Raw genomic sequence first — 54926 nt, forward strand, 5'->3', positions numbered from 1 at the left:
CCGAATATTCCTGAGTCCCAATACGGCCTGCATAAGGCAGATGCCTGGGATCAGTTTTATCTGGCTTCGCCAGCGGATTGCCGCCGCTGGCAGCTGGCAGCTCTACGCCAGCTCACTAGCCCGGAAATAACCCGAGCAGCAAGGGCAACTTCGACGACCTAGATCGGGACCTCCAGGCTCATGCAGAGATTGGGCTGCTCGACACACTGCTCAATCAGGTCGGCCAACTGCAGAGCCCGGGAAGCCTGCAAGCCATCCACCGCCGGGGTCTCAACACCCCGCACGCACTGGAGGAAATGCTCTAGTTCGGCGTATAGGGGCTCAATGGAGGTGGTACTGACCTCTTCAATTACTCCATCGGATCTGTAAACCAGCTCGCCGTGATCTGCGCTCACCGACTCGTGAGCGCGGCGATGAATGTGCAAGGTGCGATTGAGAAAATCTGTCTCTACCAAGCTGCCGCGGCAGTGGGCACTAAGGCTGCGAATCTTGCGATGGGCCATCTTGCTGGCCGTCAGACTGGCCACCACACCATTAGCAAAGGCCAGGGTGGCGTTGACGTAGTCGATTGGCCCTTCAGCACTGCGACCACCGGCCGCCGCCAGGCGAATCACCGGCGCCCCAGCCAGCTCCAGCACAAGGTCAATGTCGTGAATCATCAGGTCGAGCACCACCGACACGTCATTGGCGCGGTCTGGGTTGGGACTGTGACGGCGCGCTTCAAGCACTACCACCTCCTCATTAGCCACAACCTTGACCAATTCCCGGAAGGCGGGATTGAAGCGCTCGATATGGCCCACCTGCAGCAGACGACCAGCCTGCTCAGCCGCATGGATCAACTCAACCGCCTCCTCCTGACTGGCCGCGATCGGCTTCTCGATCAGCACGTGCACCCCGGCCTTCAGGCAGGCCAAACCGACGCGGTGGTGAAGCAGGGTGGGCACGGCGATACAAACAGCGTCCACCTCGGGCAACATTTCCTCGTAGGAGGGGAACCAGCTGCAACCGAACTGCTCGGTAGCTAGCTGTCCGCGGCTCCCATCTGGATCAGCCACCCCCACCAGTTCGGCTTCTTTGATCAGGCTCAGCACCCGGGCGTGGTGCCAACCCATGTTGCCGATGCCGATGACACCCACGCGCACAGGGTTCAAGGCAGGGGCTCTCAACTAACTGCATTATCGGGGGTACGGGGGCCCAGAGCGGTGATCAGCCGCCCTCGGGGCGCTCCGGTTCGACGACTGGACGCTCGATCTGTACTCGCTCAATGCGCGGGCCATCCATGGCCAGCACCCGAAATTGGTGGCCCTTCCAGCGCAAACCTTCGCCTGCCGAGGGAATGTGCTGCAAGCGCTCGAGCAGGAAGCCAGCAAGCGTGTGATGACCTTCCGCCTCAGGCAACTGCAGCGCCAGCTGCCTGTTGAGTTCGAAGATTTCCAGGTCCCCTGCCACCGACCAGCAGCCTTCGCCGAGTTTCTGCAGATCCTGGGCCGCCTCTAGGGAATCTTCTTCCTCTCCGACAATCTCGCTGGTGAGGTCGGCCACCGTGACCAGCCCCTCCGTACCTCCATGCTCATCAACCACCACCAGCAGGGGCTGACCACTGCGAATCAGGGGCAGGAGCTCCGCCAGGGAAGTGCTCTCCTGCACCAGCGCCACGGGGGTGATGTAGGGAGCGAGGGGAGTGTCGGCACTGAGCATGCCCCTGGCAATGGGATCAGCAAGACGCCGCAGGTCAAGCACGCCACGCACGTCGTCGAGGGAGCTGCCGATTACCGGGAAGCGGGCGTGGGCGGTGTCATGGACCTCGCGCATCAGCTCGGCAAAACTCACATCCAGGGGCAGGGTGACCATGCCGGATCGGGGCACCATCACCTCCCGCACCAGGGTGTCCCTCAGCGAAAAGACTCCCTCCAAAATGTTGCGTTCGTCGGGCATCAGACCGGTGACGTTGCCGGTTTCGATCAAAGTTTCAAGCTCGCCAGCCGACAGGGCAGGCACCAGCTCATCCCAGTTACGGGGTAAGCCCAACAGGTGCAGCAGCACACCGCTGCAACGCTCAATCAGGGAAAGCAAGGGGGCCAGATTGCGACTCACCGCAGCCAGCAACGGCGCCAGTCGCAGAGCCGAGCTTTCGGGACGATGCAACACCCAGGCCTTGGGTAGTAAGCCGCCCAGCACGGTGGCAAGCAACACGAGTACAAGAAATAAACCGGCATCAAGCCAAACCTGGGGAATGGCTCCAGCAAAGTTTTTGGCGGCCATAGCCATGCCGAGCTGTTCAGCCAAGCCGCGACCGGCCCAGCCCAATGCCACCAAAGCGAGCGCCGTACCCAGCTGGGTAGCCACCAGCACTCGCCGGAGCCGATGCTGCAGCTTGGCAACGGCTTGGGCACCGGGCTCACCCGCCTCCTGCAGTTGCTGCACCCGGCTAGGCCGCAGGCGAATCAGGGCGAATTCCCCAGCGGCAAAAAAAGCCAGCAGAGCTAGCAAAATGGCCAGCGCCAGGACTTGAATCACAGGAAGCTCCGCCAGGAGACCCATCAGAAATCTGACGATAGGGGTTGCTGGGCAATCAGACCGCAGGGGTTGATTGAACCAAGGTGAAATGGGGGTCCCGAGGATCGAACTCGGCTAAGGCGAATTATGAGTTCGCTGCATTCACCAGATTGCTAGACCCCCTCGCCAGCAGTGCTACCAGAGGCCGCGCACCGGAGCGCTGTAGCTGGCACCGCCATCCTGCCAGCCTGGGCCATCAGGCTGGGAGCCAGAGGATCCCAGGCTGCCGGAATAGCCGTTTGACACATCCCCCGTACGCCAGGGCATGGGATCACTCTGCTGCTGAAGTAACACTTGATAAGTATTTTCCACTGCCGTGCCATCCCAGATGATCGTTTGATCCGGGAAGCCGAAGCCCATCACCCTGGTGCCATCATCACCACCCATGGCGATGCCAAATAGATCGGTGATTTGATTGGTGAGGCTCACGCCGCGAGCAAAGGGCGCCGTGTAGCTGAAAAAGCGTTGCTCCATCAGCTGGGGCGTGGTCTGAACGACGCCACAGCGGGTAACTTCAACGGGTCTGGCAGCTCCCCCATTGAGTGCCTGCCCACTGCTGTTTGGGGCCTCCAAGGTCGTGGTGCAAACCACTGGGCCCGCCGCTGCAGGGGTCGAGGCCAAGACTCCTACCAAAGACCCTGCGCCTACGGCCAAACCCAAAGTGGACCTTAAGTTGGTGCCGTAAGCCATTGATCCCGTCAGCCCAGGGCTGATCCTGTCGTGATGGTCGCAAACTAATCAACCAATCGCGAATGCACCAGATCTTGTCGACCGTTTCCCTGGCTGCCCCGTCATTCACTGCCAGCCCCGCAGAGATGCGCCTGGCCCTGCTTCCCCTGCTCGCCTCCCAGGCCTACCGCCACGGCAACTTCACCTTGGCCTCCGGGCGCAGCAGCCATCACTACGTCAATTGCAAGCCAGTCAGCCTCAGTGGTACCGGCTTGGCCCTGCTCGGCGCCCTAATGCTCGAGCAGGTGGAAGCGGAAGCGCGGGCGGTGGCCGGCCTCACCCTGGGGGCAGATCCCCTGGTGAGCGCAGTGGCAATGATGGCTGCCTTGGTGGGCCGGGAGCTCAATGCTCTGATCGTGCGCAAAGAGGCCAAGGGCCACGGCACCGGTGCCTGGCTGGAGGGGCCGCTGCCTGAACCGGGAAGCACCATCACCGTGCTTGAAGACGTAGTCACCACCGGCGGATCTTCCCTAAAGGCCGTGCAGCAGCTGCGTGAGGCTGGCTACACAGTGAACCGGGTAGTGACAATCGTGGATCGCCAGGAGGGGGGCGTCGAGGCGATGACGGCTGCCGGGCTCGAGCTGCGCAGCCTGTTTCTGCTGGACGAGGTGGCTGCCACCGCCGCGGACCTGGCCAACTCATGAGCTCCGATCCCTGGGGCTGGCAGCCCAGCGGCCCGTCTCGAACCGAACAAGCGGGCTACCTGATCCGCCTGGATGGCCCAGATTCGGGCAGATTTCTACACGGCCAAACCAGCTCGGCAATCGAAGGCCAGCAGCCCGGCAGCTGGATACCCAGCTGTTGCACCACCGCCACCGGTCGTCTGCGAGCCCTCGCTGAGGTGTTGGTGGATAGGGATGGGGCCTGGCTGCTGCTGCGCGGCGCTGATGGCACCGCCCTTTGGCAGGCCCTTGAGCGGGTGCTGTTCCCCGCCGATCGAGTGCAACTGGGTCCGGTAACTCCGGTGCGTTTAATCACGCCGCTTGGGGATGGCTGCGACACCCTGCCCCAGGTTGCTAATGGGAGCTGGATTTCTCTAGAAGATGGCCACGGTTGGTTGCTGGGCCGCCAGTTGGTCCTGCTGACAACCGCCGAGCTGCCCGCCTGGCTAGCCGATCGAGCGCCCCTGCCGGCCAGGGAACAGCAGCGTTGGCGCATCCAGCAGGGGGTGCCGGCGGCCCCAGGTGAGATCAACGACGACACCAACCCCTTCGAAGTAGGGCTCGCCGATCGGGTGAGCCTCAGCAAGGGCTGCTACGTGGGCCAGGAAACCCTGGCCAAACTCGCCACCTACGACGGCGTTAAACAACAGCTGCGGCGCTGGTTCTGGCGCGGAACCCAGGGCCCTGGAGAGCCAGGCACAGTCTTATTCGGTGCCAAGAAGGGCGACGAGATCAGCAGCCCCCGGGCGGGTCTGATCACCTCCAGCCTGGCCCTGGAAGATGGCCTCTGGATTGGCCTAGCCCTGGTGCGCCGCCAGTCGCTTCAACAAACCTGCCTGCGCGCCGGCCCCGATCCCGATGGCGCGCTGCTGGAGCTATCTCGCCCGCCAGCCATCGTTGATCCACCGGTCGGTGCCGGCCGTAAATCCTGAATCTTCAGTCCTGAATCTGAAGTCCTGAAGCGTTAGGGCTGAGCCAGCAGCCAGCGCACCACTGCCCAGGTGGCAAGACTGTCATCGCGGTTGTAGAGAAATATCCGCTGCAACTGATAGCGACTGGCCTGGCCCCGGCTACCGCCTTGGCGGTGCCATTGACGCCACTGGCGCCACCAAAGCAGGCAGCGGGCCCCATCTACCCCTTTCTGGCTCCAGGCAAAGCCCAACCAGCCGGCCACCGTCTTGAGCCCGTAGCTGCTCACCGGCAAGCGCCAGTGGCGCCGCAGCCGGGCGTGCACATCCAGCATCCTGCCCCGCAACCGGGCCACCTCAGCCTCACTGGCCCCCTGGCGCTGGGCCAGGCGCACCAGGCCAATCACCTCGGTTTCGCCGTAATGCAACACCGGCCAATCGGGATAGCGAGCAAGCAAACGCTGCAATCGCTGCCAGAGGCGCTGCTCACCATGCTCCTGCAAGGCCAGCAGGGGCTGGTAGCGGGCGGACTGCTCTAGCCAGCCCCCCGCCCCGTCGCTCTCCAGCACCACAAAACCGTGCAGGAAATCATCGCGGGCATCGGGATCGGATTCGATGTCGTAGAGCAGCACACCAGGTACTGCTGCCAACTCGGGCAAGACCGGCCCACGGCCAAGGCGCTGCGGCAGGCCAGAGGCCTGCACCCGGGCCTGGGCCACCAACTCAGCGGCAATCTCGCGGTGCTGCTCTCCGTAGACGGCCAGGGCCTCGGCTAACAGCTCTGGATCGCGGGCAGCCAGATCCGGCAGGCTGGTGACCCCCTGCTCCAGCAACATCTCGCGGCGCTTACCGCCGATGCCACTCACCTCGCTGAGATGCCCCATGGCGGCGGCCTCCGAATCACAGACGCCTCGCCAGCTGCACAGGGTGCACTTTTTGCGATCGCTCACCAAGGGCGGTGGCGTGGACTGGGCAAGATCAGCGGCGAGGCGCTGCAGGCTCTCATCGAGCTGGTGCTGCAGGCCGCTAGCCAATGCCAGGCGCTCCCGCTGCAGGAACCTGCCTTCACCGGCCACCACCAGACCATGGGGCACTGCTGCCTGCTGGTGCTCCGCCAACAGGCGCCCCCAAAGCGCCAGCACCACCCGAGCTTCGCGGGTTAGCCGTCGCCCCTGGCGAGCTAATACCGGCCGGTATACGTAGGCGCCCCAACGGCTTTGGCCAGCGATTCGCTCCAGCAGGGAGGGATGGGATTCCAATCGCACTCCCTGGGGACCAGCCCCCCGCAGCCGCAAGCCCACCACCCCGGCCGCCCCTGCGGCGCAGGCCGCCTCGCCGTGGCCCGGCCGCTGGGGCAGCAGGGTCTGAAAGCTGCGCAGCTGGTCGCTCAAGGCCAGGGCCCGGTGGGCATTCCACTGCCGCTCGCTGGCAACCCCAAAGCGATCCAGCCAGGCGCGGCGCCTGCATCGCAGCCAACTGCGCAGCAAGCGATCAGTGAGAGCCGGCTCGGGCCCTGAACATTCAATTTGGGACCGGGAAGTCAATGCTGGCATCCACAGACCCCGACGCTAGGGCTGGAGCGCCGCCGGCACCGCAGAATTACCCCAGCTCGGCATGCCCACCCCCCATGGCCTCAGCCCCCCTGCACCTGGAGGCCAGCCCGATCGCCTTCGGCACCGATGGCTGGCGCGGCATCCTCGGCGTGGACATCACCCTGGATCGACTGCTGCCGGTAGCTGCCGCTGCAGCCAGGGAGCTGGCCCACTCCGCCCCCGAAGGCCTGAAAAGCCGCGAGGTGGTGATCGGCTACGACCGCCGTTTTCTGGCGCCCGAACTAGCTGAGGCGATCTGCAGCGCCGTTAGAGGTTGCGGCCTGGAGCCCCTGCTTTCGGACACAGCCACTCCCACGCCTGCCAGCAGCTGGGCCGTGGTGCAGCGCCAGGCCCTGGGCGCCCTGGTGATCACCGCCAGCCACAACCCGCCGGAGTGGCTCGGCTTAAAAATCAAGGGACCGTTCGGCGGCTCGGTGGAAGGCGACTTCACCCGCCGAGTTGAAACCCGCCTGGAAGCCGGTGGCATCACCGTGCCGATCCCGGGCGACCCCCAACGCTTCGATGCCCTGGGCACCTACGTGGCGGGCCTGCAGACCAAGGTGAACACTGCGGCCCTGGCGGCAGGCCTAGAGCGCCTGGGGCTCACGGTGATTGTCGATCCAATGCACGGCTCAGCAGCCGGTGTGCTGCCGGCCCTGCTGGGCAATGGGGCCAGATCCAGTGGCGTCATCCGCGAAATTCGGGCAAACCGGGACCCCCTATTTGGCGGCAACCCTCCCGAGCCGCTGGCCCCTTACCTGCAGGAATTGATCACGGCCGTAACCGCCAGCACCGCAGCTGGCCGGCCCGCCATGGGGATCGTGTTTGACGGCGACGGCGACCGCATCGCCGCCGTGGATGAGCGCGGCCGCTTCTGCAGCACCCAGCTGCTCATGCCCCTATTCATCGACCACCTGGCCCGGGCCCGCCAGCTGCCGGGCTGCGTAATCAAAACCGTAAGCGGCTCCGACCTGATGCAACTTGTGGCAGAAGGCCTGGAGCGCCAGGTACTGGAAAAGCCCGTGGGCTTCAAATACATCGCTGCAGAGATGCTGAGCGGCGAGGTGCTGGTGGGCGGCGAAGAATCGGGCGGCGTGGGCTTCGGCATGCATCTGCCAGAACGGGATGCGCCCTTTGCAGCCCTGCTGCTGATTGAAGCGCTGGTGGAGGGAGGCCTGCCCCTTGGGGAGCGAATCGATGCCCTGCAGCAGCGCTGCGGTGGTGCCGCCGCCTACGACCGACTCGACCTGCGCCTGCCAGACATGGCAGCCCGCGAGCGCCTCGAAGCAAAGCTGGCCGCAGCACCGCCCAGCGAGGTGGCCGGCAGCCCCGTGCTGGAGGTAATCACCACCGATGGGGTGAAGCTGCGGCTGGGCCCCAGCCACTGGCTGATGCTGCGCTTCTCCGGCACCGAACCGCTGCTGCGGCTCTACTGCGAAGCCCCCAGCGAAGCCCGCGTGGCTGAGGTGCTCGGCTGGGCACGGCAGCTGGCGGAATCGGTCTGACGCCATGCACACAACAGATATGGACTGCTCGCCCGACACCAAGCTGGTGATCGCCAGCGGCAATGCCGGCAAGGTGCGCGAGTTCCAGCACCTGCTTGCCGGACTGAACCTGGCAATCGAGGCCCAGCCCGATGGCTTGGAGGTGGAGGAAACCGGCAGCACCTTTGCCGAGAACGCGCGCCTCAAAGCTGTGGCCGTGGCCAGCGCCACCGGCTGCTGGGCCCTGGCCGATGACTCAGGGCTGAGTGTGCATGCCTTAGCCGGCGCGCCAGGCGTGCACTCGGCCCGCTACGCAAGCAGCGACGCAGCCCGTATCGCCAGGCTGCTGCAAGAACTGGAGGGCGCTACCGACCGCAGCGCCGAGTTCAGCGCCGCCCTGGCGGTGGCCGATCCCAGCGGCAGCGTGCGGCTGGAGGTGGAGGGCCGCTGCGCCGGCGTGATCCTGCCAACGCAGCAAGGTAGTGGGGGCTTCGGCTACGACCCCGTGTTTTTTGTGCCGCACATAGGACTCACCTACGCCGAGATGGACAAAGGCCTCAAAAGCGAGATCGGCCACAGAGGCCGGGCTTTTGCCCAGCTGGAGCCCCAGCTGCGCTCCCTGCTGGGCAGCTGATCAGGCAGTCGCAGACCAACTGCCGTGCAGCCCATAGGGAATGGCGAGGGGAAGCTCGAGCACGGCTTGCTCTGTCATATCGGCAGCGTTGAGGATCACCAGATCGGTAGCGCAGCGAGCCCCGTTCCAAACCGGCACCAACACCCAGCCACTGTCTTCTGCGGCACTGTCTTCAGCAGGCACCATCACCGGTTCGGTGACAAAACCGCGGGGGGCCGCACTCCACACCAGGCGTTCGCCGGTCTGCAGGTCGAGCTTCTCAATCGCCTGGAGCGGATCATTACCCCGCTCCCGCTGCGCTACAGCCATCCAGGCGAAGCGCGCGTCTAGGCCCTGCTTTGCCGGATTAACCATGGCGAATTCACAGCAGCGCTGCTCCAACCACTCGCTCTGCACCGTGCCGCTGCTGGGGTCTATCCGACAACGGCGCAACTGCCCCTCAGGTATCGAGTCGAAATCGATTTCGCGGTAATCAACCTCCGGGCCAATCGAAGGGAAATCGTCGTAGTAGATCGAATCCACCACCACCTCGCCTGTGGACGGATCCTCAAAGGCATTGAGGTGGTGGAAGACAAAGCCTTCAGGAGCAGGTAGCAGCAGCGGGCGGGCGCCAGCGTGATGACCCGGCTGGCGAGGCACCAACCAAAACTGGCCGGCCTCTCCGGGCTTGGAAGCCAGGCATTGGGCCGCCCCCTTCTGGCCAAGCACAAACGGCAGGGGGTTAAACGCCACAGCGTTCTGCAGAAACACAGCCCAGCTGGGTGTGATCGCAAAATCATGAAGGAAGGCAAAACCCTTGAAGCTGTGGCGACTGTCAGCCACCAGATCGCCGGCTCGCACACCATCTGGCTGGTCTGCGCTGGCAAATTCCATCAAGCGAATGGTGCTGGTGGGGCCCGCCTTGACGCCGAAGGTGACCATGCGGGGCTCGCCGTGGTGGCCAGGATCGAAGCGCGGGTGGGCGCTGAAAGCTTCGCCTGGCTTGAGCAGCCCCTCCAGCCGCGAGAGCCCCCTGGTCTCGAGGGTGCGGGGATCAAGGGCGTGGGGCTCGGCCGCTTCCCAGAGCGCCAGCAGCTGGTCACCCAGCTGCACCACATGAGTATTAGCAATATTTTTGAGCCGCAGATCGAAGGCATTGGCGAGGGGCCCTCCAGGCTTCTGAGTGCCGAAGACCCCCCGGTAAACAAAGCGACCGGCCTGCTCCTCAGCCAGCCAACCCTCGGTGCGCACAAAGCGGTTGGTGAGTCGGGCTTGCCCTCCTTCGAACCGGAAGGCGCTGATCATGCCGTCGCCATCAAATGGGTGATGAACCCACTGGCCACCCCGCTCGAGCCGGCCTGGCCCATTGCGGAACAAAGTGCCCTTGAGCTCAGCCGGGATCGTGCCACGCACGGTCTCTAAGGGAACGTCGCTTAGTTCAACACCGACGTTGCGAAAGGCGCTGGACCAATCGTGACGCTCATAGGCAGGCTGAAAACCGGTGGGCTGAGAGGCGGCAACTGTCATCCTGGCGATCCCGCGTCAGCGTTTGCGAATTGTGTCGAAAATAGGTCGGCATAAGTGCCGCCGCGAGCCAGCAGGGTGGCGTGATTTCCCGACTCAACCACTCGGCCACCCGAAATCACACAAATGCAGTCGGCATTCACCACAGTGGAGAGGCGATGGGCCACCACCAAGGTGGTGCGGTCAGCCATCAATCGGTCTAGGGCTTCTTGCACTACCTGCTCAGAGGCTGAGTCGAGGGCAGAGGTGGCCTCGTCCAAAAACAGCAAAGGCGCATCCTTAATCAGTGCGCGCGCAATTGCAATTCGCTGACGCTGGCCGCCAGAGAGCATCGTGCCATTTTCTCCAATCAGAGTGGCATAGCCCTCGGGCAGTTGAATAATGAAATCATGAGCATTCGCAGCCCTTGCAGCAGCCTCAATTTGGGGCGACGAAGCCGAAGACAAACCATAGGCAATGTTGTTGGCAACAGTGTCGTTAAAAAGGAATGTATTTTGATCAACAACTGAAATCAAGGAGCGCAACGATGCTAGAGAAAGCTGGCGAATATCAATGCCATCAATTGATATAACTCCTGAGCCGGGGTCGTAAAAGCGACACAGTAAGTCAATTATGGTACTTTTACCGCCACCACTAGGTCCAACCAATGCGACAGTGCCGCTGCAGGGCAGATCTAAAGATAAGTCATCGATAACCAGATCATCGCCATAACCAAAACAGACATTCCTGGCCACAAGGCCTTCAGAAACGCTGTTTAAGGACTGGGGGCTGGAAGCCTCAGGAGGCTCAGGCTTAGTATCGAGAATATTGAATAAATCACTGGCGGCAGAGACGCCTTGCTGCAATATAGAATTAGATCTAGCAATCCCCTTAAAGGGCGCATAACAAAGATAGAGAGAGGTCAAAAAGGCAAAGAAGTTACCAGTGGTACGCGTGCCAGCAATTACGTTTTCACCGCCATATACTAAAACTGCACTAAAGCCAATCGCACCTATTACTTCCATTAATGGCTGATTGGCAAGCTTGGCCCGAGTTGTCTTTAGAGCAGCCTTTAAAACCGTTTGATTCTCTTGATCAAACCTCGACAACTCATAGGCCTGCATACCGAAGATCTTGACAACCCGCAAACCGATTACCGACTCCTGGAGGAATGAAGCCAACTTGGCCAGACTCAGCTGCCCTTTACTAGAGTGACGTCTGACTTTTTTAGAAGAATTAAGAATCGGCAATATCGCCAGCGGGAAAAGAATGAAAGCAATTAACGATAGCAGCCAATCTTGATAAAAAGCTACGCAAACTAGAACTATCAGGGTCAGGGAATCTTTAAATATAGACGAAAAGCCGTCAACAATTCCGCTCTTAACGAGTGAAACATCAGTGAGCACTCGAGACACCAACACGGTGGAGGAATTGCGATCCACGTAGGACTGGGGCAAATCCAATATTCGCTCAGCAAGTTGATGGCGCAAGTCAGCCGTAATTGACTGACCAACGGCCTCAGTCAGATAAGATCCTAGATATTGAGATACCGCCCTAAGCACTATCACTACAAGTATAACTACGGGCGCCAAATACAAACGACTTCGATCACTCGAAGGCAAAATATCATCAAAAAGGTAGCGAATTACCAATGGCACAAAGCCAGTGGAAGCGCCATACAGAAAATTAAAGAATAGGGCTAGAGAAAAGCCCGGCCACAAATGGCTGCGTCCATAGAAGGCCAGCCTTTGATAAATTTGTGTGCTCATTTAAGCAAGCCTACTAATTCATCGGCTGCTCGCCTGGATGCGCCAGGGGGGCCCATGGTTGCCTGCAACTCCTGCACAGATTGATTAAATAGGGCCCGATCATGGTTGAGGCTCCGCAGGGATCTCACAATTTTGTCAGCCGTCACGTGCCTCTGAACTAGCTCGGGAAACAACTGGCGGCCTAGAATAACATTGGGTAGGCCCATTGAGCGCTGGCCAATTACTAGCCTGGCAATCAAATAGGTAAGCCAGGAGAAGCGATAAAGAATCACATGGGGACAACCCAACAAGGCCGCCTCGAGGGTGGCTGTGCCAGAGGCGATCACACCAGCATCGGCAGCATGCAGCAGGTTATGGGCGTCGCCATCAACCAGGGGAACCGGCAGTGCCTCTCCACCATTCGCCTGCTCTAAATAGGAACGATCGATGGTGGGCGCCTTCAGTAAGACAACCTGCCAACCATCGAGTTTGAGCTGGTTGGCAGCTTTCAGCATGGCGGGCAACAGCATCCGCACCTCAGCCCTGCGGCTGCCAGGCATCAACACAAGCAAGGACTGCTCCAGAGATAACCCATGGCGAAGCCGCGTCTGCTCACGGGAGCAACTGACTTGGAGCTCATCTACTAGTGGATGGCCCACATAGCGAGCAAAGTCGCGGCCATGGGAATTAAAGATGGGCTCCTCAAACGGGAAAATTACTGCCAGGCGCTCAATTAGCCGCTCCATCTTTTTGGCCCTTCCCTGGCCCCAGGCCCAAACCTGGGGCGCAATGTAGAAAAACACAGGGATGCCGCGCTTCTTAGCCTCCTTAGCCACAAACATATTGAAGCCGGGATAGTCAACCAGCACCACCACATCCGGGCGATGGTTATCCATCTGATGCTTCAACAACTCCATCACGCGGTGGTGACGGCGAAGACTACCGATGATCTCCACCAAGCCAACCGCAGAAAGCACTCGCACGTCGGCCAGGATGTCGATGCCGCAGGCGCGCAGTTGGTCACCGCCCACCCCTGCTATCTCTACCCCCGGCACTTGGCGCTGCAGCTCGCGCACCAAGAAGCCGCCATGGAGATCTCCCGACGCCTCACCTGCCACAAACAAAACCCGCCGCCGTCCCAGATCAACCATGGAACCGAACTTTCGACAGAGCACAAAGACGCTGATCCAGCCAATTCAGTAAGGGAGCCAGGCTCGCACTGTCCACCTGAAGCGGCACCAAGCTCACCACCTGGCGATAACGGTGGGGCAGGCGTTGACCATCCTTGACGGTGGTGACCAACCGTGCGCCATTGGCATGGGCCAAATCCAACAAACCCTTCAGGTCTGATTCAGCATAAACGTGGTGATCCGGGAAGGATTCCGTTGCGACCAGCTGGAGTCCGCAGGCCCGCAGAGCTGAAAAAAACTTCTCCGGCAAGCCGATACCGCAGAAGGCCACCAGACGCTCCCGCTGGAGCTGGGGCTGCGGCAGTAAACAGAAGCGCACGGCAAAGCGTGGCTTGTGGCTCGGCCAACCCACGGGAATAGGCGGCAACGGCTCAACAGGCTCTGCACCGGTAAACACAAGCCCATCGGCCCGGGCCAATTGATCCAGGGGCTCGCGTAGCGGGCCCGCCGGAAACACCAGACGGTTTCCCAGTCCGTGCTTTCGATCCAGCAGGGACAGGTCCAAATCACGGCCCAAACGCCAATGCTGCAAACCATCGTCCAGCAAGATCACAGTGGCCCCAGCCGCTACTGCCAACGCCGCACTCCGGCAGCGGTTCGAGCCCACCCACGCCACACCATCCCCGAGGCTTTGGGCGTACTCCAGGGCCTCATCCCCCACCTCCGCGCAGGAGCTGGTCGCAGAAACCAGGCACGAGTTTCGGCGCCGGGTGCCATAGCCACGCAGCAGCACCGCCACCCGCCATCCGCGCTTCTCAAGGCCCTGGGCCAAGGCAATCCCCAGAGGGGTCTTGCCCGTCCCCCCCAGGGTGAGGTTGCCGATCGAGAGCACCGGCACCGAACAAGACCAAGGGCGAGTACCGCGCCGGTGCAAAGTCACGGCGCAGCCATAAAGCCAGCCCAGTGGCCAGAGCAGCCAGGCCTGCCAGCCACGGCGGCGCTGATACCAAAAACGCGGCGTAGTTAATGGCATTAGATCATTGGCATCTCATAAGTTGCACCGCTTCAGAAGCAGTGAAGCAAGCAGCTGGGAGGGGCCGCGCAAGCGCAGGCCCTCCCCATGCCGCTGCGGCAATGGCTGAACCAGCAGGGGCAGGGCAGCCGCCAGAGCTGCTGCCACATCGGCGCACTGCTGGAGGCAGCCAGCCGCCAGCAACGGCTCCAGCAGGTCAGAAAAGTTGGCCATATCGGGGCCGCAGAGCACGGGACGCCCCAGGGCCACGGGCTCCAGGGGGTTCTGGCCACCAAGGGCCCGACCCTGCGGATAAAAACTACCCCCCATCACCACTACGGCCGCTGCACTGATCCAGGTGCCCATCTCGCCAATTACATCAGCCACCAGCACATCGGGGTTAGGAGCCAAGCCCCCGCAGCCCAGGTCACTCCAGAGCGCCGCCGACAGGCCCAGCTCCCGCGCCTGTGAAAGCACCTCCTGGGCCCGCTGGGGATGGCGCGGTGCCAACAGCAGTCCAAATGGGCGCTGCGTCAGCTTGTTTTCCACCCAGGCTTCAAGCCATTGCCGCTCTTCACTGGCATGGCTGCTGGCCAGCAGCAGCACCGACCTACCGGCAAACACCTGCTGCAACAGCTCAAGATGAACGCTATTGACCGGCGGCGGATCGGCATCGAGCTTGGTGGAGCCCAGGGCGCGCACATCGCGGGCCCCCAGACGCCGAAAACGCTCGGCATCGTCCTGGGACTGGGCCAGGCATACCTCCACCCGCGCCAGCAACCAGCCGGCATAAACAGGGAACCGCCGATGCCGCAGGTAGGAGCGTTGACTCATGCGGGCATTGATCAAGTGCAGATGGGGCATCGCCTGCACCAGCTCAGGCCAGAGCTCCGCCTCCGCCAAAACCCCCAGACAGGGCCGCCAATAGCAGCGAAAGGGCAACAGGGCCAGCCAATGATCTATCGGCACGAATTGGTGAATCGCAGCAGGCGGCAATACCCGGCCAGCCAGGGCGGCGGAGGTGCGTGTCACCGTTGTCACCAGCAGCACTGGCGCTCCAGCTCCCTGGCCGAGCGCTCGCAACACGGGCAAGAGGCTGTTGAGTTCGCCCACACTGGCGGCGTGAAACCACAGCAGCGGACCAGCTGGGCGGCGGCGGCTGGGCCAGCCCAGGCGCTCCCCCAGCCTGCGGGGATCCTCCTTGGCCTGGGCCAGGCGCACCAGCAACAGGATCAGCCAGAACGGGGTCAGGCCAAGGGAGAGCAGTCGATAGAGCCCCAGCAGCAACCAGGCCTTAGCTTGCTTCACGGGCACTCACCAGCCAGGTCGGCCCCATGACGCAATCGCTCCGCCAGCAGCTCCTGGCTATCCACCAAGCTGTTGTGCAGCCATAGCGGCTCGCCCAGCTGCACAACCACTCGCGACAGGGGCAAGGGCAACACCGACCGGTCCCAGGAGCGCAAGCGATAGCTGCGGGAGCAGGAAACAGAAACCGGCACAATCGGGCAGCCCGATTGCTGGGCAAGATGAATTACCCCACTTTTGACCAACTCAGCCGGACCCTTTGGCCCATCTGGGGTGATGCAAACAGGCTGGCATTGCTGCAGAGCCCGGCGCAGGAAGTGATAGGCCTGCAGGCCACCACGGGTGGAGGAACCCTCCACCACCTCCAAACCGCGTAAGCGCACTGCCACGGCAACGATCTGGGCATCCCGATGGCTACTGAGCAGCACAGCCACCCGGCGCCGATCAAAGCGACGCAATAGGGGGATAAAAAAAGCGTGGCGATGCCAGAGGGCATAAATCACTGCGGCTCCCTGTTCCTGAACCAACCGATAGGTGTCGGGATGGGCCTGAATGCGGATCCGCGAGGTACGCACAAACAGCTCCCCGTAGCAATTGAGCGCAGCGCCGGCAAGGCTGGCCAGCAGTCGGTTATTGAGCAGGGTTCGTTTTTTCACCAAAACGGCCCATCAAAAAACCCTACAGACCTGCCGAAAACGGCAATTCTGCAGGGAATCAAGAATCAGATCGGAAGCCAACTCAGGCGGAACCAACGCCCACGTATGAGCCGTAGAAAAACAGCCCAACAACAAAAATTACTGCCATGCCGCCGGCCGTTGCGACCAGCCAAAGGGGCAAAACCCCTTCGGTCCAGCGAGAGCGCCAAGCAACTGCAGGACGACCATCCGGCAGACGATCTGGAATCCGGCCATCAGGCAGGTTGGACTTCTTGCCGCTCATCGGGAGCTCTCCGGGTTACGTGAAGAGGGGTCAGTTAAAGAAATAGCTTGAAAAAAGGATGCCGATCGTGAAAACGAACAACAGGCCCAGAAACAAGCTGGTGCGGTTTAGTTCAACCGGCAAATTATTGGGATTAGGAGAGCGTTGCATGGCTGACGAGCGATTACCGACTCAGCGGCGAACAAATTGCATAGCCGCAAGACATCCCAGGAAAAAGACCGTGGGAACGCCGAGGGCATGAACCGACAGCCACCGAACCGTGAAGATCGGATAGTTGCGGGGAGTGGTGGAAACAGGTGCTTGGGTCATGGCTTATTGCAAGCGCTGGTCAAGTTGGGTCTTGCCCTCGTAACGCCGGCTCACCACTGGAGCTTTGCTCTCCTGAGCCTGAAAATAGGCGTCAGGGCGAGGGGTCCCAAAGGCGTCATAGGCCAAGCCCGTAGAAACGAACATGAAGCCGGCCAAAAAGATGGCGGGCAGAGTAACCGCATGGATTACCCAGTAACGAATGCTCGTGATGATCTCGAAGAACGGGCGTTCTCCAGTTGAGCCGGCAGCCATAGCGACAAGCGTTCAGCTCGTTGATCTTAAGGGTGAGGCGGGGGAGGACGGGGCCGGAGCGGCCCCTTGGTTACAGAAGTTGGCGGCCGCAGCAGCTGGACGGAGCGGGATCAGCCCACCCAGCGCAGCAGGGATCCCCGTTCACCAAGCACGAAGCCCTTGCCGTCTGACTTAAAGCTGATGCGGGTGAAGTTGGAGGGCTGCTGGGCGCCCACCGGATCTTTCTGCCAGCTTTTGCCACCATCGCTGGACATCAACAAAGTGCCGCTGCCGCCGCCTGTCCAGATCGAGCCATCAGGGGCCCAGGCCATGTCGAGATAACCGAAGCCATTCGTGATCGGCACCACCGCCTTGCCCCACTCCTCAACGTTGCTGGCATCTGGGTTGAAGCGGATCTGGGCTCCACGGGCCAACATCCAGAGGGAGCCGTCGGGCTGGAAGCCCATCGACTGGAGCCGCTGGCTGCTCATCCGTTGGTGGGGCTGCCAGGTGCCATCCCCTGGCTTCCAAGTGGAGAAGAAGTTGCCCAGGCCGCTGACGCTTACATAACGACCATCGCCAAAGCGGCGCAGCTCCCGCACGGCCCCGGCAGCGTCATCCACATCGGCTTGCCAATTGGTGCCGCCATCACGGGTTTGGTAGATCGCTCCCACATTGGTGGCCAGCTCGGCCTGATTTGGCCCGAGAGCCGTGATCAAGTAAGGCTCACCTGGCAGCTTGGTATCTAGGAAAAGACGACTCCAGTTTTGGCCGCCGTCCGTGGTGTGCAGCAACAAACCAGGCTGGCCGGCAATCCAGCCTTCATCGCCGCGGAAATCAAGGCTGATCAAACGGAAGTTTTCCTCTTCCGGCAGATCGAGGGCCCGCTCAGCCCAGCTGGCACCGCCATCGTTGGTTTCCAGTATCAACCTGTTGCTACCCACCAGGAAGCCGTGGCGGTCATCGGTAAATGCCACATCCAGGGGATTGGCCTTTGTGGCCAAAGGCACGGCTTGCCAGGGGCTTGCGGCTGCCACAGGCAACCCGGTGGTGACACAGCCGGAGAGGCCAAAGCCCAGCCCAGCAACGAGCAGCAAGCTCACTAGGGGCCGCATTAGGGCCTGAAGCTTGCGGAACAGGGGAAGACTGGTCATCAGCGCAGGGAGTAGAGGGAGAGGAAGAAGGCAAAAGCCAAAGCGAAGCCCCCGAAGATCAAGACATTCTTCTGGCCTGGGGTGAGCTTGTTGACGCCCAACCCGAAGTTGAGGTTTTCCTCGAAGCCGCTGGGCTTGTTGCGGGGCCCGATGTCCTTAAAGGCCCCCACCCGACTGCGGCAGACGGGGCAGCGGAAGCCGATCGGATCAAGCTGGCTAAAGGGCGTGCCGGGGGCTATGGCCAGCTTGCGCACCCCCTCGTCCGGGTCGTAGACGAAACCGCAGCTGCGGCATTCAAATCGGTGCGTATCTGGATCCTCCACAGGATCAACTGAGGGATCAACTGACAGCGCCTCTTCCGCTTGGGGGCCTGGCTCGGCCTCCACAACCTCGCTGGATTCGGTAACTCCGCTGGCTTCGGGCTGGGGCCCAGGCACTTGATCAGAACTCATCCCTGGGCCTCAGGTGGTGCAGCCACTTTATCGGTGCCACCCCAGGGCCCGGGCACAGATGCCAGACTGATCGGCAGGTTGGTATGGCTCGAATGTTCGTGCTCTCCGGCTACGACGCTTTTGTTGGCTTCCTGCTGATTTCAGCGGCGGTGCCAGTGCTGGCGTTGCTGGCCAACAAATTGCTGTCACCCCAGAGCCGCAAGGGCGAGCGCGAGCTCACCTACGAATCGGGCATGGAGCCGATTGGCGGCGCCTGGATTCAATTCAATATCCGCTATTACATGTTTGCCTTGGTCTTCGTCATCTTTGACGTGGAGACCGTTTTTCTCTACCCCTGGGCCGTGGCATTTCACCGCCTTGGCCTGCTGGCCTTTATCGAGGCCCTTATCTTCATCGCCATCCTGGTAGTGGCCCTCGCATACGCCTGGCGCAAAGGCGCCCTCGAGTGGAGCTGAACCCATGACCAACACACCCTCAATAGAAGCTTTAAAGGATCTGCGGGTAGCTAGCTGCAACCCGGTTGGCACGCCAACGATCACCTCGGATCTCTCCGAAAATGTCATCCTCACCACCCTGGATGACATTCACAACTGGGCGCGCCTCTCGAGTCTCTGGCCCCTGCTTTACGGCACGGCTTGCTGCTTCATCGAATTTGCCGCCCTGATTGGCTCCCGCTTCGATTTCGACCGCTTTGGTCTAGTGCCCCGTTCCAGCCCACGCCAGGCCGATCTGCTGATCGTGGCCGGCACCGTGACCATGAAAATGGCCCCTGCCCTGGTGCGTCTCTATGAGCAGATGCCGGAGCCTAAATATGTGATCGCCATGGGCGCTTGCACCATCACCGGCGGCATGTTTTCCGCCGATTCCACCACCGCCGTGCGGGGCGTGGACAAGTTGATACCCGTAGATCTCTACCTGCCCGGCTGCCCTCCTCGCCCGGAAGCAATCTTTGATGCGGTGATCAAACTGCGTAAAAAAGTGGGCAACGAAGCCTTGGTCGAGCGCGGCAATCTGCAGCAATCGCACCGCTATTGCACGGTCTCCCACCAGATGAAAGCGGTGGCCCCGATCGTGAATGGCCAATACCTAGCGGCCGAAACCCAAAGACAGGCCCTTGCCGCCGCCAGCTCCCTTCCCATCCCCGCACCAGCTGCGGCCATCCCTGCTCCAGTCGAAGCCTGAGCATCTCCTCCACGCCTGCCATGCCTGACGCAATCCAAACCAACGCCGGCGACAATTCCAGCAGCACGGCGCTTGAAACCCCAGCTCCCGGCGCGGTTGGTAGCTGGCTTTCCACCCAGGGTTTTGATCATCTTGCGCTTGGCCGCGACCATCTCGGCATCGAAATGATCGGCGTGGAAGCGGTGTTTCTGCCCGTAATCGCTACGGCCCTCAAAAGCCAAGGGTTCGATTACCTGCAATGCCAAGGGGGCTACGACGAAGGGGCAGGTGGCCGCTTGGTGAGCTTCTACCACCTGGTCAAGCTGGCAGCCCTTTCAGATCGCTGTACTGCTGGAGTGATGCCCCCAGGGGAAGCCCCTGAAGAAGTGCGCATCAAGGTATTTCTGGAGCGCGACGGCGATCTCACCATTCCCACTCTTTATGGCCTTTTCCGCGGTGCCGACTGGCAGGAGCGTGAAACCTTCGACATGTACGGCATTCAGTTTGCTGGCCACCCCCATCCCAAGCGGCTGTTGATGCCGGAAGACTGGAAAGGCTTTCCGATGCGCAAGGACTACGTGCAGCCCGATTTCTACGAAATGCAGGACGCCTACTAGGACGCGGAGCCGCTGCCCCGCTGGTGATTACGGAAATAACGCATCACCGCTAGGGCGACGCTGCGGGGATCGTGGCGCAACGTGGCCGTAGGCCTAGCCCCTTGGAGCGGTGCCAACATCACTTCGTAGCCCTGGCGGCGCAGCTGGCGCGTGTCACAGGCCACCGGCTCGGCGCCCTGGTGCCGGTAATGGTCAATCAAGGCGGAATCGCCCAGATCCTCCTGGGCGAGCACAGCGGTAAATAGACGCTCCTCCACTCCGAGGCTGGCCAATTGGGCCTCAAGGGCCCGCAAATGTCCCTCTACATCGAGCCCATCGGTTTCGCCCGGCTGGGTCATCAGGTTGCAGATGTAAAGGCGCGGTGCCTTGCTGCGACGGATGGCCTGCACCAGCTCGGGTACGAGCAGGTTGGGCAGCAGTGAGGTGTAAAGGCTGCCCGGGCCAAGCACGATCAAATCGGCATTTGCGATGGCCTCCAGGGCTCGGGGTAGGGCCGGAGGTCGCTCTGGCGTGCAGCCCAGCCGCACGATTGGGCTGGAGGCGTGGCCAATCTTCGACTCGCCTTCGATCCGTTCGCCGTTCTCAAGCTCAGCCCACAAACGCACGTCAGCGTTGGTGGCGGGCACCACCTGCCCCTGCACCGCCAACACCCTGCTGCTGGCGGTGATGGCCGATTCGAGATTGCCAGTGATCGCCGTGAGGGCTGAAAGGAATAAGTTGCCGAAGCTGTGGCCCTCCAGACCGCTGCCGGCCTTGAAGCGGTATTGGAACAACCGGGTCAGCAGGGGTTCCTCCCGAGCCAGGGCCGCCAGGCAGTTGCGGATGTCGCCGGGTGGTTGCACGCCCAGCTCCCGCCGCAGCACCCCGCTGCTGCCGCCGTCATCAGCAACCGTAACGATGGCCGTGAGATTGCTGCTGTAGCGCTTTAGTCCACTGAGCAGGGTGGAAAGGCCGGTGCCGCCGCCAATGGCGACGATGCTTGGGCCGCGGTTGAGGCGCCCCTGAGCCAGCAGGGCATCCACTAACAATGTGTCCTTTTCCGGGGCCAAAGCCTGCTGAATGGAACCGAAACTGCGGCTCTGGCCCAGCCAGATCAGCACAGCTCCAACCAGCAACACCAACGGCCCCGTGAACTTGCGAGGCAACACCCCGGTGACCTGAGCCAGCAGCCATTGAATACTGGAGAGCATCCAGTAGATCGGCTGCAAATCGGCCCAAACCGCCGCGCCGAGCAGGGCCACCAATAAGCCCAACCCGGAGGTGAGCACCCAGCGCTTCACCACCAGACCTGGCTGCAACCAGCGGGCCGCTCGCCGGGAGCGACTCATCAGGTCCTTGCGGCGCAGATCTCCGCGGCCCAGCCAACCCGGTTTCGGCAGCGGTCGGCGGGAGCGCCGCAATCGAGAAACCGGAGCGGAGGAGCGCAAAGGGCGGGGGAGGACGCTGCCTCAATTGGCTGAACTTTAAGGAGTGCCATCGGCACCGCAAACAGCGAGGATGGAAACTTCTTCATAGGCCCCCTCTGGCTTCCTCAGCACCACCGCTGGCCGCAATGGAGAACCTCAGCGTGCGCTGGGGCAGCCGCTGCATCCTTAACCAGGTAAATCTGCAGATCGCCGCAGGCGAGCGCCTAGTGGTGGTTGGGCCTTCCGGAGCGGGTAAGTCAACCATCCTGCGTCTGCTGGCAGGACTGCAGCTGCCCAACAGCGGCAGCTTGAGTCTCCATGGCATCCCTCAGACCTATTTGCGCCTAGATCAGCGTCAGCCTCAGGACGTACGACTGGTGTTTCAGAACCCGGCACTACTTGGCTCCCTAACCGTGCGTGAAAACGTCGGCTTCCTGCTCTATCGCCACGGCCGGCTAGCTGAACGAGAGATACGAGAGCGAGTGGGCGCAGCACTGCATGCGGTGGGGCTGCAAGGCATCGAGGAGCAAATGCCTGCGGAGCTCAGCGGCGGCATGCAGAAGCGGGTCAGCTTTGCCCGGGCCCTAATCGACGACCCGGCCAAGCCAAATGAACAGATGCCCCTGCTGCTGTTCGACGAACCCACGGCCGGCCTGGATCCGATTGCTTGTACCCGAATCGAAGATCTAATCGTGCGCACCACGGAAGTAGCTCGGGCCACCTCTGTGGTGGTGAGCCATGTGCACAGCACCATCGAACGCTCTGCGGAACGGGTTGTGCTGCTGTACGAAGGCAAATTCCGCTGGAGCGGCACGGTTGAGGAATACCGCAGCTGCAGCGATCCCTACGTGGTGCAGTTCAGGAGCGGTAGCCTGCGCGGACCGATGCAACCTGCGGAGCTCTGAATCCATGCGCCGCAGCATCCGCGAAGCAGTTGTCGGCTTCTCCCTGTTAGCCGCTATCAGCAGTGCCGTAGGTCTCTCCTTCTGGTTGCGCGGCATCTCCCTAAGCAGGCAAAACTGGAGCGTCAAAGCCAGCTTCGCCGAAGCATCTGGCCTGGCAGAGCGCTCACCTGTGACCTACAGAGGAGTTTTAGTTGGCAGCGTGCGGCGCGTAACCGTGACGCCCGAGGCGGTGGTTGCTGAACTGGAAATCAACCATGCCGATCTGAATCTGGCTCGGCCTACAAGGGCGGAGATCGGCGAAGCCTCCTTACTAGGTGGTGAAGCCGAAGTTGCTTTGATCAGCAGCGGCCCGCCCTTGCCGCCAGGCTCTGCCAACCCTCGCTCCAATGCCTGCAACACGACCGTAGCCATCTGCAATGGCGCCACTATCGAGGGAATTCAGGGGCCAAGTCTGACCAGCGTGACCACGCTGATGCACAAGATGCTGGTGGAAACCGACCAGATGAAGCTGCTCAACAAGGTTTCAACCGCCGCCAGCAGCTTCGATCGCACCGCCAAGGACACTTCCAACTTCATGAAGGAAGGCCAGTCCCTGGCCAAGGAGCTCGAATCGACGGTGAAAGCGGCCCAGCCCACGATCACCAATCTCAACAGCAGCAGTGACCACCTGCGCCGGATTATCGCCGCCCTAGACAATCCCCAGACCCTGAAGGACCTGAAGGCCACCGTCAGCAATGCCGAGCAGCTCACCGCCAAATGGAATTCAGTTGGGGGCGATGTGACCAAACTCACCGACGATCCCCGCTTCATGGACGGCATCCGCAGCGTGGCCGTTGGCTTGGGCAAATTCTTCGATGAGCTGTACCCGGCCCAGACCGACGTCGCCCGGGACAAGGCCGCCCGAGAGAAGGCCACGCAGACAAAGCCCTAAATCCCGTTGATCGCCTCCATGGCGATGGCAGCGATGGCCTGATCGCTGGCCTTGGGTAGTTGCACGTACTTGCCGCCGGCCGCCTCGGCCAGGTCCTTGCCCATGCCGCTGCCGATGAACTTCCGCTCGGTATCGATCACCAGCAGCTTGATGCCTAGGGCCCGGTACTTGCTGGCCACCTGCTTCACCTCCTCCTTGAGGTCCACCGGCTCCTCGCCCTCCAGCTGGGGTTGACCCAGGGAGCGACTGAGAGGCACGTTGCCGCGGCCATCGGTGATCGCTACCACCACCACCTGGCCCAGATCGCCCGTGGCCAGAGCGTTGGCCCCCACCCGGGCGGCCTGAGAGAGCCCGTGGGCCAGTGGTGAGCCGCCGCCGCAGGGCATCGCCTCCAGACGCCGGCGCGCAGCGGTGATCGAGCGGGTGGGGGGCAGCAGCACCTCGGCCTGCTCGCCACGGAAGGGAATTAGGGCCACTTCGTCGCGATTTTCGTAGGCCTCGGTGAGCAAGCGAATCACGGCCCCCTTAGCGCTCTGCATGCGATTGAGAGCCATCGAGCCGCTGGCATCCACCAGGAAAATCACCAGGGCACCGGCCTTGCGCTGCAGCTGTTTGGCGCGCAGGTCACCGTCTTCCACGATCACCTTGCGATGGGGCTGCCGCTCACGGCGAGATTTCTGATAGGGGGCGGCCGCCCGCAGGGTGGCATCGACAGCGATGCGCTTCACCGGGCCGCGGGGCAGCATCGGCTTCACATAGCGGCCGCGGGAATCGCTGAACACCACCGCCCTGCTGCCACTGCCGCCCGTTTTGGCCTTGGCCGAGGCGAACAGCAGCAGATCCGGATCGATGGCGATGGCCTCCGGATCCAGCAAAAATTCCTCAGGCACTTGGGGCGGCGCCTGATCTTCGGGACTGTCGTCTTGTGATTCGTCTTCTTCAGGTTCGTCGTCTTGATCGTCTTTGTCTTGTTCGGGCTCCTGCTCGTTCTCAGGCTGATCGGGATCCTCCGGCGGCTGCTCCCCCTGGGGCGCTGGCTCTCCCTGGGGCGGTGGTGGGGGTTCAAGGGGCTGGTCGGGATCGGGGGGCGGCATTTGCAGGGCACGAGGTGCAATCACCAGGCGCACTGCTACTTGAAGGTCGTCGGCCTCGACTCGATCGCGGCCGCTGAGGGCGGCATGGGCCCGGGCCACCCGCACGGCATAGAGCTCGCTGCGATGGCCCTCGACCCCACCCCGCAAAGCCTCATTCACCAGATATACGATCTGCTCGCGGGCAATCTGCACATCCGGTAGCCACTGCCGCGCCAGCAGCAGCTGGGTGGCCAGGGCATCGGTTTCCTCCTGCCAGCGTGCACCAAAGTCGGTGCTGGATTCGGCCTGATCCATCGCCGAGCGGGTGATTTCCACCCGCTGCTCAAGCTCCAGCACCTGATTGGCACTTAGACAGATGGCGAAGCGATCGAGCAGGTGATCGCGCACAGGCCCCTCCTCAGGATTGAAGGTGGCGATCAGCAGGCAGCGACAGGGATGGCTGAGGCTGAGGCCCTCCCGCTCGATCCGGTTTTCGCCGCTGCCCACCGCCGCCAACAACAGGTTGGTGACGTTGTCGTCAAGCAGGTTGAGCTCGTCGACGTAGAGCACACCCCGATGGGCTTCAGCCAGCAGCCCTGGCTGAAAAACAGCCTGGCCACTGGTCAGCGAAGCCGTCACATCGACCGAGCCCACCAGCCTGTCTTCGGTGATGCCCAACGGCACCTGCACAAAGGGCGCCGGCACCACTGCGGTGGGCAACAGGGCGCTGGTAGCTACTCCCGTGGGATCGGCACCCAATTCGGTAAGCCGAATGCAGGTTGCCTCGTCCCAGTCATCGGGCCTCTGGGGATCGATGTTGAGGGCCTGGCCGCCCACTTCAAGCACGTCGATCGGCGGCAGCAGGGCATGCAGACCGCGAGCCAACACCGACTTGCCAGTGCCACGACCACCGGCGATCACCACCCCGCCCAGGCCTGGATCGACCGCGGCCAGCAGCAGGGCCAACTTGAGGGTGCCGTGGCCGGTGATGGCGGCGAGGGGAAAGGCCCTACTGGCAACTCCGCTTGCAACCATGGGAGGGCTAAGACCCGATTCACGTGCCAGCCAGTCTCGCTGATCAGCCCAGAGGCAGTGAAGCGGCAACCCTGGCCATCGCCCTAGGCGCCAACCTGCCCAGCCGCTGCGGTGGCCCGATCGCCACCCTGATCGCCGTGCGCCCCCTGCTCGAAGCCAGCCTGCGCCAGTGGGGCCAGTGCCTCAGCTCGGGGCCTACCGGCTTCCGCTGGTCTCCCCTGTTTGAGACCGAACCCGTAGGCGGCCCCCCAGGCCAGCCGCCTTATATCAATGCGGTCCTAGTGGTGGACGGCCTGTTGGCAGGGCTGGGAGCTGACGGGGCAAGGGCAGCAGCCGCTGAGGATCTACTGGAGCAATTGCAAGCGCTGGAGCATGACTTCGGCCGGGAGCGTCAGGCGCGCTGGGCCCCCCGCAGCATCGACCTCGACCTGCTCTGGTGGGGGGATCTGAGCTGCCACACCCCCCGCCTCCAGTTGCCCCACCCGCTTTGGCGGCAGCGAGACTTTGTGCTGGCGCCGCTAGCTGCCCTGGCAGGCCTGGCCCCAGAACCTGGCTGCGCGGTGATAGCGCTAGCAGGCAGACCCGGCTGGCCCGAGCAGCTGGGGTAGCCCTGCGCGATGCTGGCCCCACCGACTCGCGACACGCCCAGCCATGGCGCCCCTCCCCGCTCCTGAGCCCTCGCGTCACCTGGAAACCACCGCGGTGCTCGATGCCCGCAAGATCCGCTTTGAGGTCAACCGCGTCGAGCTGCCGATGGGCGTGGTGGGCACTTTTGGCTTGATCCGCCACCCCGGCGCCTCCCTGGCGGTGCCGGTACTCGAGGACGGCCGGGTGGTGGTGCTGCGCCAGTACCGCTTCGCCGTGGCCACCCGCCTGCTGGAATTTCCGGCCGGCACCCTCGATGAGGGCGAAGATCCCCTCAGCACCATGCAGCGGGAGCTGCAGGAGGAGGCCGGCTACAGCGCCAGCCGCTGGGATCCCCTGGGGGCGATGCTGCCCTGCCCGGGCTACTCGGATGAGGTGATTCACCTGTTCCTGGCCCGCGACCTCAGCCCCCTGGCCGAGCCGCCCGCCGGCGACGACGACGAAGACCTGGAGGTGCTGCTGATGGAGCCCGGCGAACTGGATGCGGCCCTGGCCAGCGGCGACGAATACCTCGACGGCAAAAGCGTCACCGCCTGGCTGCGGGCCAAGCAACTGCTGGGGATCTAATGGCTCCGGAGCGCTGGCTGTTTTGGCATCGCCGCGACCTGCGCCTGGCCGACAACCGGGGCCTGGCGGCGGCCGCCGCCGCCACCCCTGCCGTGACCGGGGTGTTCGTGCTGGATCCCACCATCCTCTCGGATCCCAACATGGCCCCAGCACGGCTGTGGTTTCTTTCTGAGAGCCTGCGGGAGCTGCAGCAGGCCTGGCAGCAGGCCGGCAGCAGGCTGGTGGTATTGCGTGGTGATCCAGCCGAGCTACTGCCCCGCCTGGCCGCCGGCCTGGGCGCTGCGGTGGTGGCCTGGAACAAGGATGTGGAGCCCTTCGGCCGCGAGCGCGACCGGCGGGTGGCGCGGGCGCTGCAGGCGGATGGGCGCAAGGTGCTGGCCGACTGGGACCAGCTCCTGGTGGCGCCGGAAGCCCTCAAAACCGGCGCCGGCGATCCCTACCGGGTGTATGGCCCCTACTGGCGCAGCTGGCGCCGCTGGGTGGAGGAGGCGAGCGCTACCGGCACAGCAGCCTCGGGTGGCCTGGATCCCCTGCCGGCACCGAGCGCCCTGATGGATTGCGAGTCCGCCCAGCTCAGCGGGCTGCCACTGGTGAGCCCCGAGCTGGAGCACGGATTTGAAGGTGGTGAGCTCTGCCCCTGCCGTCCTGGCGAAAAAGCGGCCCAAGGGCAGCTGGCAGCCTTCTGCGATGGCGATGGCCGCTCCATTGCGCTGCTTGGCTACGAACCGGGACGCAACATCCCCGGCGAAGCGGGCACCTCAGGGCTCAGCGCCCCCCTCAAGTTCGGCACGCTCAGCCCCCGCCAGGCCTGGGCCGCCGCCCAGCAGGCCCGGCCGCTGACCCGCAGCGAGGAGGAGCTGCACTCAATCCAGGTGTGGGAGCAGGAGCTGGCCTGGCGCGAGTTTTACCAGCAGGCACTTTTTCACTTTCCCGAGCTGGCCGAAGGGCCCTACCGGCCCCAGTGGCGCGCCTTCCCCTGGGACAACGACAGAGGCTGGTTTGAAGCTTGGCGCGAGGGCCTCACTGGCATGCCAATCATCGACGCCGCTATGCGCCAGCTAAATGAGAGCGGCTGGATGCACAACCGCTGCCGCATGATCGTGGCCTCCTTCCTGGTGAAGGACCTGATCTGCGACTGGCGCTGGGGCGAGGCGGCCTTCATGGCGCGCCTGGTGGATGGCGACCTGGCCGCCAACAACGGCGGCTGGCAGTGGAGCGCCAGCAGCGGCATGGACCCCAAACCGCTGCGCATCTTCAACCCGGCCACCCAGGCAGGCAAGTTTGATCCCGAGGGCACCTACATCCGCACCTGGCTGCCGGAGCTGCGGCACGTGGCCACCCGCGACCTGATCAGTGGGGAGATCGCCCCGCTGGAGCGCCGCGGCTACCCGGCCCCGCTGGTGAACCACAAAACTCAGCAGGCGCGCTTCAAGGCGCTTTACGCCGCGATCAAGGGCTGAGCCAACACAGCGCGCAGCACCTCGATCACCCGCTGCTGCTGCTCGCCGCTGAGCTCCGGAAAAATTGGCAGGCTTAGCACCTCGGTGCAGAGACGCTCGGTCACCGGTAGGGATCCGGGCCCGTAGCCCAGCTCCGCGTAGGCCGGCTGGCGGTGGATTGGGATCGGGTAATAGATGATCGTGCTGACGCCGGCCTCCTGAAGCTGCTGCTTAAGCCAGTCGCGGCAGCAGGCCTGCGGCAAGCCGAAAGCAGCGCTGTCGGCGGAGGGGGTGCAGCTGGCCTCACCGCCGCAGGCCATGACGCCGGCGGGGCAGGCCGGCACCCGCAGCACGAACTGGTTCCAGCTGTGGCCCTCGGGACCGGCCTCGGGCAGGGCAACGCCGGACAGGGCGGCCAGGTGTTCGTGGTATTGGCTGGCGATGGCCCCACGGTGCTTCACCCAGCGCGGCAGGTGGGGCAGCTTGACATTTAGGACTGTCGCCTGGATGGCGTCGAGGCGGCTGTTGTAACCCAGAGCCGTGTGCAGATAGCGGCGGGGCATGCCATGCACCGCCAGCTCCCGGATGACCTGGGCCAGCTCGGCATCCCGGCAGGTGATCGCCCCTCCATCGCCAGCGGCGCCAAGATTCTTGGTGGGGAAGAAACTGAAACAGCCCACATCCCCCCAACTGCCCACGGGCCGGCCCGCCCAGCTGGCACCGGTGGCCTGGGCACAATCTTCGACCACCTTGAGGCCATGGCGTTCAGCGATGGCACATACCCGCTCCATGTCCACGGGCCGACCGAACAGGTGCACAGGCAGCAGGGCCCGGGTAGCCGGCGTGATCGCCGCTTCCAGCTGATCGAGATCGATCAGGTAGCTGCTCTCCTCCACATCCACAAACACCGGCGTGGCGCCCACGGCGCTGATCGCTTCGGCGGTGGCGAAAAAACTGAAGGAAGCCGTGATCACCTCATCGCCTGGACCGATGCCCAAGCCCCGCAGGGCCAGGATCAGGGCATCGGTGCCGCTGTTGCAGCCGATGGCGTGGGGCACGCCACAGGCCGTGGCGAAGTCGGTTTCAAAGCGGGAGATCGTGGCGCCGCCGATGTACTGACCACTGCGCAAAACCTCGAGCACAGCCTGATCCAGAGCTGCACCCAGCTCCTGAATCTGCTCGCTGAGGCTGAACGGGGGCACTTGCATGGCAAGCAACTTACGTCGCCCACCACGCCATATCGGGGCCAGGATGCCACTTAATCTTGCAGCAGGTATCCGGCCTGTGCCCCCGATTGTGACTCCATTCCGGAGACGTCCTGCCCTCGCCACCGCCCTCGCCACTGGCCTGAGCACCGCCTTCGGCGCCGGGCTGCTCAGCGCCTGCGTGCCGGCCCACCGCCACCCCACCTGGGCGATCTATCCGCTGCAAAGGCGGATGGCCCACGACGGCCTAGCCGTGGTGAGTCAGCCCGATGGCTACGGCCTGCACATCTGGATCGACACCGATACCCGCCAGAGCGGCCGCTGCCAACCCCGCTGGAGCGCCGATGCGGCCCGGCTGTTCAACGGCAACGGCACGGCCCCGTTCAGCTCGGGCCTGGCGCCGCGCCAGGAATTCTTCCAAGCCGTCGCCCGCCAGGACGTGCGCCGGGCCCTGCGCCAGCAGAGCCAGGCCCTCTGCCTGCAACAGTCCCCGCGCAGCAGCTTCAGCTGGGTAGAGCCCCCCCGCAACGCCGCCGAAATCAAGCCGGAGCCCTACCCGCTGCTGGAGGAAGCCGACCTGCTCAGCGATCCCAACGCCGTGCTGGAGCAGGAGGAGAGGCTGCTGAACCCCGCCCCCACAGCACCGGCTCAGCCCGGCGCCAGTAGCGACTGAAGCGGCGCAGATCCAGCGGTTCCGGCAGCGCCACAAAGGGTTCGGGCTCCAGCACCTGCAGCGGTAACTGGGCGGCAATCTGCTCCCGCAACAGCCCAAAGCGCGGATCCACCGCAGCGCTGGTGACCACGCCATCAGCCCCATGGCGGCGAGCGAAGCTCAGTACCTCCAGGGCCACGTCGCCGTGGCGCAGGGTCACCGGCAGTTCCAGCAGACACTCATAGATAAAGCCCAGCCGCTTGAGGCTGAGGCGCTGGGTCTCAATGAGCTCCCGGTCGAACACAAACACCGCCGGCGCCCCCGGATGGGCCACCAGGGCGGGATTGGCGGGCCCCAGGGCCTCGCCATGGATCCAGAGCACGGGCTTCAGCACGGGCTGGCTCCTGGGAACAGGTCCGCCTGCAACTGCTCGTAGCTGGCCTCAAACGGGCAGGTGCCGTCTGTGGCGGCGGCGCAAGCAGAGCAGTAGCGGCCGGAGCTGAAACGCTCCAGGTTGGCGCGATTAAACATGTAGGGCTTGCTGCTGAAGCTGCTGGCCACCCACTGCCAGCTGAGGTTGTTGCTGGCCGGATCGCCATCGAGCAGATGCTGCAGAAACCAGCGGGCACCCGCCTGCCACTGGATCAGCCGCCAGTGCACCACGTAGGCCGCCAGCCACATGCGGGCGTGGTTGTGCAGCCAGCCGGTGTGGATCAGTTCATTGGCGAAGCCATCCATGCAGGCCAGACCGGTGCGGGCCTCGAGCAGATCGTCCGGTAGCGCGGCGGCGTAGCGCTCGGGGGGATGGCCGGTCTTGAGCGGCTCCTGGTCGCGCCAGATGCCATCGCCCAGCTGGCGCCAGAGCCGCTGCCAGTAGTCGCGCCAGCCCAGCTCGTTGATTAATTTTTGGGCCGCTACCGGCGGCTGGCCGCTGCGCTCCAACCAGCCAAACACCGCCTCACGCACCTCCACCAGGCTGAGCACGCCGTGGCGGATATGGGGCGACAGGCGCGTCACCGCCCCATCGAGATGGTTGCGGCTGCGGCCATAGGCGGCCGGATCGATGGCAGCCAGGGCCGCTTCGGCAGCCCGGCGCCCGCCCTGAATGGGACTCAACCCACCTGGGGCCTGGGGAAACAGCTGGCGCAGGGTCGCCTCCATCCCATCGCGATCGGCGAACTGGCGGGGCAGATCGCCGGGTGGGAGAGAATCGCCCGATCGCATCGTTCCGGCTCCTGGCCACTGCTCCCATGCTCCTCGATCTGCGCGGCAAAAAGGCCCTGGTTACCGGCATCGCAAATAACAAGTCGATCGCCTGGGGCATCGCCCAGCAGCTGCATGCCGCCGGGGCTGAGCTGGGAGTGACCTATCTGCCCGATGAGAAGGGCCGCTTCGAGGGCAAGGTGCGCGAGCTAACCGCGCCGCTGGCACCCAGCCTGTTCGAGCCCCTAAACGTGCAGGACCCCGCCCAAATCGAAGCCGTGTTTGCGCGGGTGAAGGAGCAATGGGGCTCGATCGACGTGCTGGTGCACTGCCTGGCCTTCGCCGGCAAGGAGGAGCTGATCGGCGACTATTCCGCCATCAGCCCCGAGGGCTTCGGCCGGGCCCTGGAGGTGAGCGCCTACTCCCTGGCGCCCCTGTGCCGCTTCGCCAAACCCCTGTTCAACCCCGGCGGCAGCGTGATCACGCTGAGCTACCTGGGGGCCGAGCGGGCCATCCCTAATTACAACGTGATGGGCGTGGCCAAGGCAGCCCTGGAGGCCTCGGTGCGCTATTTGGCGGCCGAGCTTGGCCCCGAGAAGCAGGTGCGCGTCAACGCCATCAGCGCCGGACCGATCCGCACCCTGGCCAGCAGCGCCATCGGCGGCATCCTCGACATGATCCACAACGTGGAGGCCAAAGCGCCCCTGCAACGCACCGTCACCCAGGAGGAGGTGGGCAGCACCGCCGCCTTCCTGGCCAGCCCCCTGGCCTCCGGCATCACCGGCCAGGTGATCTATGTGGACGCCGGCTACTGCATCACGGGGATGTGAGCGGCACACTGGGTCAAGAGCCTAAGCAGGCAGAGGAGGGCAACCCCATGCGCACCGGCAGCATCCACCGCGTCACCGGCGAAACCGACGTGCGCGTGACGCTGGGGCTCGATGGCAGCGGCCGCTGCACGGTGAACACCGGCGTGCCCTTTCTCGACCACATGCTCCACCAGATCAGCAGCCACGGCCTGATCGACCTGGAGATCAAGGCGCTGGGGGACACCCATATCGACGATCACCACACCAACGAAGACGTGGGCATTGCCGTGGGCCAGGCCCTGGCCCAGGCCCTGGGCGAGCGGCGCGGCATCCACCGCTTCGGCCACTTCGTGGCGCCGCTGGATGAGGCCCTGGTGCAGGTGGTCCTCGACTGCAGCGGCCGGCCCCACCTCAGCTACGGGCTAACGATCCCGGCCCAGAAGATTGGCAGCTACGACACCGAGCTAGTCAAGGAGTTCTTCGTGGCGGTGGCCAACAACGCTGGCCTCACCCTGCACATCCGCCAGCTGGAAGGGGTGAATTCCCACCACATCGTGGAGGCCTGCTTCAAGGCGTTCGCCCGGGCACTGCGCCAGGCGACGGAGCTCGATCCGCGCCGGGCGGGTGCGGTACCGAGCAGCAAGGGTGTGCTGGCTTAGGCCTGATCAGGCTCCCGCGACCACAAAAACAGCCCCAGCCGCTCGGCGTCCGCCATCGTCTGCTCAGCATCAAGCAGCAGGGCGCTGCGGGCTTCCCAGGCGATACCTGCCAGCCCCGCCGCCGCGGCCTTGGCCACGGTGGTGGGGCCGATGCCGGGGAGGTCCATGCGCCGGTCCTGGTTGAGCTTGGGGGCCTTGTAGAGCACCCCGGTGCGTCCCGTCTCCGACCGATCGGTGCGGGTGGTCGCCACCCACTCGAGCATGGCGTCGGTGCCGGGCAGGGCTTCGGTGGCCAGGCACAGCCCCTTGGCCACCACCGCTCCCTGGCCCACGTCCACCTGGGAGATGGCCTCCACGATGTATGCGGCGCGCTCCACATCGGCGCGGTCCAGATCGCTGGGCACGGTGCTGGCATACAAGCCTGGCTCCGGCAGCAGATTTGGCGCCACATCTTCGATACCCACCACCTTCAGGCCGTGCTCCTCAATGATCTGGGCCAGGGCCCGCAGGGAGGCATCGTCGCCATTGCGCAGCGACGCCAGGATGCGCGGCGCCGCCATCAAAGTGGAACCCTCGAAGCGCAGCAGGTTGAGCGAGCGCGGCCGCACAAACTTGCCCACCATCACGATCTGCTCGATGCCGCGCTGCTGCAGCGACTTGATGAAAGCGATCGAGCGCTCGAAGAAAAACTCCTCAGCCGCCGGCACCTCCACCTCCAGGCCGTGGGGGTAGCAGGCGATATGGGTCCGCCCCGCACGGCTGAGAGCCTCCGAGAGCATCCGAGGCAACACGCCCTCACCAGCAATGATCGCGACGGTCGGATCACCCATCAGGGCCGGGCTTACTTCACATACGGGGCTCCGCACAGTAAAAGGCCCAACACCCGGGAGTGGCCTGCTCTGGTGGACAGGTCCTGTGGCGTCATGGCCTCGGCAGGCCCGCTGCGAGCGCCACGAGCAGGGCTTCAGGAGTGAGCCGCTGATCGGCCTGCTCGCCGCCATCGACCCGCAGATCCTTGAGCCCCACCACCCCGTCGACCACCTCCTGCTCGCCGATCACCGCCGCCCAGCGGGCCCCGGAGCGGTCGGCCCGCTTGAACTGCTTAGCGAAGGCCGCGCCACTGGCATCCCTCTCCACCGCCAGTCCAGCCTGGCGGCAGCGCCGTGCCAGGGCCAGGGCCAGCGCTGCTGCGGCCTCGCCACGGCAAACCACATAAAGATCGAGGGCTGGGGCGGCAGCCACCGAAGCTTCGCTCTGACTGAGCAGCAACACCAGCCGCTCCATCCCCAGGGCCCAGCCGATCGCCGGCGTGGCCGGCCCGCCCAGCTGCTGCACCAGGCCGTCGTAGCGGCCACCACCGCACACGGTGGCCTGCGCCCCCAGCTGGCTGCTGGTGATCTCAAAGGCGGTGTGGCTGTAGTAGTCGAGGCCCCGCACCAGCCGGGGGTTGAGCACAAAGGGGATCCCCAGGGCAGAGAGGGCCTGCTGCACCGCCGCAAAGCGAGCCTGGCTCGCGTCGCTGAGAGCGGACGCCAGGCTGGGGGCCTCCTCCAGCAAGGTCTGGGTATCGGGGTTCTTGGAATCGAGCACCCGCAGGGGGTTGCTGTGGATGCGGGCCTGGGAATCGGCATCGAGCTGGTCGCGCCGCTGCTCCAGCCAGGCCACCAGCAGCTCGCGGTAGCGGGCCCGGTCTTCGCTGCTGCCGAGGGAATTGAGCTGCAGCTCCAACCCGCCCACCCCCAGCTCGGCCAGCAGATCCCAGGCCACGGCCATGGCCTCCACGTCACTGCAGGCATCGGCAAAACCGAGCAGCTCCAGCCCGATCTGGTGGAACTGACGCAGCCGGCCCGCCTGGGGGCGCTCGTAGCGGAACATCGGCCCGCCATACCAGAGGCGCTGGGGTCCCTGGCTCAGCAGGCCGTGCTGGATCGCCGCCCGCACCACCGACGCCGTGCCCTCCGGCCGCAGGGTGCAGCTGCGCTCACCACGGTCGAGAAAGGTGTACATCTCTTTGCCCACCACGTCAGTGGCCTCGCCGATGCCGCGGGCAAACAGCTCCGTGACCTCCAGCAGGGGAGTGCGGATCTCAGTGATTGCACTACGGCGGAAGTGCTCGCGGGCCGTGGCTTCCACGTGCTGCCACAGGCGAATCTGCTCTGGCAGCAGATCGGCCATGCCACGCAGGCTCTGCAGCGATGCCAAACCGAAAGCAGCAAGTGGGGTGAGTCTGCCTGCCGGCGCTCAGGCGTAGCTGGCTTGATACCAACGGGCGAAGCGTTCAACCCCCACCTCGATCGAGGTGGAGGGGCGGAAGCCCACCCAGGCCTCGAGCAAGCTCGTGTCGGCAGCGGTGGCCTCCACATCGCCGGGTTGCATTGGCTGCAGATCCCGGATCGCCGGCCGGCCCAGCGCCTGCTCCAGCAATTCAATGAACCGCAGCAGCTCCACCGGCTCGCTGTTGCCGATGTTGAACAACCGGTGCGGCGCCCAGCTGGTGGCAGGGTCTGGAGCCGCGGAGTCAAACCTGGGATTGGCGCTGGCCGGCTTATCGGCGCAGGCGATCACCCCGGTCACGATGTCGTCGATGTAGGTGAAATCGCGGCGCATGCGGCCCTGGTTGAACACCCGGATCGGCTCGCCCGCCAGGATCGCCTTGGCAAACAACATCGGCGCCATGTCGGGTCGGCCCCAGGGGCCGTACACGGTGAAAAAGCGCAGCCCCGTAGCCGGCAGCCCATAAAGGTGGCTGTAGGTGTGGGCCATCAATTCATTGGCTTTCTTAGTGGCCGCGTACAGGCTCACCGGATGGTTCACGGACTGATGTTCCGTGAACGGCAGGTTGGTGTTGCCGCCGTACACCGAGCTACTGGAGGCGTACACCAGATGCACAACGCCGTGGTGGCGGCAGCCTTCGAGGATTGCGCCAAACCCCACCAGGTTGCTTTGCAAGTAAGCCCCAGGGTTCTCAAGGGAATAACGCACCCCGGCCTGGGCGGCCAAGTGAATCACCAGTCGGGGTCGTTCGCTGGCAAAGAGTTCCGCGATGGCAGATCCGTCCTCCAGCTCCAGACGCTGAAAGCTCCAGGACTCCCTGGGGGCAGAGGCCTCGATCCGGCTCAGCCGGGCCTGCTTCAAGGCAGGGTCGTAGTAACTGTTGAGGTTATCGATCCCCACCACCCGTTCACCCCGGGCCAAAAGCCGCTCACACACCGCCGCACCGATAAAGCCGGCCGCACCGGTCACCAACACGGGGCGACTCATAGATCCAACATCTCCCGGAAGTAGGCGATCGTGGGCTCCAGCCCCTGCTCCAGCGCCACCGTCGGCTGCCAGCCCAGCTCCTGTTGCGCCAGCTCGATAACCGGTTGCCGTTGCAGGGGATCATCCGCCGGCAGCGGTTCACAGGTGAGCGGCAAGTCGGGGTTGATGCGCGCACGCACCAGCTCGGCCAGCTGGCGGATCGTAAACTCGCCGGGGTTGCCAATGTTGATCGGGCCGGTGTGGGCCCCATGCATTAGCCGGATCAGGCCCTCCACCAGATCATCCACATAACAAAAGCTGCGGGTCTGGCTGCCATCGCCATAAAGGGTGAGCGGTTCACCGCGCAGGGCCTGCACGATGAAGTTGCTCACCACCCGGCCGTCGTCGGGCAGCATCCTTGGCCCATAGGTGTTGAAGATCCGCGCCACCCGGATCTCCACCCCATGCATGCGCCGGTAGTCGAAGCACAGCGTTTCAGCGATCCGCTTGCCCTCGTCGTAGCAGCTGCGGATGCCGATCGTGTTCACACAGCCCCGGTAGCTCTCGGGCTGGGGGTGCACCTCCGGATCGCCATACACCTCGCTAGTGCTGGCCAGCAGCAGCCGCGCCCCCACCCGCCGCGCCAGGCCCAGCATGTTGTAGGTGCCCAGGAAGCTGGTTTTGGCGGTTTTGATCGGGTTGTGCTGGTAGTGCACCGGTGAGGCCGGGCAGGCCAGGTGCCAGATCCGGTCCACCTCCAGGCGGATCGGATCGGTGACGTCGTGACGGATCAGCTCAAAGCGCGGGTGGCCAATCCACTGGGCCACATTCGCCTTACGGCCAGTGAAAAAGTTGTCGAGGCAGATCACCTCCTCGCCAGCTTCCATCAGCCGGTCCACCAGGTGCGAGCCCACAAAACCGGCGCCGCCGGTGATCAGGTTGCGGGGGAGGGAAGCGGGCATGGCTCAGCCCTCCCCCACGGTCCACACCTGCAGCCCCGCGGCACGGGCTAAGGCGCCGTCGGCCTTAGCGCGAGCATCAAACAGCCAGGCCGGCTGGCGCATCACCGCCGCCACCTGCGGCCAGTCGATCACAGCAAACTGCTGCCATTCGGTGAGCAGCAGCAGGGCATCGGCGCCGCTGGCGGCCTGCTGCACCTCCGGCACCTGCTGCCAGCTGCCCTCGCCAGCGCCGGCCGGTTGACCCAGATCCTTAGCCATCTGGCTCTCACTCACCTTCGGGTCGACAATCTGCAGCACCGCTCCCTCCTCCAGCAGGTCCCGGCAAATACGGATCGCCGGTGATTCCCGCGTGTCATTGGTATCAGCTTTAAAAGCAAAACCCAGCACGGCGATCCGCTTGCCGCTCACCGTTCCAAAAAGCCTGCTTATCACCAGCCGGGCTATGCGCTGCTGCTGCCAGTGGTTCAACGTCACCACCTGCTCCCAGTAGGCCGCCACCTCCTCCAGCCCGTAGTGGCGGCACAGGTACACCAAATTCAAGATGTCCTTCTGAAAGCAGCTGCCGCCAAAACCCGGACCAGCCTGCAGAAACTTCTCGCCAATGCGGCTGTCGGCGCCAATCGCCCGGGCCACCTCGCGCACGTTGGCGCCAGTGGCCTCACAAAACGCCGCAATGCTGTTGATCGAGCTGATCCGCTGCGCCAAAAAGGCATTAGCCGTGAGCTTGGAGAGCTCGCTGCTCCAGAGGTTGGTGCGCAGGATCTTCTCCGGCGCCACCCAGTGGCCGTAAATCGCCGCCAGGGCCTCGATCGCCTCGGAGTCCTGGCCACCGATCAGCACCCGATCTGGCTTCTCCAAATCGGCAATAGCTGTGCCCTCCGCCAGAAACTCCGGATTTGAGAGCACCGAAAAGCTCTTGGCCGGCTGGGTTTCCCCCACACCAATACCCTCAGATGCGGAGAGAATTTGCTGAATCACCTCAGCGGTGCGCACCGGCAGCGTGCTCTTCTCCACCACGATCGTGTGACCCCGGGCAGCTTTTGCCACCGTGCGGGCACTCGCCTCCACCCACTTCAGGTCGCTGGCCTGGCCGGCACCCAGTCCTTTCGTTTTGGTGGGGGTGTTCACCGAGATGAACACCAGATCCGCCCCAGCGATTGCCTCCTCCACAGCCGTGGAAAAGTGCAAATTGCGGCCCCGGCAGCGGCCCACCACCACATCGAGACCCGGCTCATACACCGGCAGGCGGCTTAGATCGGCGCCATTCCAGGCTGCAATCCGCTCAGCGCTGAGGTCCACCACAGTCACCTGCACATCCGGGCAGCGATCGGCAATCACCGCCATCGTTGGGCCGCCCACATAACCCGCTCCGATGCAGCAGATGGAGCGAATGGTGGGCAATCCCATGGAACTCACATAGCCAGGAAGAGAGACTATTCCTTAAGCACGAATTACCTCCATGGCCCAGCTGCTAATCACTGGAGGCGCTGGCTTCATCGGCAGCCACAGCTGTCTGGTGCTGCTGGAGGCCGGCCACAACTTGGTGGTGCTCGACAACTTCGACAACAGCTCACCCGAGAGCCTCAAGCGCGTGCTCGAGCTCGCCGGCCCCTCCGCAGCCGGCCGGCTGCAGCTGGTGGAGGGCGACATTCGCTCCGCTGCAGATCTGGAGCGGGCCTTCGAGGCCGCCCCGGCCGCCCGACCAATCAGAGCCGTGGTCCACTTCGCCGGCCTCAAGGCGGTGGGCGAATCAGTGCGTGAGCCCCTGCGTTACTGGGACGTGAACCTCTGTGGCTCGCGCCAGCTGCTGGAATCAATGCAAGCCCATGGCTGCCGCAGCCTGGTGTTCAGCAGCAGCTGCACGGTTTACGGCCTGCCCGAACAAACACCGATCAGTGAATCTGCCGAGATCCAGCCGATCAACCCCTATGGCCACAGCAAAGCTGCGGTGGAGCAGCTGCTGGCCGATCTGGCGGCCAGTGAAGCGGGCTGGCGCATCGCCCGGCTGCGCTACTTCAATCCGGTGGGAGCCCACCCCAGCGGCCGCATCGGCGAAGACCCCAGGGGCATACCCAACAACCTGTTCCCCTTTGTGAGCCAGGTGGCGGTGGGGCGTCGCGACTGCCTGCAGGTGTTTGGCGGCGACTGGCCCACCCCCGATGGCAGCGGCATCCGCGATTACATCCACGTGATGGACCTGGCCGAGGGGCACCGGGCCGCCTTGGACGTGCTGCTGGCCGAGCCCCCCCAGCTACTCAGCCTCAACCTGGGCAGCGGCCATGGCCATTCGGTGCTGGAGGTGGTGCGGGCCTTCGAGCTCGCCAGTGGCCGCTCTGTTCCTTACACCGTTGTGAAAAGGCGAGACGGAGACGCCGCCAGCACCGTGGCCGATCCACGCCTGGCAACTGAACGGCTCAGCTGGCGCACCCGCCGCTGCCTGGAGGAGATGTGCCGCGACGGCTGGGCCTGGCAGCAGGCCAATCCCGAGGGTTATGGCAACTGAAGCAAGGCTGGTGCTCGCCGGTGGCGGCCACAGCCACGCCCTGGTGCTGCGCATGTGGGCCATGGGCCGGCAGCGGCCGGCCGCCTGGATCACCCTGGTGAGCCGCCACAGCACCGCCCTCTATTCCGGCATGGTGCCGGGGCTGGTCGCCGGTCTTTATGAGCCAGCAGCCTGCGGCATCGACCTGCGCCGCCTTTGCCTGCTGGCGGGGGTGACCTTTGTGCAGGCAGAGATCACGGCGATTGATCCCGTGAGCCGGGAGCTGGCACTGGCGGGGCGGCCCAACCTGCGCTGGGACTGGCTCAGCCTCGATGTGGGCGCAGAAACCGGCGCCACAACCCATGCGGCCATGGCGGTAAAGCCCCTGGAGCCCTTCTTGCACTGGTGCAGCCAGCCCAAATCAGGCAGCGTCCGCATCCGCGGTGGCGGCGCCGCAGCCGTGGAGGTGGCCCTGGCGCTGCGGGCGAGGGGCCAGCAGCCCAAGCTGCAGCTGCGCGGCACCCAGCTGAATCTGGGCTCAAAGGCAGCCAACCAATTGGGGGAGCAGCTATTGGAAAGCGCCGGCATTGCCATCGAGGCCAACTGCCCGGATGACGCCGCCGCCGACCTGGCCTGCACTGGCAGCCGCGCGCCCCGCTGGCTCGCCGCCTCAGGCCTGGCCTGCAACAGCGAGGGGCGCCTGCTCACTGAGGCCAGCCTGCAGGTATGGCGACAGCCAAGGCTGTTCGCCAGCGGCGACTGCGGCGTGATCGCCAGCAGGCCCAGGCCCGCCTCCGGTGTCTGGGCTGTGCGCTGCGCCCAAACCCTGGCCCACAACCTGACGGCAGTGGTGGCGGGCCGCGAGCTGCGGCCCTGGCGGCCCCAGCGCTGGGCGCTGCAGCTGCTGGGCGACGGCAGCAAGCCCAGGCCCCAAGCGGTGGCCTTCTGGGGTCCATGGGCCCTGGGCCCCAGCCCGCTGCTGTGGCGCTGGAAGCAGGCCGTGGATCGGCGCTTCATGGCCGGCTTCAGCGAGCTGAAGGCCATGGGCCCAGATGGGGGCGCAGCGATGGCCTGCCGGGGCTGCGCCGCCAAATTGGCCGCCAGCCCCCTGCAAGACGCCCTGACACGCAATGGCCTCGGAGGCGGCACCCCTGGCAGCGCCGAGGACGCCGCGGTGATCGCCCAGGCAGGCGATGGGTCCCTGCTGCTGCAGAGCGTCGATGGCTTTCCGGCGCTGGTGGCCGACGCCTGGCTCAATGCCCGGCTCACCACCCTGCATGCCTGCAGTGATCTCTGGGCCAGTGGCGCCCAGGTGGAAAGCCTGCAAGCGGTGGTCACCCTGCCGGAGCTAGCTACCGCCCTGCAGGCAGATCTGCTCAGCGACACCCTGGCCGGCATCCAATCGGTGCTGCAACCGCTCGGAGCCCGCCTGATCGGCGGCCACAGCCTGGAGGCCCGCGACAGTCAAACCAACCCGGCCAACCCCGCAGGCCTGAGCTTGGTGCTGAGCGTGAACGGCAGGGCACCCGCTGGGCGGCACTGGGGCAAGGGGCCCTTACGCAGCGGCGATGGGCTGGTGCTGTGCCGGCCCATCGGCACGGGGGTGCTGTTTGCCGCGGCCATGGCTGGAGCGGCCCAGCCCCAGTGGATAGACGCCGCCCTAGCCCAGATGCAGCAATGCCAGGCAAGCCTGGTGGAGCTGCTAAGCCGCCGCGGTTGCCGCGCCTGCACCGACGTGACCGGCTTCGGGCTGTTGGGCCATCTGGGCGAAATGCTGGCCGCCAGCCCAGAAAACTGCCACGTGACGCTGGCGGCAGCAGCTATACCGGCCCTGCCCGGGGCCTTATCCCTGCTGAGCGCAGGCTGGGCCAGCAGCCTGGCCCCTTCTAATGCCAGCGCCCTGGCCCTACTGGAGGAGCGGATTCAACTCCAGGGGCAAACCGATGCAGCTCATCAAGCCCTGCTGATTGATCCCCAGACCTGCGGCCCGCTGCTGGCGGCGATTCCAGGCGACCAGCTGGCAGCAGCCCTTAGCGATCTGCAGCAGGCAGGCTTTGGCGAAGCCGCTGTGATCGGCCGGGTGCACACCTAAACGACGACGCGCCGAACCGCCAGCGAGAATGGGGGATCTGCGAGACCGGCATCTTGTCTGCCCTCACCCGCTGCCTGGAGGAAGAGGCGGCTGCCATAGCAGCTGCTGCCCAGCGCCTCAGCAGCAGCCAGGTGGAGGCCGCTCTGGAACTGCTGGAGGGGTGCCGCCAACGCCGGGCCAAGCTTGTGCTTACCGGCGTGGGCAAGAGCGGCATCGTTGCCCGCAAGATCGCTGCCACCTTTTCTTCAATCGGCCTTACGGCCGTATTTCTCAATCCGGTCGATGCCCTGCACGGCGATCTCGGCATCGTGGCGGCCGACGACGTCGCCCTGCTGCTCTCGAACAGCGGCGAAACAGAGGAGTTGCTGGCGATCCTGCCCCACCTGCGCCGCCGCGGCACGGCCCGGATCGCCCTGGTGGGCCGCCTGGCATCCAGCCTGGCTACTGGCTGCGATGTAGTGCTGGATGGCTCGGTAGATCGGGAGGTTTGCCCGCTAAACCTGGCTCCCACGGCCAGCACGGCGGTAGCTATGGCGATTGGCGACGCCCTGGCGGCAGTGTGGATGGAGCGGGCAGGCATCTCGCCCGAAGACTTCGCCATCAACCATCCAGCCGGCTCCCTAGGCCGCCAGCTCACCCTCACCGTGGCCGATCTGATGGTGCCGGCAACAGCGCTGGAGGGGCTCTCTCCCGAGGCACCCCTGGCCGAGGTGATCGGCCGGCTCACCGAAGGCAGCAACGGCAAAGGCAGTCTTGGGGCCGCCTGGGTGCGGGCCAGCGCAAACCCCGAACTGATGGCCGGGCTGATCACAGACGGCGACCTGCGCCGCAGCTTGCAGCACCATGCCCCCGAGGAGTGGGCTGACCTCCGCGCCGGCTCCATGGCCACTGCTAACCCGATCACGGTGACGCCAGAGGTGCTCGCTGTAGAAGCTCTAAAAGTGATGGAACGCAACCCCCACCAGGCAATTTCAGTGCTGCCAGTTGTGGATCCCGCCCAGCCTCGCCTGTTGCTGGGCCTGCTACGGCTGCACGATCTGGTGCAGGCTGGGTTTACCACCAGTACCGCCGCGGAGCGCCCATGACGGCCATTCCCTTCACCTTGATCGCCGGGCCCTGTGTAATCGAAAGCCGCGATTTGGTGCTTCAGATCGCCGAGCAAGTGAGCACGATCTGCGCTCGAGTCGGCATCCGCTACATCTTCAAAGCCAGCTTCGACAAAGCCAACCGCAGCTCCGGCAAGTCGTTTCGCGGCCCGGGCCCCGATGAGGGGCTGAAGATCCTGCAGGAGGTGGGCCAGAGCTTCGGGGTGCCCGTGCTCACAGACATCCACGAGAGCTGTCAGGCGGCGGCAGCGGCCCAGGCCGTGGATGTGCTGCAGATCCCCGCCTTTCTCTGCCGTCAGACCGACCTGCTCGAAGCCGCCGCCAAGGCCGTGGCCGGCACCAGCAAGGTGGTGAACGTCAAAAAGGGGCAGTTTCTGGCGCCCTGGGACATGGCCCAGGTGGTGAACAAGATGCAGGAATGCGGGCTAGATCCCGCCAGCGGCCGCCTATGGCTCACCGAGCGAGGCACCAGTTTTGGCTACAACACCCTTGTGGTCGATTACCGCAGCTTCCCCCAGCTCCAAGCCCTGGGTTGCCCGGTGATCTTCGATGCCACCCACGCCGTGCAGCAGCCCGGCGGCCGTGGCACCAGCACCGGCGGGCAGCGGGAGTTTGTGGCACCGCTTGCCAGAGCTGCAGTCGCCGTGGGGGTGGACGGTTTGTTCATGGAGACCCATCCAGACCCCGACAACGCCCTCAGCGACGGGCCGAACATGGTGCCGCTGCACCGGCTCGAGGCCCTGCTCAGCCAGCTGCTGGCCCTGCGTCAAGTAGTGGCAGCGGGTGTGGCCCCAAGCAGCCTGTGATCCGCCAGCTGCTGCAACGAACCCTGCTGCGGCGCCGGGATCTTGCGGCGATCGAACTGCTGGTTTGTGACGTTGACGGTGTGCTCACCGATGGCGGCTTGCACTACGACGAGCAGGGCCAGGTGGTGAAGCGCTTCGACGTGCGCGACGGCCTGGCGATCCGGATGCTGCAGCGAGCAGGCATTGAGGTGGCCTTTCTCAGCGGCGGGCGCAGCGGCGCCATCGAGCAGCGGGCCCGACATCTGCACGTCAATCACTGTCTGGTGGGCGTCGGCGACAAGCTCAGCGCCCTAAGCCAGCTCCAGGCCCACCTGCAGCTGGAGCGCCAGCAAACCGCCTTCATCGGCGACGACCTCAACGACCTAACAGTGCGCCCGGCTACGGGTCTGCTGATCTGCCCCGCCGACGGCGCCCGGGGCCTGCGCCGCCAGGCCGACTGGGTGCTGCGCCGCCGGGGGGGGGATGGGGCCGTGCGTGAACTAGCTGAAGCCCTGCTGCAGCAGCGGGGGCTATTGCAAAGCCTCAACCGTGAGGGCTGGCGAGAAGGCAACGCCTAGGCGCCGGCTAGGGCGCGGGCCTGCTCCAGCTGCTCCGGGGTATCCACTGAGAGGCAGTCCTGCGCCACCTCGTAGGTGAGCAGGGGAATGCCGGCGTCGATAAGCCGCAACTGCTCCAACTTCTCCAGGTCTTCGAGCAGGGAATGGGGTAGGGCCGCCCAGCCAGCCAACACGTCGGCCCGATAGCCATAGAGGCCCACATGGCCCCAATAGGTGGTGTGCTGAGCCCACTGCTCGGGCGGCACCCCGCGCAAATGGGGCAGGGCACTGCGGGAGAAGGTGATAGCGCGACCGTCGCGGGCCCGCAGCACCTTCACCACATTGGGATCGTGCAACTTGTCGGCGGTGAGGGGGTAGACGGGCGTGAGCACCGGCGGCCGCTGCAGCTGGGCAAAGTGAGCCGCCATCGCCTCGATGATCGTCGGATCCAGCAGCGGCTGGTCGCCCTGCACGTTGATCACCAGGGTTTCATCAAAATCAGAGGCCGCACCCCCCGCGGCAGCCACCAGCTCCGCCACCACGCTGGCCAGGCGTTCACTGCCCGAGCTGCAATGGGGCGAGGTCATCAACACCGGGAAGCCCCAGCCTTCGGCAAAAGAGCGCACCTGGTCGCTGTCTGTGCACACAACCACGGCCGCCACACCCTGGGCCTGCCGGCAGCGCTCCAACACATGCTGGAGCACGGGATTGCCGGCAATATCGGCGAGCAGCTTGCCTGGGAGCCGCGCCGATTCCAGCCGGGCCGGTACGGCCACCACCACTCGGGGAGCAGACATCTGGTCAGTCATCCGCCCACGCTAACGAGGGGTCTGCGGCACTCAGATCCGCTCCAAGCCCAGCCGCTCGGCCCGCAGCTCCCTCAGCCTCTGGCCCAACTCGGGCCCTTGCCGCATGCCAGCTGCCAGCAGATCAGCGGCGGTGAGCTCGGCTTTTACCTGGCGCCAGCGCAGCAGCCACCGCAGCAGGGGCCGGCGCGGGCCACTGCCACAGGCCAGGGCCAGGGCCACCGCTTCTGGACTGCAGCCAGAAGCCTCCAGCAGGGCGCACCAGTGCTCGGGCAGCGCCGGGAAGCCCTCCAGCTGCTGCTCCACCAGCCGGCGCCGCAACTCCAACCATTGCGCAAGCAGGCGGTGCTGGCGGTGGGGCAACTGCAGCCGCTCCGCCAGGGCGAGGGGTTGGCGCGCTCCCGCCACCAGGGCCACCAGCAGCGGCAACCCCAGCCGAGCAGCCCAGCGCAGCCGCCGCGGCCACTGCGTATCCGCCTGCAGCTCCGGATCAAGCAGCGCCAGAGCGCCCCAGCGCTGCAGTGCCCCCAAAGCTGCCAGCCAGGGCTCGCGCTCCAGCAGCAACTCCAGCTCCATCCGCAGGCGCGTGCCCAGGGCTGACGGCGCCTCAGCCGGCGGATTACCCTGCCGCCACGGCCAAGGCCACTGCGCCAGGGTGACTGCGGCCTGATCGGCGCTAGCCCCGTCAAGCTCCAGCCCCAGCCGAGCCGCATAGCGGGCGCCGCGCACCAGCCGGGTGGGATCGTCGCGAACGCTGCCGTGATGCAAAAAGCGCAGCTGACGCAGCTCCAGATCGGCCTGGCCTCCATGGGGATCGAGCAGGGTGCCGCTGACCAGATCCAAGGCCATGGCGTTGATGCTGAAATCACGCCTGGCCAGGTCATCGGCCATAGAGCCGAAGCTCACCTGAGGATTTTCGGCTGGCACCGGGTAGGTCTCGCAGCGGGCGGTGGCCACATCCAGCAGCACCTGCTGGCCGTCCAAGTTGAGTTCGAGCTCAACGGTGCCGTAAGCGCCGTGCTCCTGGCAGCGCTGCACCACACCCTCACCCAGCTGGCCAGCCAAGGCGTCAACCAACTCCTTAACCAGCTCTGAAGCTCGGCCCTGCACCACCAGGTCCAGATCGGGCAGGCCCCGCCAGGGATCGTTGTGCAGCCGATGCAGCAACAAATCCCGCACCGCCCCACCGACCAACGCCACCGGCCCAACCCCTGACCGGCTCAGGGCTGTCAGCAGGGGCGCTGGAATGCCAGGGATTTCCACCTAGACGGGCTCGATCGGCGCCAGGCGCGGGTCAAGGATTTTGGGTCCCATCCCCTGAAATTTCACAGCAATCGACACCTTCTCACCACTGCCAAACAAGTGGGTCACCTGACCTTCGCCAAAGCTGCTGTGCCGCAGCCGGTCCCCCACCGCCCAGGTTTGGGTGGCCGCCCGGCGCCGCACCGCATTGGCGGGAGCACCGGCCGCACCGCCGCCAGCTACCTGGCGTGAATCCTCGCGATCCACTCGGGTGAGCCGCTCCAGGCGCTGCTCACGACGAATGGAAGCTCCACCGCTATGGGGAATGTCCCCCTGGATCAGGGCGCTGGGCAGCTCCGAAAGAAACACCGAGGGCACCGCTGGCTCGCGCATGCCACCCCAAAGCCGCCGCTCACTGGCATGGGATAGAAACAGCCGCTCCTTGGCCCGGGTGAGGCCCACGTAGCAGAGGCGGCGCTCCTCCTCGAGAGCCGAGGGGTCTTCCAAGGAGCGATAGCTGGGGAAGAGACCCTGCTCCATTCCCACCAGATACACCACCGGAAATTCCAGGCCCTTACTGGCATGCAGGGTCATCAAGGTGACGCGGTCCTGCTCGGTGTCCTTGCTGTCAGCGTCGCTGGCCAGGGCCGCCGAAGCCAGGAAATCCTCCAAGGAGCCCTCCTCGTTTTCCTCCTGGTATTGCAAGGCAGCATTCACTAACTCATTGAGGTTGCGGCGTCGGTCTTCGGCTTCATCGGTGCCTTCGGTGATCAACTCAGCCACGTAGCCGCTCTGCTCCATCACCCGCTGCACCAATTCAGAAGGGGCGATGTCTTGAGCACAGGCCTGGAGGCCGTTGATCAACTCGCAAAACTGCAGCAAACCCTTGGCCGAGCGGCCGCCCAAAGAACGCACTGCTTCTGCATCACGGACCACTTCCCAGAGAGGAATGCCGAGCTGGTTTGAGGCGTCGGTGAGTCGCTCGATCGTGGTTTTACCGATGCCGCGCTTGGGTGTGTTAAGCACCCGCAACAGGCTGACGGTGTCGGCGGGGTTGACCAGCAGCTTGAGGTAGGCGAGCACATCCTTGATCTCGCGCCGGTCGTAGAAGCGCAGCCCCCCCACCACGATGTAGGGGATGCCCCAGCGCACCAGCGACTCCTCCATCGCCCGCGACTGGGCGTTGGTGCGATACAGCACGGCCATATCGCCCCAGCTGAGATCGGGGTGGGCGGCTTCAAGCATGCGCATGCGGTGCACCACCGCCTCGGCCTCGGCGATCTCGTCATCGCAGCGGGTGAGGGAGATCAATTCGCCCTCGCCTCGGGTGGGGCGCAAAACCTTATCGATCCGCTCGGAATTGTGGGCGATCAGGGCATTAGCCGCCTCCAGAATCGTGGCGGTGGAGCGGTAGTTCTCCTCCAACTTCACCATCGTGGCGGTGGTCTCACTGGCCGCCCCGTCACCGAAGTCGTCCTGAAAGCCCATCAGGATCGTGAAATCGGCGGCGCGGAAGCTGTAGATGCTCTGGTCCGCGTCACCCACCACAAACACCGAGCGCCCGTCCCAGTCGTCGTAGTCGGAGGGTTCACGACCGTTGGTCACCAGCAGCTTGATCAGGTCGTACTGGGTGCGGTTGGTGTCCTGGTATTCATCCACCAGCACATGACGAAAGCGCCGGTGCCAGTAGTCGCGGATCTGCTCGTTCTGGCGCAGCAGCTGCACCGGCAGCAGCAGCAGATCGTCGAAATCGAGAGCGTTGTTGGCGGCCAGGGCGCGCCGGTAGCGCCGGTAGGTCTCCGCCATCAACTTGCCCCGCTGGCCGCCGGCATCGGCTTCAAGCTGCTCGGGCATCCAACCCTGGTTCTTGGCGTTGCTGATCGCCCAGCGCACCTTCTTGGGCTCAAAGCGCTTGGGATCTAGCTGCAGCTCCTGGGTGACGATCTCCTTAATCAGGCTCTGGACGTCGTTCTCGTCGTAGATCGAGAACTGGCGCGTCCAGCTGAGTCCTTCGGGATCCTTGAACTTGTCGATGTCGAAGCGCAGCAGCCGGGCAAACAGGGCATGGAAGGTGCCGATCCACAGCTCCTTGATCACCTCGCGGTAGATGCGCGAGCGCAGCTGGCGCTGCTCCACCGCCGGCAGGGTGCTCCAGGGCTGGCCGAACTGGCTCTGGGCCAGCTTCTGGGCAAGCAGCAGCTCCAGCCGCTCCTTCATCTCGCGGGCCGCCTTGTTGGTGAAGGTGACGGCGAGCAGATGGGCCGGATCGGCGCCGTGGTGGCCGATCAGGTGGGCGATGCGGTGGGTGAGGGCGCGGGTTTTGCCGCTGCCCGCACCTGCCACCACCAGCAGCGGACCGGTGTGGTGGTCCACCGCCTTGCGCTGGGCGTCGTTGAGGCCGGCGAGAAATGCGCTCATTCCTGAGACCCTAGGCAAGGCGACGGGCCAACCTCTGCCGCCAGCGCTCCAAGCGCAGCTGGAGCAGAGAAGGGGACCGCAGGGGCGGCTCACCGGCCTGCAGCCGATCGATGTGGATGTTGATCGCCTCTAGGGCCTGGCGCCAGCGCTGGCGCAGCCGCGGTTCACTGAGCTCATCAAGCAGCTCTTCCAAGCGGCGTGGCGCAGGCAGCCAGGCGGCTGGATCGGCCACCGCAGCAGCGATCCGCTCCCCGTCGGAGGCCAGGCTACCCATACCGATCTGATGGGCCAGGCCCCCGGGGTCCAGGTTGTCAGCCAGGGCGTGGTTAAGGCTGCTGAACAGCACGCAGCCACAGGCCAGGGCCTCGATCGGCGGCAGACCAAAGCCCTCGCTCACCCCACTGCAGCGCCAGTGGTCGGCGGAGTCGTAAACCACCACCTTGGCGCTGTTGAACAACCCCACCAGATCTTCCACCCAGCCGTCCTGCACCAGCACCGTGAGCCCGCGGGCCCGCAGGGCTGGCACCAGCTGCTCCAGCACGTAGGTGCTGGTCTTGCGCCGCTGGATCAGCACATCAATCGAGCGGCCGCCCGGCGCCGGCTCAGCGCCGAAGTTGTGGGGGCGATCACCGCGGGCAATCCAACTGGCCTCCAGGGCATTAGGCACCAGGAACAGCGGATTGCGGCTGGCCCATTGGCCCCAGTAGCCCAGGGTGTTGCGACTCACTGCCAGCACCGGCACCCCGGGGGGCAAGCGGAAGCCGTAGCCGCTGCTATGGGCGTGATAGGCCACCGGCCGGCCCCACAACGCCCGCAACTGGCGGGGCACATCAAAGCCCCAGCTCACGATCCACAGGGAGTCGGTGGCGGCAGGGCTGCCTAGGGGTTCAGCCCGTAGCAGATCACCCAGGTAGGGCAGTCCAGGCTCCCGCTGCCGATAGGTGACCAGTTGTGTTGGCACCAGTTCGGCCAGCAGCCGGGACGTCTGCTGCTCCACCAGCAGGCCACCGCAGCGGTAGCGACCGCTGGTGCCTGGCACCAAAAAGCGAAGGGGGCGCAAGACACTCAGAGGCTGCGGCCCGCCAACTCTGGCTCAGGCCGCCGCCACTTCCGTGCTGCCCGAACGCTGACGCCGGGTAAGGAAGCCAAACAGCACCTTGCCAATGGCGGCGATCAGATTGCCTTCCAGTTCCTGGAACATGGTCATGTTCAGGTGGAAGGCGTGGTTGGCCTCCTCCACAATGCGATCGGCCATGGCTTGGTCTATCGGCAGGGCGTCGAGGGTGGTGCGGTAGTTGGCCTTGAAGCCCTTCTCATCGGGAATAGCCGCGAATTCGTAGAAACGCAGGCCATCGTGCTCGCCCAGGCTCATCGCCTTCTGGGCGATGTTCTTGAGGATCTGGCCGCCGGAAAGATCACCTATGTAGCGGGTGTAGTGGTGACCCACCAGCAGCTCCGGGCACTCCTGCGCCACCTGGTGCAGACGCTCTACGTATTGCTGGGCTCCAGGGGTGGGTTTGACCGCATTACGCCAGTCGCCACCGAAATAAAAGGCAAGATCCTGCTCGAGACTTTCGCGCCGGTTCAGCTCTGGGAAAGCCACCGGACCCACCACCGGATGCTCCCTAAGCCGGCCAAACTCCTCCTCCATGGCCGAGTACACGAAATAAAGGTCGGCCACCAAGGTGCGGTAGCTGGCCTTATCCACCACCCCCTTAAGGAAGCAGCTCACGAAGCCGGTGTTCTCCGCCATCGTGTGGGCCTTTTTGGTGCCTTCACGCAGTTGGGAAGCAAGGGCGACGGCCATCTGACGGGGACGTTGTACGGGCGAGGAGCCAAGTTAGGCGGGAGTTTTACCGAGGCGCCTGGCAAGGTTGCGAAGGGTTACGCCGCCAGGTTCTGATCGGCCTGCTCGGCGCCACCGAACAGATCAAACAGCTCCCGGGAAAACTGCTGCAACTTCTGCGCCACCTCGGCCTGGGGCAGGTGACTGCCTGACGGCTGCCAGTCGCCCACGGTGGCCAGCCGCCAGCGCTCGCTCTCGTAGGTGAGTCCCCTGATCGTCACCCCCAGCAGGCGAGGGCGTTCAGCCCTGCTCCGCCCTGGGGCCCCGTCCAGGCGCAGCTGCACCAGAAAGGAGCGGCACTGGCTGCGGGGACTCCAACCCGGTAGGTGAAAGGAGAGATCCAGGCTCTCCTGCTCGGCAAAGGCACGGGTCAGCGCGTCGTCGCGCCAGGGGGTGAGGTTGGCTCGGGCATCGGGGAAGTGGACGCGAAACAGGCTCGCCGCCGCAGCGATTGCCTGGGCAAGTTCAAGGGATTGGGCCTGATCGGCGGCATTCATGCCGTTTCCCCTGAGCAGAACCGCAACATGCCTAAAACCTAGGCTCGCCACACCGATAAGGCCGATCCGGTCAGTAACAGCCCATGGCAACCCCTAGCGCCGCCAGCTTTGAGAAGCTCACCACCCCTGCCAGCGGCACCGCAATTCGCTTCGAAAATGGTCAGCCGATCGTGCCCAACGATCCGATTGTTCCCTTCATCCGCGGCGATGGCACGGGCGTAGACATCTGGCCCGCCACCCAGAAAGTGCTGGACGCGGCGGTGGCCCAGGCCTACGGCGGTGAGCGCCGGATTGAGTGGTTCAAGGTGTACGCCGGCGATGAGGCCTGCGACCTCTACGGCACCTATCAATACCTGCCGGAAGACACCCTGAGCGCCATCAAGCAGTACGGCGTGGCGATCAAGGGGCCCCTCACCACACCGATCGGCGGCGGCATCCGCTCCCTCAACGTGGCCCTGCGCCAGATCTTTGATCTCTACTGCTGCGTGCGCCCCTGCCGCTACTACGAGGGCACCCCCAGCCCCCACAAGCGGCCGCAAGACCTGGACGTGATCGTCTATCGCGAAAACACCGAAGACATCTATATGGGGATCGAGTGGGAAGCCAACGATCCAGTGTGCCTGGAACTTATCAAGCACCTCAATGAGGTGGTGATCCCAGCCAACGGCAAGCTGGGCCAGCGCCAGATCCCAGCGGGCTCCGGCATAGGCATCAAGCCCGTGAGTAAGCACGGCAGCCAGCGCCACATCCGCAAGGCGATCCAGCACGCCCTGCGCCTGGAGGGCGACAAGCGACACGTGACCCTGGTGCACAAGGGCAACATCATGAAATTCACCGAGGGAGCCTTCCGCGACTGGGGCTACGAGCTAGCCACCACCGAATTCCGCGATGTCTGCATCACTGAGCGGGAGAGCTGGATCCTGGACAACGTCGAGCGCAATCCCGGCTTAAGCATCGAGGCCAATGCCCGCATGATCGAGCCCGGCTACGACAGCCTCACCCCCGAGAAGAAAGCCGCCATTGATGCCGAGGTGCAGGGCGTGCTCGATGCCATCGGCGCCAGCCACGGCGGTGGTAACTGGAAGCAGATGGTGCTTGTCGACGACCGCATCGCCGACAGCATCTTTCAGCAGATCCAGACTCGCCCCGCGGACTACTCGATCCTCGCCACCCTCAACCTCAACGGCGACTACATCTCCGATGCGGCCGCAGCCGTGGTGGGAGGCCTGGGCATGGCCCCCGGCGCCAACATCGGCGACAACGCCGCCATCTTCGAGGCCACCCACGGCACCGCTCCCAAGCACGCCGGCCTTGATCGCATCAATCCCGGCTCGGTGATCCTCAGCGGCGTGATGATGCTCGAGTTCATGGGCTGGCAGGAGGCCGCCGACCTAATCACTGCGGGACTGAGCGCCGCCATCGCCAATGGCGAGGTGACCTACGACCTGGCCCGACTGATGGAGCCTGCTGTGGAGCCGGTGAGCTGCAGTGGCTTTGCTGATTCTGTGATCCGCCACTTCGGCGGATGAACACCGACCCCTGCGTGCACTGCGGCTTCTGCCTGCCCACCTGCGCCAGCTACCGGGTGCTGGGAACGGAGATGGATTCACCCCGGGGCCGCATTTACACCCTCAAGGCGATCGCCAACGGTGAACTGAGCCTCGATGCCACCGTGGCGAAACACTTCGACAGTTGCCTGGGCTGTCTCGCCTGCGTAACCGCCTGTCCGTCAGGGGTGCGCTACGACCAACTTATCGAGGCCACGCGCCCCCAGCTCAACGCGCCTGAGCTGCGCAGCTCCGCCCAGCAGGCATTTCGCAAGCTGCTGTTTGCCCTGCTTCCCTACCCTGCGCGGCTTCGGGCCCTGCTCACGCCGCTGCGCCTTTACGCCGGCACCCCCCTGCAGGCCCTGGCCCGCCGCAGTGGGATCACCCGCCTATTCGGCCCCCAGCTGGAGGCCCTCGATCAGCTGCTACCTCCCTTGGCGCCGGCCGGCTTCCGCGACGACTTCCCCCTGGTAGTGCCCGCCCAGGGTCCTCGCCGCGCCCGGGTAGGGCTGGTGCTGGGCTGCGTCCAGCGTCTATTTGATCCAGCCGTGAACCAGGCCGCCGTGCAGGTGCTGAGCGCCAACGGCATCGAGGTGGTGATTCCGCCCAGCCAGGGCTGCTGCGGCGCCGTGACCCACCACCAGGGAGAACTCAGCCAGACCAACGAGCTGGCAATCGGCTTGATCCAAAGCTTCGAGGCCGTAGTGGGCCCAGGCAAGCCCGCCGGGGCCGGGCCTCTCGACGCCGTATTGGTGGCAGCTTCCGGTTGCGGCCACACCATGAAGGCCTACGGGCGGCTCACCGGCAGCAGCTTCTCCGCCCCGGTCGCGGATATTCAGGAGTTTCTCGCCGATCTCGGCCTAAGCCAGCCATTCCTCGCCGCCCTTAAGCCCCTTACCCACGCTGACGGCGAGCCAGCCAGCGCCAAACGCCCGCTCCGACTGGCTTATCACGACGCCTGCCACATGCTGCATGGCCAGGGCATCAGCAGCCAGCCCCGGGCCCTGCTCAATGCCATCCCCCACATCCAGCTGCGCGAAGCGACTGAAGCGGGAGTGTGCTGCGGCAGCGCCGGCATCTACAACCTGGTGCAGCCTGAGGAGGCCGCCGCCCTTGGGCAGCTCAAGGCCAAAGACCTAGCCGGCACCGGAGCCGAGCTGGCGGTTAGCGCCAACATCGGCTGCAGCCTGCAGATCCGGCGCCACCTGCAGGAGCTGCCCCAGCCGATCCGGGTGCTGCATCCGATGCAGTTGCTGGAGCAGAGCTACAGCGGTTGAGCCAACCCATCCCCGAGCAGCAGCCAGACAACCAGGCCCCTAAAGGCCGACTACTAAACATTCTGGGAGTGGGTTTTGGCTTGGCCGGTGCCGTAGGCGGCACGATCGGGGCCGGCATTCTGCGCACTCCGGGCCTGGTGGCAGCCCAATTGCCCTCAGCGGAGCTGGTGCTGGCCGCCTGGCTGGCCGGCGGGCTCTATGCGCTGGTGGGGGCGGTTTGCATAGCCGAATTGGCGGCAGCCTTGCCGAAGGCCGGCGGTTGGTACGTCTACGCCGAGCGGGCCTTCGGCAAGCGCGTGGGCTTTCTGGTGGGCTGGACCGACTGGCTGGCCCATTGCATCGGCCTGGCCTGGGTGGCCACCACCGTGGGGGAATACGGCCAGGCCTTGCTGCCCGCCGCGATCCCCCAGGGGCCCTACACGGCCCGAATCCTGGCGCTGCTAGCCATCGGCCTGTTCAGCCTGATTCAGCTGCGAGGCCTGCGCGCCGGCAGCGCCAGCCAGGAATTGCTCAGCCTCGCCAAGGCGGTGGCCTTTCTGGCCCTGGTGGCGGCCTGCTTCCTACTGCCCATCCAGGCGGCGCCCCCCATCGCGCCACCACCGCCTGCGCCCACAGCGATCGCGGACTGGCGGAGCCTGAGCCTGGCAGTGGTGCTGGCCCTACAGGCAGTGATCACCACCTACGACGGCTGGGCCAGCCCCGTTTATTTCGCTGAAGAATTCAGCGAGCCGGGGCGAGATCTGCCCCGCTCCTTGATCGGCGGGGTTCTGGCGGTGCTGGTGCTTTATCTGCTGATCAACCTGGCCCTGCTGCATGTGCTGCCGATCGCCCAGCTGGCCAGCTCAAACCTGCCGGCCGCCGCCGCCGCACGCGCCCTGGCTGGGCCGCTGGGTGGCCTACTGATCACCGCGTTAGCGCTGGTCTCCCTGCTGGGCCTGATCAACACCGTGGTGATGGCCGCCCCGCGCATTTTGTTTGGTCTCAGCCGCGACGGCCTGCTGCCGAGCTTTGTTGCCCAAGTGAACGGGGGCGGCACCCCGAGCGCGGCCCTGCTGCTCACCAGCACTGCCGCCGCGGCCCTAGTGCTGGCCGGCTCCTTCGAGCGGCTGCTAACCATGGGCGCCGTGCTCTACGTGAGCCTGCCGCTGGCGGGCATTGCCTCCCTGGTGACCCTGCGCCAGCGGGAGCCGGAGCTGCCCCGCCCCTTTCTCACCTGGGGCTACCCCGTGTCCCCCTTACTGATCACGGCGGTATCCCTGGCCTTCCTTATGGGCAGTACGGCCAACGACTGGCTAAGCAGCCTTGCCGCCCTAGCCCTCGTGGCCACGGGCTACGGCGTCTGCCTGTTGGCGGAGCGACCACCTCTAGCAGAGGAAACGAGTTAATCCGCGCTTGCCAAGCCTTCCATCCAGCGCCAAGCAAGCCGCAGCGTGTC

At 64.7% G+C, this 54926-nt stretch carries 57 protein-coding genes and 1 tRNA gene (2 of these 58 running past the window's edge); 24 read left to right on the forward strand and 34 right to left on the reverse strand.

Going from position 1 to position 54926, the window contains the following annotated elements; translation table 11 throughout:
• A protein-coding gene (locus KBZ22_RS07280) for a glycoside hydrolase family 15 protein (protein ID WP_255021544.1) crosses the window boundary here: on the forward strand, window positions 1-162 show its final stretch. The gene continues 3126 nt to the left of window position 1, outside the view; the window shows 162 of its 3288 coding nt (coding positions 3127-3288); its start codon lies off the left edge, out of view; its stop codon occupies window positions 160-162.
• Here the strand turns inward: KBZ22_RS07280 and KBZ22_RS07285 are convergent.
• The 4 genes from KBZ22_RS07285 to KBZ22_RS07300 form a co-directional block, all read right to left on the reverse strand.
• Complete coding sequence (locus tag KBZ22_RS07285) at window positions 159-1151, reverse strand: Gfo/Idh/MocA family protein (protein ID WP_255021545.1); 993 nt, start codon at window positions 1149-1151, stop codon at window positions 159-161. The genes KBZ22_RS07280 and KBZ22_RS07285 overlap by 4 nt on opposite strands.
• A gap of 55 nt (window positions 1152-1206) precedes the next feature.
• A complete protein-coding gene (locus KBZ22_RS07290) occupies window positions 1207-2514 on the reverse strand; it encodes a hemolysin family protein (RefSeq protein ID WP_255021626.1) in 1308 nt (435 codons plus the stop codon).
• Between the two features lie 92 nt (window positions 2515-2606).
• Window positions 2607-2679, reverse strand: a tRNA-Ile gene (locus KBZ22_RS07295).
• 12 nt (window positions 2680-2691) lie between these two features.
• On the reverse strand, window positions 2692-3177 hold the full coding sequence (locus KBZ22_RS07300) for an Occludin/ELL family protein (protein ID WP_255021546.1): 486 nt from the start codon (window positions 3175-3177) through the stop codon (window positions 2692-2694).
• 194 nt (window positions 3178-3371) lie between these two features.
• On the opposite strand from KBZ22_RS07300, the gene pyrE reads away from it, so the two are divergent.
• Both pyrE and KBZ22_RS07310 read left to right on the forward strand, forming a co-directional pair.
• Window positions 3372-3929: an orotate phosphoribosyltransferase gene (gene pyrE, locus KBZ22_RS07305; protein WP_255021627.1), complete on the forward strand. Its 558-nt coding sequence runs from the start codon at window positions 3372-3374 to the stop codon at window positions 3927-3929.
• On the forward strand, window positions 3926-4879 hold the full coding sequence (locus KBZ22_RS07310; protein ID WP_255021547.1) for a folate-binding protein YgfZ: 954 nt from the start codon (window positions 3926-3928) through the stop codon (window positions 4877-4879). The genes pyrE and KBZ22_RS07310 overlap by 4 nt, the downstream gene beginning before the upstream one ends.
• A gap of 32 nt (window positions 4880-4911) precedes the next feature.
• On the opposite strand, the gene KBZ22_RS07315 is transcribed toward KBZ22_RS07310, so the two are convergent.
• Window positions 4912-6399, reverse strand: a complete 1488-nt coding sequence (locus KBZ22_RS07315; protein ID WP_255021548.1) for a TM0106 family RecB-like putative nuclease — start codon at window positions 6397-6399, stop codon at window positions 4912-4914.
• An 83-nt stretch (window positions 6400-6482) separates the two neighbouring features.
• Here KBZ22_RS07315 and KBZ22_RS07320 point away from each other — a divergent pair, with 83 nt between their 5' ends.
• Both KBZ22_RS07320 and rdgB read left to right on the forward strand, forming a co-directional pair.
• Window positions 6483-7952, forward strand: a complete 1470-nt coding sequence (locus tag KBZ22_RS07320) for a phosphoglucomutase/phosphomannomutase family protein (RefSeq protein ID WP_255021549.1) — start codon at window positions 6483-6485, stop codon at window positions 7950-7952.
• A gap of 4 nt (window positions 7953-7956) precedes the next feature.
• Window positions 7957-8565: an RdgB/HAM1 family non-canonical purine NTP pyrophosphatase gene (gene rdgB / locus KBZ22_RS07325; RefSeq protein ID WP_255021550.1), complete on the forward strand. Its 609-nt coding sequence runs from the start codon at window positions 7957-7959 to the stop codon at window positions 8563-8565.
• On the opposite strand, the gene KBZ22_RS07330 is transcribed toward rdgB, so the two are convergent.
• The 12 genes from KBZ22_RS07330 to KBZ22_RS07385 all read right to left on the reverse strand — a co-directional run bounded on the left by KBZ22_RS07330 (window position 8566) and on the right by KBZ22_RS07385 (window position 18327).
• Complete coding sequence (locus KBZ22_RS07330) at window positions 8566-10071, reverse strand: carotenoid oxygenase family protein (protein ID WP_255021551.1); 1506 nt, start codon at window positions 10069-10071, stop codon at window positions 8566-8568.
• Window positions 10068-11816 carry an ABC transporter ATP-binding protein gene (locus tag KBZ22_RS07335; protein WP_255021552.1) on the reverse strand — a complete coding sequence of 583 codons (1749 nt, stop codon included), beginning with the start codon at window positions 11814-11816 and terminating at the stop codon, window positions 10068-10070. The genes KBZ22_RS07330 and KBZ22_RS07335 overlap by 4 nt, the downstream gene beginning before the upstream one ends.
• Window positions 11813-12946, reverse strand: a complete 1134-nt coding sequence (gene lpxB / locus KBZ22_RS07340) for a lipid-A-disaccharide synthase (protein ID WP_254998882.1) — start codon at window positions 12944-12946, stop codon at window positions 11813-11815. Before lpxB ends, KBZ22_RS07335 begins: the two co-directional genes overlap by 4 nt.
• Entirely contained in the window at window positions 12939-13958 is a 1020-nt protein-coding gene (lpxK, locus tag KBZ22_RS07345) for a tetraacyldisaccharide 4'-kinase (RefSeq protein ID WP_255021553.1), read from the reverse strand. The genes lpxB and lpxK overlap by 8 nt, the downstream gene beginning before the upstream one ends.
• 15 nt (window positions 13959-13973) lie before the next feature.
• The gene (locus KBZ22_RS07350; RefSeq protein ID WP_255021554.1) at window positions 13974-15245 is read right to left on the reverse strand and encodes a glycosyltransferase N-terminal domain-containing protein; all 1272 of its coding nucleotides are present in this window, start codon (window positions 15243-15245) and stop codon (window positions 13974-13976) included.
• Window positions 15242-15898: a lysophospholipid acyltransferase family protein gene (locus KBZ22_RS07355; protein WP_255018400.1), complete on the reverse strand. Its 657-nt coding sequence runs from the start codon at window positions 15896-15898 to the stop codon at window positions 15242-15244. The genes KBZ22_RS07350 and KBZ22_RS07355 overlap by 4 nt, the downstream gene beginning before the upstream one ends.
• 82 nt (window positions 15899-15980) lie before the next feature.
• On the reverse strand, window positions 15981-16181 hold the full coding sequence (locus KBZ22_RS07360; protein WP_094559112.1) for a photosystem II reaction center protein J: 201 nt from the start codon (window positions 16179-16181) through the stop codon (window positions 15981-15983).
• 30 nt (window positions 16182-16211) lie between these two features.
• A complete protein-coding gene (locus KBZ22_RS07365) occupies window positions 16212-16331 on the reverse strand; it encodes a photosystem II reaction center protein L (protein WP_094559111.1) in 120 nt (39 codons plus the stop codon).
• Between the two features lie 21 nt (window positions 16332-16352).
• Window positions 16353-16490 carry a cytochrome b559 subunit beta gene (psbF, locus tag KBZ22_RS07370; RefSeq protein WP_106632249.1) on the reverse strand — a complete coding sequence of 46 codons (138 nt, stop codon included), beginning with the start codon at window positions 16488-16490 and terminating at the stop codon, window positions 16353-16355.
• 3 nt (window positions 16491-16493) lie between these two features.
• A complete protein-coding gene (gene psbE / locus KBZ22_RS07375; protein WP_106632248.1) occupies window positions 16494-16742 on the reverse strand; it encodes a cytochrome b559 subunit alpha in 249 nt (82 codons plus the stop codon).
• Between the two features lie 110 nt (window positions 16743-16852).
• A complete protein-coding gene (locus KBZ22_RS07380; protein ID WP_255021555.1) occupies window positions 16853-17875 on the reverse strand; it encodes a photosynthesis system II assembly factor Ycf48 in 1023 nt (340 codons plus the stop codon).
• A complete protein-coding gene (locus KBZ22_RS07385; protein ID WP_255021556.1) occupies window positions 17875-18327 on the reverse strand; it encodes a rubredoxin in 453 nt (150 codons plus the stop codon). Before KBZ22_RS07385 ends, KBZ22_RS07380 begins: the two co-directional genes overlap by 1 nt.
• Before the next feature lie 92 nt (window positions 18328-18419).
• On the opposite strand from KBZ22_RS07385, the gene ndhC reads away from it, so the two are divergent.
• From ndhC to KBZ22_RS07400, 3 genes are read left to right on the forward strand one after another with little or no spacing between them, the layout of a single operon-like run.
• A complete protein-coding gene (ndhC, locus tag KBZ22_RS07390; RefSeq protein WP_106632246.1) occupies window positions 18420-18782 on the forward strand; it encodes a photosynthetic/respiratory NAD(P)H-quinone oxidoreductase subunit C in 363 nt (120 codons plus the stop codon).
• Between the two features lie 4 nt (window positions 18783-18786).
• On the forward strand, window positions 18787-19509 hold the full coding sequence (locus tag KBZ22_RS07395) for an NADH dehydrogenase subunit K (RefSeq protein ID WP_255021557.1): 723 nt from the start codon (window positions 18787-18789) through the stop codon (window positions 19507-19509).
• Between the two features lie 2 nt (window positions 19510-19511).
• Window positions 19512-20105, forward strand: coding sequence for an NAD(P)H-quinone oxidoreductase subunit J (locus tag KBZ22_RS07400; RefSeq protein ID WP_396111836.1), 594 nt, complete (start codon window positions 19512-19514; stop codon window positions 20103-20105).
• Here KBZ22_RS07400 and yvcK read toward each other — a convergent pair.
• The gene (gene yvcK, locus KBZ22_RS07405) at window positions 20102-21433 is read right to left on the reverse strand and encodes a gluconeogenesis factor YvcK family protein (protein ID WP_255021559.1); all 1332 of its coding nucleotides are present in this window, start codon (window positions 21431-21433) and stop codon (window positions 20102-20104) included. The two genes, KBZ22_RS07400 and yvcK, sit on opposite strands and share 4 nt — an antisense overlap.
• 224 nt (window positions 21434-21657) lie before the next feature.
• Here yvcK and KBZ22_RS07410 point away from each other — a divergent pair, with 224 nt between their 5' ends.
• On the forward strand, window positions 21658-22416 hold the full coding sequence (locus KBZ22_RS07410; RefSeq protein ID WP_255021560.1) for an ABC transporter ATP-binding protein: 759 nt from the start codon (window positions 21658-21660) through the stop codon (window positions 22414-22416).
• Window positions 22417-22420: 4 nt separating this feature from the next.
• Complete coding sequence (locus KBZ22_RS07415; RefSeq protein WP_255021561.1) at window positions 22421-23347, forward strand: MlaD family protein; 927 nt, start codon at window positions 22421-22423, stop codon at window positions 23345-23347.
• On the opposite strand, the gene bchD is transcribed toward KBZ22_RS07415, so the two are convergent.
• Window positions 23344-25455: a magnesium chelatase ATPase subunit D gene (gene bchD, locus KBZ22_RS07420; protein ID WP_255021562.1), complete on the reverse strand. Its 2112-nt coding sequence runs from the start codon at window positions 25453-25455 to the stop codon at window positions 23344-23346. The two genes, KBZ22_RS07415 and bchD, sit on opposite strands and share 4 nt — an antisense overlap.
• A 23-nt stretch (window positions 25456-25478) precedes the next feature.
• Here bchD and folK point away from each other — a divergent pair, with 23 nt between their 5' ends.
• From folK to KBZ22_RS07435, 3 genes are read left to right on the forward strand one after another with little or no spacing between them, the layout of a single operon-like run.
• A complete protein-coding gene (folK, locus tag KBZ22_RS07425; protein ID WP_255021563.1) occupies window positions 25479-26063 on the forward strand; it encodes a 2-amino-4-hydroxy-6-hydroxymethyldihydropteridine diphosphokinase in 585 nt (194 codons plus the stop codon).
• Window positions 26064-26106: 43 nt separating this feature from the next.
• Window positions 26107-26667: an NUDIX domain-containing protein gene (locus KBZ22_RS07430; RefSeq protein ID WP_255021564.1), complete on the forward strand. Its 561-nt coding sequence runs from the start codon at window positions 26107-26109 to the stop codon at window positions 26665-26667.
• Window positions 26667-28127, forward strand: coding sequence for an FAD-binding domain-containing protein (locus KBZ22_RS07435; RefSeq protein WP_255021565.1), 1461 nt, complete (start codon window positions 26667-26669; stop codon window positions 28125-28127). Before KBZ22_RS07430 ends, KBZ22_RS07435 begins: the two co-directional genes overlap by 1 nt.
• Here KBZ22_RS07435 and KBZ22_RS07440 read toward each other — a convergent pair.
• Window positions 28106-29314, reverse strand: a complete 1209-nt coding sequence (locus KBZ22_RS07440) for a DegT/DnrJ/EryC1/StrS aminotransferase family protein (protein WP_255021566.1) — start codon at window positions 29312-29314, stop codon at window positions 28106-28108. The genes KBZ22_RS07435 and KBZ22_RS07440 overlap by 22 nt on opposite strands.
• 88 nt (window positions 29315-29402) lie before the next feature.
• Here KBZ22_RS07440 and KBZ22_RS07445 point away from each other — a divergent pair, with 88 nt between their 5' ends.
• The gene (locus KBZ22_RS07445) at window positions 29403-29984 is read left to right on the forward strand and encodes a hypothetical protein (protein ID WP_315858602.1); all 582 of its coding nucleotides are present in this window, start codon (window positions 29403-29405) and stop codon (window positions 29982-29984) included.
• On the opposite strand, the gene KBZ22_RS07450 is transcribed toward KBZ22_RS07445, so the two are convergent.
• Both KBZ22_RS07450 and KBZ22_RS07455 read right to left on the reverse strand, forming a co-directional pair.
• Window positions 29893-30357 (reverse strand): hypothetical protein, encoded by a 465-nt coding sequence (locus tag KBZ22_RS07450; RefSeq protein ID WP_255021567.1) that lies wholly within the window; start codon window positions 30355-30357, stop codon window positions 29893-29895. The genes KBZ22_RS07445 and KBZ22_RS07450 overlap by 92 nt on opposite strands.
• The gene (locus KBZ22_RS07455; protein ID WP_255021568.1) at window positions 30351-31187 is read right to left on the reverse strand and encodes an FAD-binding domain-containing protein; all 837 of its coding nucleotides are present in this window, start codon (window positions 31185-31187) and stop codon (window positions 30351-30353) included. Before KBZ22_RS07455 ends, KBZ22_RS07450 begins: the two co-directional genes overlap by 7 nt.
• A gap of 26 nt (window positions 31188-31213) precedes the next feature.
• Between KBZ22_RS07455 and fabI the strand changes: the two genes are divergently transcribed.
• Together fabI and hisB are read left to right on the forward strand one after the other, a co-directional pair.
• Complete coding sequence (gene fabI, locus KBZ22_RS07460) at window positions 31214-31996, forward strand: enoyl-ACP reductase FabI (RefSeq protein ID WP_254942055.1); 783 nt, start codon at window positions 31214-31216, stop codon at window positions 31994-31996.
• A 47-nt stretch (window positions 31997-32043) separates the two neighbouring features.
• Complete coding sequence (hisB, locus tag KBZ22_RS07465) at window positions 32044-32634, forward strand: imidazoleglycerol-phosphate dehydratase HisB (RefSeq protein ID WP_255021629.1); 591 nt, start codon at window positions 32044-32046, stop codon at window positions 32632-32634.
• Here hisB and KBZ22_RS07470 read toward each other — a convergent pair.
• The 5 genes from KBZ22_RS07470 to KBZ22_RS07490 all read right to left on the reverse strand — a co-directional run bounded on the left by KBZ22_RS07470 (window position 32631) and on the right by KBZ22_RS07490 (window position 38243).
• Complete coding sequence (locus KBZ22_RS07470) at window positions 32631-33464, reverse strand: LpxI family protein (RefSeq protein WP_255021569.1); 834 nt, start codon at window positions 33462-33464, stop codon at window positions 32631-32633. The genes hisB and KBZ22_RS07470 overlap by 4 nt on opposite strands.
• A 91-nt stretch (window positions 33465-33555) precedes the next feature.
• Window positions 33556-34836 carry a histidine--tRNA ligase gene (hisS, locus tag KBZ22_RS07475; RefSeq protein WP_255021570.1) on the reverse strand — a complete coding sequence of 427 codons (1281 nt, stop codon included), beginning with the start codon at window positions 34834-34836 and terminating at the stop codon, window positions 33556-33558.
• 39 nt (window positions 34837-34875) lie between these two features.
• Window positions 34876-35895 carry an NAD-dependent epimerase gene (locus KBZ22_RS07480; RefSeq protein ID WP_254998904.1) on the reverse strand — a complete coding sequence of 340 codons (1020 nt, stop codon included), beginning with the start codon at window positions 35893-35895 and terminating at the stop codon, window positions 34876-34878.
• A complete protein-coding gene (locus tag KBZ22_RS07485; protein WP_255021571.1) occupies window positions 35892-36836 on the reverse strand; it encodes a UDP-glucuronic acid decarboxylase family protein in 945 nt (314 codons plus the stop codon). The genes KBZ22_RS07480 and KBZ22_RS07485 overlap by 4 nt, the downstream gene beginning before the upstream one ends.
• Window positions 36837-36839: 3 nt before the next feature.
• The gene (locus tag KBZ22_RS07490) at window positions 36840-38243 is read right to left on the reverse strand and encodes a nucleotide sugar dehydrogenase (RefSeq protein WP_255021572.1); all 1404 of its coding nucleotides are present in this window, start codon (window positions 38241-38243) and stop codon (window positions 36840-36842) included.
• A 52-nt stretch (window positions 38244-38295) separates the two neighbouring features.
• Between KBZ22_RS07490 and galE the strand changes: the two genes are divergently transcribed.
• The 5 genes from galE to KBZ22_RS07515 are packed head-to-tail and all read left to right on the forward strand — an operon-like array spanning window position 38296 to window position 43879.
• Complete coding sequence (galE, locus tag KBZ22_RS07495; RefSeq protein WP_255021573.1) at window positions 38296-39339, forward strand: UDP-glucose 4-epimerase GalE; 1044 nt, start codon at window positions 38296-38298, stop codon at window positions 39337-39339.
• Window positions 39329-41410: a selenide, water dikinase SelD gene (gene selD, locus KBZ22_RS07500; RefSeq protein WP_255021574.1), complete on the forward strand. Its 2082-nt coding sequence runs from the start codon at window positions 39329-39331 to the stop codon at window positions 41408-41410. The genes galE and selD overlap by 11 nt, the downstream gene beginning before the upstream one ends.
• A gap of 53 nt (window positions 41411-41463) precedes the next feature.
• Complete coding sequence (locus KBZ22_RS07505; protein WP_254960354.1) at window positions 41464-42495, forward strand: SIS domain-containing protein; 1032 nt, start codon at window positions 41464-41466, stop codon at window positions 42493-42495.
• On the forward strand, window positions 42492-43322 hold the full coding sequence (kdsA, locus tag KBZ22_RS07510; protein WP_106632223.1) for a 3-deoxy-8-phosphooctulonate synthase: 831 nt from the start codon (window positions 42492-42494) through the stop codon (window positions 43320-43322). Before KBZ22_RS07505 ends, kdsA begins: the two co-directional genes overlap by 4 nt.
• Window positions 43319-43879, forward strand: coding sequence for a KdsC family phosphatase (locus KBZ22_RS07515; RefSeq protein ID WP_396111814.1), 561 nt, complete (start codon window positions 43319-43321; stop codon window positions 43877-43879). Before kdsA ends, KBZ22_RS07515 begins: the two co-directional genes overlap by 4 nt.
• On the opposite strand, the gene kdsB is transcribed toward KBZ22_RS07515, so the two are convergent.
• The 6 genes from kdsB to KBZ22_RS07545 form a co-directional block, all read right to left on the reverse strand.
• Window positions 43876-44655, reverse strand: a complete 780-nt coding sequence (gene kdsB, locus KBZ22_RS07520; protein ID WP_255021575.1) for a 3-deoxy-manno-octulosonate cytidylyltransferase — start codon at window positions 44653-44655, stop codon at window positions 43876-43878. The genes KBZ22_RS07515 and kdsB overlap by 4 nt on opposite strands.
• 42 nt (window positions 44656-44697) lie before the next feature.
• The gene (locus KBZ22_RS07525) at window positions 44698-45927 is read right to left on the reverse strand and encodes a CCA tRNA nucleotidyltransferase (protein WP_255021576.1); all 1230 of its coding nucleotides are present in this window, start codon (window positions 45925-45927) and stop codon (window positions 44698-44700) included.
• Complete coding sequence (locus tag KBZ22_RS07530; RefSeq protein WP_255021577.1) at window positions 45928-48324, reverse strand: UvrD-helicase domain-containing protein; 2397 nt, start codon at window positions 48322-48324, stop codon at window positions 45928-45930.
• Window positions 48325-48334: 10 nt separating this feature from the next.
• Window positions 48335-49384 carry a glycosyltransferase gene (locus tag KBZ22_RS07535; RefSeq protein ID WP_255021578.1) on the reverse strand — a complete coding sequence of 350 codons (1050 nt, stop codon included), beginning with the start codon at window positions 49382-49384 and terminating at the stop codon, window positions 48335-48337.
• 33 nt (window positions 49385-49417) lie between these two features.
• On the reverse strand, window positions 49418-50131 hold the full coding sequence (locus tag KBZ22_RS07540) for a heme oxygenase (biliverdin-producing) (protein ID WP_255021579.1): 714 nt from the start codon (window positions 50129-50131) through the stop codon (window positions 49418-49420).
• Between the two features lie 77 nt (window positions 50132-50208).
• Window positions 50209-50667, reverse strand: coding sequence for a hypothetical protein (locus KBZ22_RS07545; RefSeq protein ID WP_106632949.1), 459 nt, complete (start codon window positions 50665-50667; stop codon window positions 50209-50211).
• An 83-nt stretch (window positions 50668-50750) separates the two neighbouring features.
• Here KBZ22_RS07545 and KBZ22_RS07550 point away from each other — a divergent pair, with 83 nt between their 5' ends.
• The 3 genes from KBZ22_RS07550 to KBZ22_RS07560 are packed head-to-tail and all read left to right on the forward strand — an operon-like array spanning window position 50751 to window position 54876.
• Window positions 50751-52196, forward strand: a complete 1446-nt coding sequence (locus KBZ22_RS07550; RefSeq protein ID WP_255021580.1) for an NADP-dependent isocitrate dehydrogenase — start codon at window positions 50751-50753, stop codon at window positions 52194-52196.
• Complete coding sequence (locus tag KBZ22_RS07555) at window positions 52193-53491, forward strand: (Fe-S)-binding protein (RefSeq protein WP_255021581.1); 1299 nt, start codon at window positions 52193-52195, stop codon at window positions 53489-53491. The genes KBZ22_RS07550 and KBZ22_RS07555 overlap by 4 nt, the downstream gene beginning before the upstream one ends.
• Entirely contained in the window at window positions 53488-54876 is a 1389-nt protein-coding gene (locus KBZ22_RS07560; protein WP_255021582.1) for an APC family permease, read from the forward strand. The genes KBZ22_RS07555 and KBZ22_RS07560 overlap by 4 nt, the downstream gene beginning before the upstream one ends.
• On the opposite strand, the gene KBZ22_RS07565 is transcribed toward KBZ22_RS07560, so the two are convergent.
• On the reverse strand, window positions 54873-54926 hold the 3' portion of the coding sequence (locus tag KBZ22_RS07565) for a four-carbon acid sugar kinase family protein (RefSeq protein ID WP_255021583.1). Its footprint extends 1284 nt past the window's final position; only the last 54 of its 1338 coding nucleotides appear in the window; the start codon falls outside the window, past its right edge; its stop codon occupies window positions 54873-54875. The genes KBZ22_RS07560 and KBZ22_RS07565 overlap by 4 nt on opposite strands.

It is taken from the genome of Cyanobium sp. L1E-Cus (assembly GCF_024345755.1).
GTDB lineage: Bacteria > Cyanobacteriota > Cyanobacteriia > PCC-6307 > Cyanobiaceae > Cyanobium_A > Cyanobium_A usitatum.

What these genes read in the sequence shown, in the direction of transcription:
- pyrE (WP_255021627.1), top strand. Translation starts at nt 3,372, where the DNA reads ATGCGCCTGGCCCTGCTTCCCCTGCTCGCCTCCCAGGCCTACCGCCAC.
- KBZ22_RS07310 (WP_255021547.1), top strand. Translation starts at nt 3,926, where the DNA reads ATGAGCTCCGATCCCTGGGGCTGGCAGCCCAGCGGCCCGTCTCGAACC.
- KBZ22_RS07320 (WP_255021549.1), top strand. Translation starts at nt 6,483, where the DNA reads ATGGCCTCAGCCCCCCTGCACCTGGAGGCCAGCCCGATCGCCTTCGGC.
- rdgB (WP_255021550.1), top strand. Translation starts at nt 7,957, where the DNA reads ATGCACACAACAGATATGGACTGCTCGCCCGACACCAAGCTGGTGATC.
- KBZ22_RS07330 (WP_255021551.1), bottom strand. Translation starts at nt 10,071, where the DNA reads ATGACAGTTGCCGCCTCTCAGCCCACCGGTTTTCAGCCTGCCTATGAG.
- KBZ22_RS07335 (WP_255021552.1), bottom strand. Translation starts at nt 11,816, where the DNA reads ATGAGCACACAAATTTATCAAAGGCTGGCCTTCTATGGACGCAGCCAT.
- lpxB (WP_254998882.1), bottom strand. Translation starts at nt 12,946, where the DNA reads ATGGTTGATCTGGGACGGCGGCGGGTTTTGTTTGTGGCAGGTGAGGCG.
- lpxK (WP_255021553.1), bottom strand. Translation starts at nt 13,958, where the DNA reads ATGCCATTAACTACGCCGCGTTTTTGGTATCAGCGCCGCCGTGGCTGG.
- KBZ22_RS07360 (WP_094559112.1), bottom strand. Translation starts at nt 16,181, where the DNA reads ATGAGCGGCAAGAAGTCCAACCTGCCTGATGGCCGGATTCCAGATCGT.
- KBZ22_RS07365 (WP_094559111.1), bottom strand. Translation starts at nt 16,331, where the DNA reads ATGCAACGCTCTCCTAATCCCAATAATTTGCCGGTTGAACTAAACCGC.
- psbF (WP_106632249.1), bottom strand. Translation starts at nt 16,490, where the DNA reads ATGACCCAAGCACCTGTTTCCACCACTCCCCGCAACTATCCGATCTTC.
- psbE (WP_106632248.1), bottom strand. Translation starts at nt 16,742, where the DNA reads ATGGCTGCCGGCTCAACTGGAGAACGCCCGTTCTTCGAGATCATCACG.
- KBZ22_RS07380 (WP_255021555.1), bottom strand. Translation starts at nt 17,875, where the DNA reads ATGACCAGTCTTCCCCTGTTCCGCAAGCTTCAGGCCCTAATGCGGCCC.
- KBZ22_RS07385 (WP_255021556.1), bottom strand. Translation starts at nt 18,327, where the DNA reads ATGAGTTCTGATCAAGTGCCTGGGCCCCAGCCCGAAGCCAGCGGAGTT.
- ndhC (WP_106632246.1), top strand. Translation starts at nt 18,420, where the DNA reads ATGTTCGTGCTCTCCGGCTACGACGCTTTTGTTGGCTTCCTGCTGATT.
- KBZ22_RS07395 (WP_255021557.1), top strand. Translation starts at nt 18,787, where the DNA reads ATGACCAACACACCCTCAATAGAAGCTTTAAAGGATCTGCGGGTAGCT.
- yvcK (WP_255021559.1), bottom strand. Translation starts at nt 21,433, where the DNA reads ATGAGTCGCTCCCGGCGAGCGGCCCGCTGGTTGCAGCCAGGTCTGGTG.
- KBZ22_RS07410 (WP_255021560.1), top strand. Translation starts at nt 21,658, where the DNA reads ATGGAGAACCTCAGCGTGCGCTGGGGCAGCCGCTGCATCCTTAACCAG.
- KBZ22_RS07415 (WP_255021561.1), top strand. Translation starts at nt 22,421, where the DNA reads ATGCGCCGCAGCATCCGCGAAGCAGTTGTCGGCTTCTCCCTGTTAGCC.
- bchD (WP_255021562.1), bottom strand. Translation starts at nt 25,455, where the DNA reads ATGGTTGCAAGCGGAGTTGCCAGTAGGGCCTTTCCCCTCGCCGCCATC.
- KBZ22_RS07430 (WP_255021564.1), top strand. Translation starts at nt 26,107, where the DNA reads ATGGCGCCCCTCCCCGCTCCTGAGCCCTCGCGTCACCTGGAAACCACC.
- KBZ22_RS07435 (WP_255021565.1), top strand. Translation starts at nt 26,667, where the DNA reads ATGGCTCCGGAGCGCTGGCTGTTTTGGCATCGCCGCGACCTGCGCCTG.
- KBZ22_RS07440 (WP_255021566.1), bottom strand. Translation starts at nt 29,314, where the DNA reads ATGCAAGTGCCCCCGTTCAGCCTCAGCGAGCAGATTCAGGAGCTGGGT.
- KBZ22_RS07455 (WP_255021568.1), bottom strand. Translation starts at nt 31,187, where the DNA reads ATGCGATCGGGCGATTCTCTCCCACCCGGCGATCTGCCCCGCCAGTTC.
- fabI (WP_254942055.1), top strand. Translation starts at nt 31,214, where the DNA reads ATGCTCCTCGATCTGCGCGGCAAAAAGGCCCTGGTTACCGGCATCGCA.
- hisB (WP_255021629.1), top strand. Translation starts at nt 32,044, where the DNA reads ATGCGCACCGGCAGCATCCACCGCGTCACCGGCGAAACCGACGTGCGC.
- KBZ22_RS07470 (WP_255021569.1), bottom strand. Translation starts at nt 33,464, where the DNA reads ATGGGTGATCCGACCGTCGCGATCATTGCTGGTGAGGGCGTGTTGCCT.
- KBZ22_RS07480 (WP_254998904.1), bottom strand. Translation starts at nt 35,895, where the DNA reads ATGAGTCGCCCCGTGTTGGTGACCGGTGCGGCCGGCTTTATCGGTGCG.
- KBZ22_RS07485 (WP_255021571.1), bottom strand. Translation starts at nt 36,836, where the DNA reads ATGCCCGCTTCCCTCCCCCGCAACCTGATCACCGGCGGCGCCGGTTTT.
- KBZ22_RS07490 (WP_255021572.1), bottom strand. Translation starts at nt 38,243, where the DNA reads ATGGGATTGCCCACCATTCGCTCCATCTGCTGCATCGGAGCGGGTTAT.
- galE (WP_255021573.1), top strand. Translation starts at nt 38,296, where the DNA reads ATGGCCCAGCTGCTAATCACTGGAGGCGCTGGCTTCATCGGCAGCCAC.
- selD (WP_255021574.1), top strand. Translation starts at nt 39,329, where the DNA reads ATGGCAACTGAAGCAAGGCTGGTGCTCGCCGGTGGCGGCCACAGCCAC.
- kdsA (WP_106632223.1), top strand. Translation starts at nt 42,492, where the DNA reads ATGACGGCCATTCCCTTCACCTTGATCGCCGGGCCCTGTGTAATCGAA.
- kdsB (WP_255021575.1), bottom strand. Translation starts at nt 44,655, where the DNA reads ATGTCTGCTCCCCGAGTGGTGGTGGCCGTACCGGCCCGGCTGGAATCG.
- KBZ22_RS07530 (WP_255021577.1), bottom strand. Translation starts at nt 48,324, where the DNA reads ATGAGCGCATTTCTCGCCGGCCTCAACGACGCCCAGCGCAAGGCGGTG.
- KBZ22_RS07540 (WP_255021579.1), bottom strand. Translation starts at nt 50,131, where the DNA reads ATGGCCGTCGCCCTTGCTTCCCAACTGCGTGAAGGCACCAAAAAGGCC.
- KBZ22_RS07545 (WP_106632949.1), bottom strand. Translation starts at nt 50,667, where the DNA reads ATGAATGCCGCCGATCAGGCCCAATCCCTTGAACTTGCCCAGGCAATC.
- KBZ22_RS07550 (WP_255021580.1), top strand. Translation starts at nt 50,751, where the DNA reads ATGGCAACCCCTAGCGCCGCCAGCTTTGAGAAGCTCACCACCCCTGCC.
- KBZ22_RS07555 (WP_255021581.1), top strand. Translation starts at nt 52,193, where the DNA reads ATGAACACCGACCCCTGCGTGCACTGCGGCTTCTGCCTGCCCACCTGC.